Below are 56365 nucleotides of genomic sequence, written 5' to 3' on the forward strand. Positions count from 1 at the left end.
CACGCTGGGCAGCACGTCGAGGCCGTCGATGTTCGCCGCAGCGCGAGCGAAGTTCTCGTTGACCTCGGCACCGTCGATGACCAGAGCCCGCTTCCAGCCGAGGTTCTTGACCTGGCTTGCGAGGGTCTTGGTCTTGCCGTCGGCGTCGGCGTTCTCGATGATCACGAGGCTGCCGGCTTTCGCCTTGGCGGACAGTGCGAGCTTGAGGCCCAGCTGACGCACCTTCTTGGGAAGATCGTGGGCGTGGCTGCGCGGGGTCGGACCCTTGTAGATACCACCCTTGCGGAAGATCGGCGCCTTGCGGGAGCCGTGGCGTGCGCCACCGGTGCCCTTCTGGCGATAGATCTTCTTGGTCGAGTAGCTCACTTCCGAGCGGGTCTTGACCTTGTGGGTGCCAGCCTGCGCCTTGTTGCGCTGCCAGCGGACCACGCGGTGCAGGATGTCGGCGCGCGGCTCGAGATCGAAGATCTCGTCCGTCAGCTCGACTTCGCCCGCGGCACCGCCGTCGAGTTTGATCACGTCGAGTTTCATTCGTCGCCTTCCTTCTTCTCGGCCTCGATCTCCGCCTCGGCGGCTTTCAGGGCCTCTGCTTCGGCTGCGGCCTGCTCTGCGGCTGCTGCTTCGGCTGCTGCGGCTTCCTCGGCTGCGGCCTGTGCGGCGGCTTCCTCGGCGGCTTTCGCGGCTTCCTCAGCGGCGGACTTCAGGGCGGCGGGCAGAATGGCGTTCTCGGGGAACGGCTTCTTGACCGCGTCCTTGATCGTCACCCAGCCCCCCTTGGAGCCCGGAACCGCGCCCTTGATCATGATGAGGCCGCGCGATGCGTCGGTCTTCACAACCTGCAGGTTCTGCGTGGTGACACGGACGGCACCCATGTGGCCGGCCATCTTCTTGCCTTTGAAGACCTTGCCCGGATCCTGACACTGACCGGTCGAACCGTGCGAACGGTGCGAGATCGACACACCGTGCGTGGCGCGCAGGCCGCCGAAGTTGTGCCGCTTCATGGCACCGGCGAAGCCTTTACCGATGGTCGTGCCGGACACGTCCACGAACTGGCCTTCGAAGTAATGGTCAGCGGTGATTTCCTCACCGACGCCGATCAGGTTCTCGGCATCGACGCGGAATTCCGCGATCTTCCGCTTCGGCTCCACCTTGGCGATGGCGAAATGGCCACGCATCGGCTTGGAGACGTTCTTTGCCTTGACCGAGCCCGCGCCGAGCTGAACGGCGGTGTAGCCGTCCTTGTCGCTGGTCCGCTGGGCGACGACCTGACAACCGTCGAGTTGGAGAACGGTGACAGGAACCTGCTTGCCGTCTTCCAGGAAAAGCCGGGTCATGCCGACTTTCTTTGCGATCACTCCAGAGCGCATCATGAGTTGCTCTCCTTACACCTTGATCTCGACATCCACGCCGGCGGCGAGGTCGAGCTTCATGAGCGCGTCCACCGTCTGCGGGGTCGGATCGACGATGTCGAGCAGCCGCTTGTGGGTGCGGATCTCGAACTGGTCGCGGGATTTCTTGTTCACGTGGGGGCCACGCAGAACGGTGAATTTTTCGATCTTGTTCGGCAGCGGGATCGGCCCGCGCACCTGCGCGCCCGTCCGCTTGGCGGTGTTCACGATTTCCTGCGTCGAAGCATCGAGGACGCGGTAATCGAACGCCTTGAGCCGGATGCGAATGTTCTGGCTTTGCATGTTCGGTCTGCCTTTACATAGGCGTGAGAGTTGAGAGGAGGAGACAGGACCATCCCGCCCCCTCTTCGAACCCGTTCGGGCGCGGCCGAGGCCCCTGCCCTAAGACATGATGGGTGCCGAAGCACCCATCAGAATTCCAAGCTGGCGCGCCGGATAAGGCCGGACGCGCCTGCTGTCAAGATCACTCGATGATCTTGGAGACGACGCCGGAGCCGACGGTACGGCCGCCTTCGCGGATGGCGAAGCGGAGGCCGTCTTCCATGGCGATCGGGGCGATCAGCTCAACCGCGAACTTCAGGTTGTCGCCGGGCATGACCATCTCGGTGCCCTCGGGGAGGGTCACGGTGCCGGTCACGTCGGTGGTCCGGAAGTAGAACTGCGGACGGTAGTTCGCGAAGAACGGCGTGTGACGGCCACCTTCTTCCTTGGTCAGGATGTAGACCTCGGCTTCGAACTTGGTGTGCGGCTTGACCGAACCCGGCTTGCAGAGAACCTGGCCACGCTCGACGCCTTCACGGTCGATGCCGCGCAGCAGCGCGCCGATGTTGTCGCCGGCTTCACCGCGATCGAGCAGCTTGCGGAACATCTCGACACCGGTGCAGGTGGTCTTCTTGGTGTCGCGGATGCCGACGATTTCCAGTTCGTCGCCGACGTTCACGACGCCACGCTCGACACGGCCGGTCACAACGGTGCCGCGGCCCGAGATCGAGAACACGTCTTCGATCGGCATCAGGAACGGCTGGTCGACAGCGCGCTCGGGCTGCGGGATGTACTCGTCCACGGCAGCCATCAGTTCCTTGATCTTATTCTCGCCGATTTCCGGATCACGGCCTTCCATCGCCGCGAGAGCGGAGCCCGCGATGATCGGAATGTCGTCGCCCGGGAAGTCGTACTCGGAGAGCAGCTCGCGGACTTCCATCTCGACGAGCTCGAGGAGCTCCTCGTCGTCCACCTGGTCGACCTTGTTGAGGAACACGACCATGGGCGGGGATGCCCACCTGGCGGCCCAGCAGGATGTGCTCGCGGGTCTGCGGCATCGGGCCGTCAGCTGCGTTCACAACCAGGATCGCGCCGTCCATCTGGGCAGCACCGGTGATCATGTTCTTCACGTAGTCGGCGTGGCCGGGGCAGTCGACGTGCGCGTAGTGACGGTTCTCGGTCTCGTACTCCACGTGCGCGGTCGAGATCGTGATGCCGCGGGCTTTCTCTTCCGGCGCGCCGTCGATCTGATCGTAGGCGCGGAAGTCACCGAAGTACTTCGTGATCGCCGCCGTCAGCGTCGTCTTGCCGTGGTCAACGTGACCGATCGTGCCGATGTTACAGTGCGGTTTGCCGCGCTCAAACTTTTCCTTTGCCATGCGAAAGGCTCCTTTTTCTGTCAGGTGGTGGGCATTTAGCCCACCCTACGGTGGTGGGTAGGGCGGGGACCGGCCCCGCCACCCGGCTTATGCGTACTTGGACTGGATCTCGTCAGAGATGTTCTGCGGAACCGGATCGTAGTGGTCGAACTGCATCGTGAACTGCGCGCGGCCCGAGGACATGGAGCGCAGGGTGTTGATGTAGCCGAACATGTTGGCCAGCGGCACGAAGGCCTGGATCGCCACGGCGTTGCCGCGCGGCTCCTGACCCGACACCTGACCACGACGGGAGGTGAGGTCACCGATGATCGAACCGGTGTACTCTTCCGGGGTCACGACCTCGACCTTCATCATCGGCTCGAGCAGCTTCGCACCGGCCTTGCGCAGACCTTCGCGCATGGCCATCCGCGACGCGATTTCGAAGGCCAGGACCGAGGAGTCCACGTCGTGGAACTTACCGTCGATCAGTGCGACCTTGAAGTCGATCACCGGGAAGCCTGCCAGCGGACCGGAGTCCATGACCGACTTGATGCCCTTCTCGACGCCCGGGATGTATTCCTTCGGAACCGAACCACCGACGATCTTGCTCTCGAACGAGTAGCCTTCGCCCGGCTCTGTGGGGCTGATGACCAGCTTCACCTCAGCGAACTGACCCGAACCACCCGACTGCTTCTTGTGGGTGTAGGTGTGCTCGATCTCGTGACCGATGGTCTCGCGATAAGCCACCTGCGGGGCACCGATGTTCGCCTCGACCTTGAACTCCCGCTTGAGGCGGTCGACGAGGATGTCGAGGTGAAGTTCGCCCATGCCCTTCATGATGGTCTGACCGGACTCGAGGTCGGTCTCGACGCGGAAGGACGGGTCCTCGGCAGCCAGACGCTGCAGGCCTGCGGACATCTTCTCCTGGTCAGCCTTGGTCTTCGGCTCGACGGCGATCTCGATGACCGGGTCGGGGAAGGTCATGGTTTCCAGGACGACCTGCTTGTTGGCATCGCACAGGGTGTCACCGGTGGTGGTTTCCTTCAGGCCCGCGATGGCGATGATGTCGCCCGAACCTGCCCAGTCGATCTCTTCCCGGCTGTTGGAGTGCATCATCATCATACGACCGATGCGCTCTTTCTTGCCCTTGGTCGAGTTGATGATGCTGCTGCCCTTCTCGAGAAGGCCCGAGTAGATACGGGTGAAGGTCAGCGAGCCCACGAACGGGTCGTTCATGATCTTGAACGCGAGGCCGGCAAACGGCTCCTCGTCGCCGGGGCGACGTTCGATGTTGCGCGTCTCGGTCTCGTCGTCCGGCGAGAAGCCCATGTAGGGCGGCACGTCGAGCGGACCCGGCAGGAAGTCGACCACGCCGTTGAGCAGGGGCTGAACACCCTTGTTCTTGAACGCGGAGCCACCCAGAACCGGCACGAAGGACAGGTTGAGCGTGCCCTTGCGGATCAGGTCGCGCAGCTGCTCGATCGACGGCTCTTCGCCTTCGAGATACGCTTCCATCGCGTCGTCGTCCTGCTCGACGGCGTTCTCGATCATGTGCGAGCGCCACTCGTCGGCCAGGTCCTTGAGGTCGTCACGGATCGGCTGGCGCACCCAAGAGGCGCCCAGGTCTTCACCCTGCCAAACCCACTCTTCCATCGTGATCAGGTCGACGATGCCCTCGAGCTTGTCCTCTGCACCGATCGGGAAGTTGACCGGAACGGGGGTCGCGCCGGTGCGGTCCTTGATCATCTTCACGCAGTTGAAGAAGTCGGCACCGATCTTGTCCATCTTGTTGACGAACACGATACGCGGGACCTTGTAGCGGTCGGCCTGACGCCAGACGGTCTCGGTCTGCGGCTCGACGCCGGCGTTGCCGTCCAGAAGGCAGATGGCACCGTCGAGAACCGCCAGCGAACGCTCCACCTCGATGGTGAAGTCGACGTGACCGGGGGTGTCGATGATGTTGTAGCGGAACTTGGTGTCCGACGTGCCTTCGGCGGTCGGATCTTCCTGCCACTGCCAGAACGTGGTGGTGGCGGCGGAAGTGATGGTGATCCCGCGTTCCTGCTCCTGCTCCATCCAGTCCATCGTGGCTGCGCCGTCGTGGACTTCGCCGATCTTGTGGGAACGGCCGGTGTAGTAGAGAATGCGCTCCGTCGTCGTGGTCTTGCCCGCATCAATGTGGGCCATGATCCCGAAGTTACGGTAACGCTCCAGCGGATAATCGCGTGCCATGATGGACTGCCTTTCCTGGATTTACCAGCGGTAGTGGCTGAACGCCTTGTTCGCGTCGGCCATCTTGTGAGTGTCTTCGCGCTTCTTCACGGCGGAACCGCGAGATTGCACAGCGTCCAGAAGCTCACCGGCGAGGCGCTCTTCCATGGTGTTCTCGTTGCGCGAACGCGACGCGGTGATGAGCCAGCGGATGGCCAGCGCTTCGCGACGCTCGGGGCGCACTTCGACGGGCACCTGGTAGGTGGCACCACCGACGCGGCGCGAGCGGACCTCGACCGACGGTTTGATGTTGTCGAGCGCTTCGTGGAACACTTCCACGGGCGCGCGCTTCACCTTGCCTTCGACGCGGTCGAGCGCGTTGTAGACGATCTTTTCTGCGACCGACTTCTTACCATCGACCATCAGGTTGTTCATGAACTTGGTCAGCACGATATCGCCATACTTGGCGTCGGGCAGGACTTCGCGCTTCTCTGCAGCGTGACGACGAGACATTTCCGTATCCTCTTACTTGGGACGCTTCGCGCCGTACTTCGAGCGACGCTGCTTCCGGTCCTTGACACCCTGGGTATCCAGCACACCGCGCAGGATGTGGTAACGCACACCGGGAAGGTCTTTCACACGGCCGCCACGGATGAGCACAACCGAGTGCTCTTGCAGGTTGTGGCTTTCGCCCGGAATGTAGCTGATCACCTCGAAGCCGTTGGTCAGGCGCACCTTGGCCACTTTCCGCATAGCGGAGTTCGGCTTCTTGGGGGTGGTGGTGTAGACGCGGGTGCAGACGCCACGCTTCTGCGGGCATTCCTGCAGGTGCATCGACTTGGAACGTTTGACTTTGGGCTGCCGCGGCTTGCGGATCAGCTGCTGGATCGTGGGCATTTGGGTATCTTCCCCGTGTTTCTCACATATGTGCTGCACGGGGCGTCCCGTGCGGTTCATCATTCAAGGCGCCCTGCGCGTCCGCAGGTCACCGGCGACGCATCTCCCCTGACCCGACAGTCAGAGACGACGCAAAGCACCGCATGCGCTCCCGTAAGGGAACGACGCGGTGGGTGTCCAGAGGATCGGGGCCGAGGCCCGGATCGTGACCGCTTCAGTACTGTAGAACGCACCGGACGCACTGATGCCTCCGGCGAATTGAGGCGCGTATAGGGGGAGTCGCGAGCCTTGTCAACATAAGCCGAACCTTGTCAGGGCAAAGCGGCAATGCGATGCAGGTCAGGGGCTTGTTTCAGAGGAGCGTGGGCGATGCAAGTGATCGGGCTGTGCCGGTTTTCCTATCCGGCCGAGGGTGGTTTCCAGGTCGAACACGACGATACCGCCACCCGCGAGGCCTATCTCTTCGCCCCGGCCCGCCTCGAGGAGCGCTTCCGCCACTTCGAGGCGATCTGCCTGCCGGGGCTGAAAGCCCAGAGCGATCCCGACTTCACCTTTCTCGTGCTGGTGGGCACCTCGCTGCCCCCAGCAGCGCGCGAGAGGCTCGAGGCGCTGCTTGAGGGGCTCCCGCAGGCGCGCATCGTGGCCCGCCCTCCGGGCCCCCACCGGGCGGTCTGCCAGGAGGTCATAAACGCCGCCCGGGACATGGCCGTGCCCTGCCTGCAGTTCCGCCATGACGACGACGACGCGGTGGCGGTGGACTTCGTGGCCACCCTGCGCGAGGCGGCGCGTGACGTTGCGTCGTTGCGCGCCAAGCATCGGCTCGTGGGCTTCGACTGGAACCGCGGCTACGTCGCCCGACCCGATGCGGAGGGGATCTGCGCCGAAGAAACGGTCACCCCCTACTGGGGCGTGGCCGAGGCGATGGCGGTGGCCCCGGGCGTGAAACAGAGCACGATGAATTTCGGGCACAACAAGATCATGCGCTTCATGCCCACGGTAACCTTCACCGACCGGCCGATGTATGTGCGCGGCCACAATGAGCACAACGACTCGCGGCAGAAGAAGCACGTGAAGCCGGTCGCCCTGCCCCGGCTCGACGGCGACGGAGAGGCGCTGTTCCGAGAGCGCTTTGCCATCGATGCCGATCAGGTGCGCCGGATCTTTGCCTGAGCCATGGCGCGGCGCCGCAGCTGGCCCTCGCGCCAGAGGTTGAAGCTGCCGGTCGCGACGATGATCGCCGCGCCGATCAGGGTGAGCGGCACCGGCCAGTCTCCGAACACCAGCAGCCCGACCGCCAGCGCGATCAGCAGCCCGGTATATCGGAACGGTGCGACGAAGCTCATCTCGCCCACCCGCATCACGATCACCGACAGGCTGTAGCCGGCAATGATGAAGAGGGTGGTGCCGGCCAGCAGCAGTCCCAGCCGGGGCGTGATCGGTTCCCACGCCTGCCCCAGCGACATGGTCAGCGCGAAGAGGAACACCGCCACCGAGGAGACCAGCGTGACGGTCAGCGACGGCACCGCAGGTGACATCCGGCGGGTGACCAGATCCCGCAACGTCACGAAGGCCACCGCGACCAGTGCGAAAATCGAGTAGAGGTTGAAGCCCTCTGTGCCCGGTCGCACGATCAGCAGCATGCCTGCAAAGCCCGCCGCGATGGCGAGCCAGCGTCGCCAGCCCACCCTCTCGCCGAAGAACACCGCAGAGCCCAGCGTCAGGGTCAGCGGCAACATCTGGAGAAGCGCGGTCACGTTGGCCAGCGGCATCTGGCGCAGAGCGGTGAGGAAGAAATAGGTCGAGCACACCTCGGCCACCGCGCGGGTCAGCACCAGCGCCCAATCGCGGCGCGGCAGGTCGAAGCGCAGCGCGTTCAGGCGCCACGCCAGAAGCGCGATGAACAAGCTTGCAAAGAAGCCGCGGATCACCAGCAGCTGCGACAGCGAGATCGCCTCGCCGATCGCCTTCACGCAGGTGTCGCCCAGCGTGAAGGCCGCCATCGAGGCCATCATCAAGAGCGCGCCGCGGGTGTTGTCTGAAAGCTGTGCCATGCCATGATCGGTAGACCCGTCGCAGCGATCCGCCAAGAACATTCCGTTCGCCCACGTATGATTTTCCTGGGCCGCAGAATGGGGCCCGCAAATACGAAAAAGCCCCCGCGCGGGGCGGGGGCTTTTCATTGTCAGCGAGAGGCGAGGTTTACTCGCGGCTCTCCGGCGTATCCACGACCAGGTTGTCGAACTCGTCGCCACCGATCACGTCGTTGCCCGAGAACTCGGCATCCGGGGCCGCGAGGGCCGCGGCGGCTTCCGCCTCGGCCTTCTTGACCTCGATCACCTTGCCGTCGCGGTCGGTCGCGATCTTGCGCACCCGCTGGGTCGCGCCACCGGTGCCCGCCGGGATCAGGCGGCCCACGATGACGTTCTCCTTGAGGCCCACGAGCTTGTCCTTCTTGCCCTGCACCGAGGCTTCGGTGAGGACCCGGGTGGTCTCCTGGAAGGAGGCCGCCGAGATGAAGGAGCGGGTCTGCAGCGACGCCTTGGTGATGCCGAGAAGGATCGGTTCGCCCTGTGCCGGACGGCCGCCCTTCTTCTCGATCTTGGCGTTGGCCGCGTCGAACTCGGCCTTGTCCACGTGCTCGCCCTTGAGAAGGGTCGTATCGCCGCTGTCGGTGATCTCCCACTTCTGCAGCATCTGCCGGACGATGACCTCGACGTGCTTGTCGTTGATCTTCACGCCCTGCAGTCGATACACGTCCTGCACCTCGTCAATCATGTAGTTGGCCAGCGCCTCGATCCCCATGATGGCGAGGATGTCGTGCGGCGCCGGGTTGCCGTCCATGATGTAGTCGCCCTTCTGGACATAGTCGCCTTCGACCACAGGAATGTGCTTCCCTTTCGGGATCATGTATTCCTTGGTGTCGAGCGTGTCGTCGACGGGCTCGATCGCGATACGGCGCTTGTTCTTGTAGTCCTTGCCAAAGCGCACGTAGCCGTCGATCTCGGCGATGATCGCGTGGTCCTTCGGACGGCGTGCCTCGAAGAGTTCGGCCACACGTGGCAGACCACCGGTGATGTCCTTCGTCTTCGCACCTTCGCGCGGGATACGCGCCACGACGTCACCGGCCTTGATCTCCTGACCGTCTTCGCAGGACAGGATCGCGTCCACCGACATCGGGTAGGTGATCGGGTTGCCGGCCGCGTTGCGGACGGGCTCGCCGTCGCCATCCATCAGGATGATCTCGGGCTTGAGCTCGTTGCCCTTCGGTGCCGCACGCCAGTCGATCACGATCTTCTGGGTCATGCCGGTGGCATCGTCGGTCTCGTCGCGCACGGCAAGGCCGTTTACGAGGTCGACGTGACGGGCCACACCATCGGCTTCCGCGATGATCGGCAGGGTGTACGGGTCCCACTCAAAGAGCTTGGCGCCACGTTCAATGGTCTCGCCTTCCTTGACGAAGAGCTTGGTGCCGTAGCCCAGCTTGTGGCTGGCGCGCTCGGCCCCATCCTCGCCCTGGATGATGAGCTTCATGTTGCGGCCCATCACCAGCGTCTCGCCGGAGGTGTTCTCGAGCGTCGAGGCGTTCTCGAAGGCAATGATGCCTTCCTGGCTCGCCTCGAGGAAGGACTGCTGGCCACCCTGGGCAACGCCGCCGATGTGGAAGGTCCGCATCGTCAGCTGCGTGCCCGGTTCACCGATCGACTGTGCCGCGATGATGCCGACGGCCTCGCCGGTGTTCACCATCGTGCCGCGCGCAAGGTCACGGCCGTAGCACATGGCGCAGACGCCCTCTTCGGCCTCACAGGTCAGCGGCGAGCGGATCCGCGCGGTCTGCACCGCCGCATCCTCGATGGCATCCGCCATGCGCTCGTCGATGAGCTGACCGTCGCGAACCAGAACCTCTTCGGTGCCGGGGCGCATGATGTCCTCGGCCGCGACGCGACCCAGGATACGCTCACCGATGCTCGACACGACCTCACCGTCGTTGACCGCCGCTTCCGCGGTGATCGCACGGTCGGTGCCGCAATCGCGCATGCGCACGATGCAGTCCTGCGCCACGTCCACCAGACGACGGGTCAGGTAACCCGAGTTCGCCGTCTTCAGAGCGGTGTCCGACAGACCCTTACGGGCACCGTGGGTCGAGTTGAAGTACTCGAGAACGGTCAGGCCTTCCTTGAAGTTCGAGATGATCGGGGTCTCGATGATGTCGCCGTTCGGCTTCGCCATCAGGCCGCGCATCCCGCCCAGCTGCTTCATCTGCGTGACCGAGCCACGGGCACCGGAGTGGGCCATCATGTAGACCGAGTTGGGTTCCATCTCGGAGCCATCCTCGGCGCGCTTGGCGGCGGAGATGGTGTTCATCATGGCGTCGGTGACCTTGTCGTTACACTTCGACCAGGCGTCCACGACCTTGTTGTACTTCTCGCCCTGGGTGATCAGGCCGTCCATGTACTGCTGTTCGAAGTCCTTCACCTGATCGCGGGTTTCCTCGACCAGATCCCACTTCGTGTCGGGGATGACCATGTCGTCCTTGCCGAACGAGATGCCCGCCTTGAAGGCCTCCTTGAAGCCCATCGACATGATCTGGTCACAGAAGATGACCGACTCCTTCTGACCGCAATAGCGGTAGACGGTGTCGATGACGCGCTGGACGTCCTTCTTCCGCAGCAGGCTGTTGACGAGGTCGAACGGCGCCTTGGCGTTCATCGGCAGAAGGGAGCCGAGGCGCACACGGCCCGGGGTGGTCTCGTAGCGCTTGACGATCTCCTGGCCGGTCTCGTCGATCTGCTTGACGCGGCAGGTGATCTTGGCGTGCAGGTGCACTTCGCCGGCGGTGAGTGCGTGCTCGACCTCTTCGATGTTCGAGAACACCATGCCCTCGCCCTTCATGCCTTCGCGCATGATGGTGAGGTAGTAGATGCCAAGGATCATGTCCTGCGACGGCACGATGATCGGGCTGCCGTTTGCGGGCGACAGCACGTTGTTCGTGGACATCATCAGGACGCGCGCCTCGAGCTGCGCTTCCAGCGACAGCGGCACGTGAACGGCCATCTGGTCACCGTCGAAGTCGGCGTTGAAGGCCGAACACACGAGCGGGTGAAGCTGGATCGCCTTGCCCTCGATGAGCTGGGGTTCGAACGCCTGGATACCAAGACGGTGCAGCGTGGGCGCGCGGTTCAGCAGAACCGGGTGCTCGCGGATGACCTCGTCGAGGATGTCCCAGACCTCGGGACGCTCTTTCTCGACCAACTTCTTCGCCTGCTTCACGGTGCTCGACAGGCCCTTGGCCTCGAGCCGCGAGTAGATGAACGGCTTGAACAGCTCGAGCGCCATCTTCTTGGGCAGGCCGCACTGGTGCAGCTTGAGCTCCGGACCGGTCACGATGACCGAACGGCCGGAGAAGTCGACGCGCTTGCCCAGAAGGTTCTGACGGAAGCGGCCCTGCTTGCCCTTGAGCATGTCGGAGAGCGACTTCAGCGGGCGCTTGTTGGCGCCGGTGATGACGCGGCCACGGCGACCGTTGTCGAACAGGGCGTCGACGGCTTCCTGCAGCATCCGCTTTTCGTTGCGGACGATGATGTCCGGCGCGCGCAGTTCGATCAGCCGCTTGAGGCGGTTGTTCCGGTTGATCACGCGGCGGTACAGGTCGTTGAGGTCGGAGGTCGCGAAGCGGCCACCGTCCAGCGGCACCAGCGGACGCAGTTCCGGCGGGATGACCGGGATCACGGTGAGGATCATCCACTCGGGGCGGTTGCCCGACTCGAGGAAGCTCTCAACCACCTTGAGGCGCTTGATGATCTTCTTCGGCTTGAGCTCGCCGGTGGCCTCCTTGAGGTCCGCGCGCAGCTGCTCGGCCTCGGCTTCGAGGTCGATCTGGGCCAGCATCTCGCGGATCGCTTCGGCGCCGATATTGGCGGTGAAGGCGTCCATGCCATAGGCATCCTGCGCATCGAGGAACTCGTCCTCGGTGAGCATCTGGCCGTAGGTCAGGTCGGTGAGACCGGGCTCGATCACCACGTAGTTCTCGAAGTAAAGCACACGCTCGAGGTCACGCAGGGTCATGTCCAGCATGAGGCCGATGCGCGACGGCAGCGACTTCAGGAACCAGATATGGGCGCAGGGCGCGGCCAGCTCGATGTGGCCCATGCGCTCGCGGCGCACCTTCTGGAGGGTAACCTCGACGCCGCACTTTTCGCAGACGACGCCGCGATACTTCATGCGCTTGTACTTGCCGCACAGGCACTCGTAGTCCTTGATCGGGCCGAAGATGCGCGCGCAGAAGAGGCCGTCACGCTCGGGCTTGAACGTGCGGTAGTTGATCGTCTCGGGCTTTTTGATCTCGCCGTAGGACCACGAGAGGATCCGCTCGGGCGAAGCGAGCGACACCTTGATCTCGTCGAAGACCTTGGGCGGGGTCAGCGGGTTGAACGGGTTGTTCGTCAGTTCCTGGTTCATGTCAAAACCTTTGTGTCATGGCTGCGTCGGGAGAGGGCCCAAGATTTTTCGAACGAAAAATCTTGGGCGGAAGAATTTTCGGAGGAAAATTCTTCGTCACTCCTCCCCTTCCGCGTCCAGGAGTTCCATGTTCAGGCCGAGGCCGCGGACTTCCTTCACGAGCACATTGAAGCTCTCGGGAACGCCCGCCTCGTAATTGTCCTCGCCCTTGACGATGCTTTCGTAGACCTTGGTCCGGCCCGCCACGTCATCCGACTTCACGGTCAGCATTTCCTGCAGGGTGTAGGCGGCGCCATAGGCTTCCAGAGCCCAGACTTCCATCTCACCGAAGCGCTGGCCACCGAACTGCGCCTTACCACCCAGCGGCTGCTGCGTGACGAGCGAGTACGGCCCGGTCGAACGTGCGTGGATCTTGTCGTCGACAAGGTGGTGCAGCTTCAGCAGGTACTTCACACCCACCGTGACCTTCCGCGCAAACTCTTCGCCGGTGCGACCGTCGAACAGGCGCGACTGGCCCGAAGTGTCGAAGCCGGCGCGCGACAGCGCGTCGTTGACATCCGCTTCCTTGGCGCCGTCGAAGACCGGGGTCGCGATCGGCACGCCACGGGTGACGTTGCCTGCGGCTTCCACCAGCAGATCCTCTTCCATGTCGGCGATGCCCTCGTCGTAGACCTCGTCACCATAGGCGATGCGCATGGCTTCGCGGACCGGCGTGAGGTCACCCGAGCGGCGGTAGTCCTGCAGAGCGTCGTCGATCTTGATGCCCAGGCCGCGCGAGGCCCAGCCCATGTGGGTTTCAAGGATCTGACCGACGTTCATGCGCGACGGCACGCCTAGCGGGTTGAGGCAGAAGTCGACCGGGGTGCCATCCTCGAGGAACGGCATGTCCTCCATCGGAACAACGCGGGAAATCACACCCTTGTTGCCGTGACGGCCGGCCATCTTGTCGCCCGGCTGCAGCTTGCGCTTCACCGCCACGAACACCTTGACCATCTTCATCACGCCCGGCGGCAGGTCGTCGCCACGACGGACCTTCTCGACCTTGTCCTCGAAGCGGGCATCGAGGGCGCGCTTCTGCGCCTCGTACTGCTCGTGCAGGGCCTCGACGATCTGCGCGTCCTGCTCTTCGGCGAGCGCCAGCTGCCACCACTGGCCGCGGCTGAGCGTCTCGAGCAGCTCGGAGGTGATCTCCGAGTTCGGCTTCACGCCTTTCGGGCCCTTCACCGCGGTCTTGCCGAGGATCAGGTCGCCGAGACGCGCATAGATGTTGCGGTCGAGGATGGCGAGCTCGTCGTCCCGGTCACGGGCCAGCTGCTCGACTTCCTCGCGCTCGATCTGCAGCGCACGTTCGTCCTTTTCGACGCCGTGACGGTTGAAGACCCGCACTTCCACGACGGTGCCGTAGTCGCCCGGCTTCACCCGCAGCGAGGTGTCGCGCACGTCCGAGGCCTTTTCGCCGAAGATGGCGCGCAGAAGCTTTTCTTCCGGCGTCATCGGGCTCTCGCCCTTCGGAGTGATCTTGCCCACGAGAATGTCGCCCGGCTCCACGTCGGCGCCGATATAGACGATGCCGGCCTCGTCGAGGTTGCGCAGGGCTTCCTCGCCGACGTTCGGGATGTCGCGGGTGATCTCTTCCGGCCCGAGCTTGGTGTCACGGGCGGCGACTTCGAATTCCTCGATGTGGATCGAGGTGAAGACGTCGTCACGCGCGATGCGCTCGGAGATCAGGATGGAGTCCTCGTAGTTGTAGCCGTTCCACGGCATGAAGGCGACGATGACGTTCTTGCCGAGCGCCAGTTCCCCCATATCCGTCGACGGACCATCCGCGATGACCTCGCCCTTGCCGACCTTGTCACCCACCTTGATCAGCGGACGCTGGTTGATGCAGGTGTTCTGGTTCGAACGCTGGAACTTGCGCATCCGGTAGATATCGACCCCGGCATCGCCAAGCTCGAGATCCTCGGTTGCGCGGATCACGATCCGCTGAGCGTCCACCTGGTCGACGATGCCGGCGCGGTGTGCCTGGATGGCAGCGCCGGAGTCGATGGCGACCTTGCCCTCGATGCCGGTGCCCACGAGCGGCGCTTCCGAGCGCAGCGTCGGCACGGCCTGACGTTGCATGTTCGCCCCCATCAGGGCGCGGTTGGCGTCGTCGTTCTCGAGGAACGGGATCAGCGAGGCGCCGACCGAGACCAACTGCTTGGGCGACACGTCGATCAGGTCGACGCTTTCCGCCGGCGCGAGCGTGTAGTCACCGGACTGACGGGTGTTGACCATCTCGTTGATGAACTGGCCCCCCTCGTCGATGTTGGCGTTCGCCTGTGCAACCGTGTGGCGCATCTCCTCGGTGGCGGACATGTAGTGGACCTCGTCGGTCACCTGCTTGTCCTTCACCACCCGGTACGGGGTCTCGATGAAGCCATACTTGTTGACGCGGGCGAAGGTGGCCAGCGAGTTGATCAGACCGATGTTCGGGCCTTCCGGCGTCTCGATCGGGCACATCCGGCCGTAGTGGGTCGGGTGCACGTCGCGCACCTCGAAGCCGGCACGCTCACGGGTCAGACCGCCCGGCCCGAGCGCCGAAAGACGACGCTTGTGCGTCACTTCGGAGAGCGGGTTGGTCTGGTCCATGAACTGCGACAGCTGCGACGAGCCGAAGAACTCGCGAACGGCGGCCGCGGCGGGCTTCGCGTTGATCAGGTCCTGCGGCATGACGGTGTCGATCTCGACCGACGACATGCGCTCCTTGATGGCGCGCTCCATGCGCAGCAGGCCGACGCGGTACTGGTTCTCCATCAGCTCGCCGACGGAACGGACGCGACGGTTGCCGAGGTGGTCGATGTCGTCGACTTCGCCCTTGCCGTCACGCAGTTCGACCAGCGCCTTGATGCACTTGACGATGTCGTCACGATCCAGCGTGCGCTGGGTGTCGGGCTTCTCGAGCGCGAGACGCATGTTCATCTTCACCCGGCCCACGGCCGAGAGGTCGTAGCGCTCGCTGTCGAAGAACAGGGTGTCGAACAGCGCCGAGGCAGCCTCGACGGTGGGCGGCTCGCCCGGACGCATGACGCGGTAGATGTCCATGAGCGCGCTGTTGCGGTCCATGTTCTTGTCCTGCGCCATGGTGTTCCGCATGTACGGACCCACGGTGACGTTGTCGATGTCGAGGACCGGGATCTCGGTGATGCCCGCGTCGACCAGCTCCTTCAGGGTGCCGCCGGTCACGTCGCCATCCTTGTCGACGGTCCAGGTCAGCTCGTCGCCGGCCTCGACGTAGATCGCGCCGGTTTCCTCGTTGATGATGTCCTTGGACACGTACTTGCCGACGATCTGGTCGAACGGAAGCAGCAGGTTCTGCACGTTGCCTTCGTCGATCAGCTTCTTCACCGCGCGCGGGGTCACCTTCTTGGTGGCCTCGGCGATGATCTCGCCGCTGTCGGCATCCACGAGGTCATAGGTCGGGCGGGTGCCGCGCACACGCTCGGGGAAGAACTTGGTCACCCAGCCTTCGCCACGGCGCAGGTTGTAGGTGACGGTCTTGTAGTAAGCGTCCATGATCGCTTCCTGATCCAGCCCGAGGGCGTAGAGCAGGGTCGTGACCGGCAGCTTGCGGCGGCGATCGATGCGGGCGAACACGATGTCCTTGGCGTCGAATTCGAAGTCGAGCCACGAGCCGCGGTAGGGGATGATGCGGCAGGCGAAGAGCAGCTTGCCCGAGCTGTGCGTCTTGCCCTTGTCATGGTCGAAGAACACGCCCGGCGAACGGTGCATCTGAGACACGATCACGCGCTCGGTGCCGTTCACGATGAACGTGCCGTTCGGCGTCATGAGCGGCATGTCGCCCATGAACACGTCCTGTTCCTTGATGTCCTTCACCGACTTGGCGCCGGTGTCTTCGTCGATATCGAACACGATCAGGCGCAGGGTGACCTTCAGCGGGGCGCTGTAGGTCATGTCGCGCTGCATGCACTCCTCGACGTCGTATTTCGGCTTCTCGAGCTCGTAGCTGACGAACTCGAGCACCGCGGTCTCGTTGAAATCCTTGATCGGGAAAACCGACTGGAACACGCCTTTGATCCCCTCGCCGTCGGTCGGCTGGGGCTGGTCACCGGATTTCAGGAACAGTTCGTAGGAGCTCTTCTGAACCTCGATTAGGTTCGGCATCTCCAGAACTTCACGGATTTTACCGAAGTATTTGCGAAGACGTTTCTGGCCAAGGAAACTTTGCGCCATGAGGTTTGTCACCTTTTCAGCTTCTCACCGGTCGCGCGCGCTGTCGGGCACCAGCGGCACGTCCATCCGAGACGACGGTTCTGATCCATTCCTGGCCCCTGTCCCACCAAGGGCCTCCCGATCGGTGAACTCGTCTGAGAAAAGCCCCTCCCCCGCACGCCGGCAAGGGGCCTCTCTGAGACGGGTTCGGCTGGGCCCGGGGAACCCCGGACCCAGCCTGAAGTCATAATCACATGAAGTGCGAGCGCACCATGCGTGATTACTTGAGCTCGATTTCCGCGCCTGCTTCTTCGAGCTTCTTCTTGATTTCCTCGGCTTCGTCCTTGGAAACGCCTTCCTTGACAGCCTTGCCGCCGGCTTCCACCAGCTCTTTGGCTTCTTTCAGGCCGAGACCGGTGATGCCGCGGACTTCCTTGATCACGTTGATCTTCTTGTCGCCAGCCGACTTGAGGATCACGTCGAACTCGGTCTTTTCCTCTTCAGCAGCAGCTTCGCCGCCGCCGGCCGGGCCAGCCATCATGACAGCGCCGCCAGCTGCGGGCTCGATGCCGTACTCGTCCTTGAGGATGGTTTTCAGTTCTTGTGCTTCGAGCAGGGTCAGACCGACGATTTGCTCTGCAAGTGCTTTAAGATCAGCCATTTTGCCTTTTCCGTATCTTTAGATGTGTTCCAACGTGCGGGTCTGCAACCCCACGAGTGTCCTTTGACTGCGCGTTACGCCGCCTCGGCCTTTTCCTCGATGGAGGAAAGGATCGAAGCGATGTTCGAAGCAGGTGCGCCAATGGCGCCGGCGATGTTCGAAGCGGGTGCGCCGATGCAGCCGACGATGGAAGCAATAAGCTCATCGCGCGACGGCATTTTCGACACGGCCTCGACACCGGCCCGGTCCAGAGCCGTACCACCCATCGCACCGCCAAGAATCTCAAGCTTCTTGTTGTCCTTGGCGAAGTCCTCGATCACCTTGGCTGCCGCCACGGGATCTTCGGAATAGGTGAGAACGGTCATGCCTTCCAGGAAGGAGGAGATGCTCTCGCATTCCTTGCCCTGGAGGGCGATCTTGGCGAGCCTGTTCTTGGCGACGCGGACCTGCGTCTCAGCCGCGCTTGCGCGCGCCCGAAGATCCGTCATCTCGGCAACCGTGAGACCCTCGTAGCGGGATACCACCACGACGCCAGAGCTTTCGAAGATCTGGCCGAGTTCCTCGACCACTTTCTCTTTCTGGGCTCTATCCACAGTTTCACTCCAGTTGATGGAGGGGAGACCCCTCCGGCTCGTTCAAGCCAGGTTTCCCTGGCCAAGAAGGTCCGATTCGGGTCGTCGCATCGCGTCGCCGGAACACTTGTAAGATCCGGTTCGTATGTCTCTTCCCGTCTCAGGCAGGATTTATAGGATGCCTCCAACCCACCGTCTCGGACGAAATCGAGGGCGCCCACGAATCGCGCGGATGCCCTCAACACCGGCTGGATACCGGTTTTGCCCCGCCCTGCCAAGAGGCGCGGTGAAAAAGGTTCCGTCACGCTCGCGTGACACCGACACGGGCGTCCGGGCTTGACGCAGCCTCCTCCGGTCTTTAAGCGGCTAAGGCCGAAAAACGCCAGGCCGGTTCGGTTATCCCGGCCCTCGAATCCTCGCGAGAGTTAGTCGAGTTTCGAACCCGCGGCGCACACCCATTCCGGTGGGGTGCGCGAGCGCTGTTGCGAACGGTCTCCCGCCCCTGCCCTACATATGCAGAGAGCACGCATGACCGTTGTCAACGAAACACCCCCTACGAAAGCCACCGTCATTCTCGCGCAGGTGTTCATCTCCTGTCTCATGGCCTTCCTGATGACCGGGATCTTCACCGCGATTCCCACCGCGCTGGCACCCGGCTGGGTCGGCACCTGGCTGACTTGCTTCGTCACCGCATGGCCGATCGCCTTCGTCCTGTCTATGGCCGTCGGGCCGTTGTCCTTCTGGCTGGCGCACCGCACGCAGCACCTGCTCGCGATTGCGCGGGGCTAGCGCCACCGATCGGCGCATGGGGCGCGCAAGCGCTGCCCCGAAGAATAAACCCCGAAAAAGAAAAAGGGCGGACCCGAAGGCCCGCCCTTTCCGATCAGATCAATCCGAAGATCACTCGACGCTGGCGGCGTTGGCCACGTCGACGGTCACGCCCGGGCCCATGGTGGAGCTGAGCGAGATCTTCTTCATGTAGGTGCCCTTGGCGCCGGTCGGCTTGGCCTTGGCAACCGCACTCACGAAGGCGCGGATGTTCTCGACCAGCTGAGCCTCGTCGAAGGAGGCTTTGCCGACGCCGGCGTGGACCACACCGCCCTTTTCGGCGCGGAACTGGACCTGGCCACCCTTGGCGTCCTTGACGGCCTGAGCGACATCCATGGTCACGGTGCCGACCTTGGGGTTCGGCATCAGGTTGCGCGGGCCGAGGATCTTACCGAGACGGCCGACGATCGGCATCATGTCCGGGGTCGCGATGCAGCGATCGAACTCGATGGTGCCGCCCTGGATGGTCTCCATCAGGTCTTCGGCGCCCACGATGTCCGCACCGGCGGCCTGGGCTTCTTCAGCCTTCGGGCCACGGGCAAAGACGGCGACGCGCATGGTCTTGCCGGTGCCGTTCGGCAGGCCGATCACGCCACGGACCATCTGGTCTGCGTGACGGGTGTCGACGCCGAGGTTCATCGCGATTTCGACGGTCTCGTCGAACTTCGCGCTGGCAGCGGACTTGATCAGGGCGACGGCCTCTTCGACGGTCACGTCTTCCTTGCCTGCAAAGGCCTCACGGGCGGAGCGGGTGCGTTTTCCGAGCTTTGCCATCTTACTTCACCTCGATGCCCATGGACTTGGCGGAGCCAAGGATGATCTGCATTGCAGCTTCGACGTCGTTCGCGCTGAGGTCCTTCATCTTGGCCTCGGCGATCTCGCGCACCTGCTTGGTGGTGACGGTCGCAACGGTCTCGCGGCCCGGGTTCTCGGCACCACGCGGACGGTTCCGCTTGCCGACCGGCTTCAGGCCAGCCGCCTTCTTCAGGTAGTAAGACGCGGGCGGCGTCTTGATGTCCATCGTGAAGGACTTGTCCTGATAGTAGGTGATCACGGTCGGGCACGGCGCGCCGGGCTCCATTTCCTGCGTCTTGGCGTTGAACGCCTTGCAGAATTCCATGATGTTGATGCCACGCTGACCGAGGGCGGGGCCCACGGGCGGCGACGGGTTCGCTTTGCCTGCAGGGATCTGCAGCTTCATGACGCCGGCAAGCTTCTTGGCCATTGTCTTTCTCCTTTACAACACCCCTCGAACGCGTCCTCGGGGCTTTTGCGTTGCGTGGTCTGGTCCGGTCATCGCGATGACCTCGCCTGCCACGGTGAAACGGCATCTCTGCCGCGTGCGGCGGGCAACCCCGCCGCCAATCCTCAGCCCTGCTTGGAGACCTGAGTGAATTCCAGTTCGACCGGGGTCTCCCGGCCGAAGATCGACACCGCGACGCGCAGACGCTGGTTGTCGTCGTCGACACTCTCGATCATGCCATCGAAGCCCTCGAACGGACCGTCGTTGACCTTGACCTTCTCGCCCACCTCGAAGTGGATGAGCGTGCGCGGCGCCTCGTCGCTTTCCTGAACGCGGCCCAGGATCGACTCGACCTCGGCATCGCGCATCGGCATCGGCCGGCCCTGCGGACCAAGGAACCCGGTGACGCGGTTGATCGAGTTCACCAGGTGATAGCCCTGGTCCGACATCTCCATGTGCACCAGCACGTAGCCGGGCATGAAGCGCCGCTCGGTGGTCACCTTCTTGCCGCGACGCACCTCGATGACCTCCTCGGTCGGAACGAGGACCTCATCGATCTGGTCCTCGAGCCCCTGCTCTTCGACAGACTGACGGATCTGCTCCGCGATCTTCTTCTCGAAGTTCGACAGAACACTGACCGAATACCACCGCTTCGCCATAGGGCCCCTCTTCCAACCTTGCGCCGGTCATCTCTGCCGGCAGTCTTTCGCGTCTACGCGACCGTTTTTCTCGCGAGGCGTTTGCGCCTCGGAACGGCCTCGCCCCAAACAAAAACCGGCGTGCAACTCGAATCGCTGCACGCCCGCCTGAGGAAAGTGTTCCGTCCCCTACCGCCCTGCCCGGCTGATTTCAAGGCCCGGCGGGCGGTTTCGCCCCGGCCTCAGCCGAAGAACGACAGAAGGCCCTGCAACCCGCTGCGGATCAGGATGTCGACGATCGCGAAGAAGCTCGCGGTCAGCGCCGCCATGATGAAGACGGTGACGGTGGTAAGCAGCACCTCGCGGCGGGTCGGCCAGACGATCTTGGCGACCTCGGCCCGGGTCTGCTGAATGAACTGAATGGGGTTGGCCATCGACGGGTGCTTTCCGTTTGCATGCGGTTTTGGCGCATATACGAGGCTCCGCGCCCGCTGGCAAGGGCCCGACCGGGCGCCCGGGAGCTCACGAGAAGCTCCCGGACGATCACGGCGCGGGCGCTCACTCTCACGAAAATCTGAGAAAATCCGCCACATCCGCACGCAACCAATCGACGCCCGGAGCGTTCGCGCGCTCGTCGGAGAAAACTTCAGGATGCCAGATGTTTGGACGATATTTTTTCGCCGCGGCTCGGCAGGAACCATTCCGTCTCGGCGGCGGTTGTTCAGTCACAATCGCAGGGCGCCACGCTCCGCACATCGAAAGTTTAAAAGTTCCACGAGACGAAAGGATCGTATCATGAAACGTCTTCTTACCGCTACCGCACTCGCCGCAACCATGGCAACCTCGGCTTTCGCAGCGTCCGAGGCCGAAGAGGCAGCCATCACCATGTACTACCCGGATGCCAACTTCTCGGTCCTTTCCGATGATCAGGTCGCCGAAATGTTCGCCGTCGCAAACAGCGGCAGCTCGGACACCCAGAAGCGTCAGGATATCGAAGCCATCGCAGCGATGGACAACCCGAGCCCGGCCTCCGCTGACGTCTCCGAGATGGACCTGACCGCCTATGTGCCGGAATGGCGCCTCAACGAGATGACCGAAGCAGAGAAGCAGGAAGTCATCGCCCTGGTGAATCAGGACGACAACCCGGACAACGTTCGCGTCCAGCTCCTGAAGGACATGGAAAGCGCCGCACCGAACCTGACCACCGGTGAAATGCAGGCCGTGAAGTCGGTTGCCCCCGACGCCGACCTCACCGTGCTGACCACCGAGCAGGTGAACGAGATCCGCGCAGCGATCTACGGTGCCGATGAAGACGCCGAGATGCGCAACAAGATCGAAGATGCTCTGTCGTAATCCGACTTCAGCGACAACATCGGGGCCGCGCCTTTTTGCGCGGCCCTTTTTTGTGCGTGCGGCCGGTCGGTTGGTCGCGCCGGCTAGACGCCGAGACGAAAAAGGGCCGACTGCAAAAGCAGCCAGCCCGAAGTCACCCTGAGACGATTTCCGAACGCCTCAATGGCTTACGATATAACATCACACACTCACGCCGGCAAGCACCATGTCGCCTGCCCGCCCGCAAGAAGAGCGCTCGAACGTGCGTCGATCATTATCCGTCATGTGAGGGAATTGGCAGGGGCAGCAGGGTTCGAACCCGCGACCTACGGTTTTGGAGACCGTCGCTCTACCAGCTGAGCTATACCCCTAAGGCCGGTGCCCCGTTTACGAGAGGCTCCACGGCTTTGCAAGCGGGAAAAGCACCTCAGATCCACCGCATTCTGCGCAGCACCGCAAGCTGCAGCGCGGCCACGATCACAAGTGCCCCCACAAAGATCCAGAAGGCCAGCGGTTCGCCGGTTCCGGGCAGGCCCGCGACGTTGATTCCGAACAATCCGGTGAGGAATCCAAGCGGCAGGAACACCGCTGAGAGAATCGACAGAAGGTACATGTTGCGGTTCAGCCGCTCAGAGGCCTGGCCGTTCAGCTCGTCGCGCACCAACGCCATGCGCTCGCGCATCGCGTCGGCGTCTTCGACCACCCTCTCCAGCGCGTCGAGTTCCTCCGCGAGGTGGCGCTGGTCGTCACTCTCGAGCCATGCAGGCTGCCCGGTCTGCAGCGCGCGCAGCGCGTCTCGCTGCGGCTGCAGGTAGCGGCGCAGGATGATCGCCTGCCGACGCAGGTCCACCAGCGTCGCGCGCACCTCCGGCCCGGCTTCGTCGAGCACCGCCTCCTCGAGATCGTCGGCAAGATCGTCGATCCCGTTCCAGTGCCGCTCGATGCGCTGCGTGAGCCGCTCGACCAGCGTCACGAGGAACTCGGCGCAGTCACAGGGGCCACGCCCATGGTCCAGTTCGGTCGCGATCTCCTCGATGGCGCGGACCTTGCGGCGGGCAAGACTCACGATGCGGTAAGGGTCGATCCACAACCGCACCGAGACCATGTCCTCGGGATCCTGCCCCTCGATGGTGTTGATGCCCCGCAGAATGACGATCAGCCCATCGCCGACGCGGGTCACCCTCGGACGCGTCTCCTCCGCGACCAGCGCGTCGATGATGGTGGGATCGAGGTAAGAGAGGTTCTCGACGATCCAGGCGGGTGTGTCGGGATGCTGGGCGCGCAGATGGACCCAGCCGAGCTCGTCGCTGCGCAGGACCTCCGACACCTCGGCCGCCGAGAGGGTCTGACTGTGGCGATTGCCCGCCAGGACAAAGGCGGACTGGATGACATCATCGGTGCGGGGGACAAGCTCGTTCATGGCAACAAAATTAGCCTCGGCCGGGGCTCTGGCAAGACAACATTGCGCGCCTACCCGCCCGACCCATTATGTGCATTTATTCACAACAGCTATCGCATCGCCAAAGTAGCGCTCAATTCGGCTCACAGCTCACGCAGCACTCGTAAAACGCGTGACCCGCTGTCAGCCACGATCGCCAGGAACCATTGAGGTTTCAGCTTACTAGACATGCTCTTGGGACGCGTTCGCTCACGTTCAAGTGCACGAAGTCGCGAGGCGGCGTGAGCGTTGGCGTGATTTGAAACTGGCGGGTTTCCGACCGATATCCAACTCATCCGAAGCACGGATCATACGATCAACCGCACAACATGTGCAGCAGAGAACCAAAGGAACCTGACATGAAACGCTTCATCACCCTCACCGCCGCCGCCATCACCACCGTTGCCGCCCTGTCCGGCGCCGCATCCGCCCAGGCGTACAACACCGGCGACAACGCCCGCGCCGCGCTCCAGCGCATTGCGCCGACGGCCAATGTCGAAGCCCTGACCAACTCGCAGGCGATCGCCGTGTACCAGCTGGTGCAGGACGAAAACAGCGCGGCTGACAAGAAAGCCAGCGTCGAGGCCGCGGTCCACAACTACCAGTAAGTCGCATTCTCCGGGAGCGCCGCATCACGCGGCGCCCCCGGCAACGGCCACAGGCCCGACATGCAAAAGGGGCGCCCCTCGGGGCGCCCCTTTAAACGTTTCGGTAGGTCGCGCCGACGTGCGGCACGACCGGTCCGAAGATCACTCGATGATCTTGGAGACGACGCCGGAGCCGACGGTACGGCCGCCTTCGCGGATGGCGAAGCGGAGGCCGTCTTCCATGGCGATCGGGGCGATCAGCTCGACCGCGAACTTCAGGTTGTCGCCGGGCATGACCATCTCGGTGCCCTCGGGGAGGGTCACGGTGCCGGTCACGTCGGTGGTCCGGAAGTAGAACTGCGGACGGTAGTTCGCGAAGAACGGCGTGTGACGGCCACCTTCTTCCTTGGTCAGGATGTAGACCTCGGCTTCGAACTTGGTGTGCGGCTTGACCGAACCCGGCTTGCAGAGAACCTGGCCACGCTCGACGCCTTCACGGTCGATGCCGCGCAGCAGCGCGCCGATGTTGTCGCCGGCTTCACCGCGATCGAGCAGCTTGCGGAACATCTCGACACCGGTGCAGGTGGTCTTCTTGGTGTCGCGGATGCCGACGATTTCCAGTTCGTCGCCAACGTTCACGACGCCACGCTCGACACGGCCGGTCACAACGGTGCCGCGGCCCGAGATCGAGAACACATCTTCGATCGGCATCAGGAACGGCTGGTCGACAGCGCGCTCGGGCTGCGGGATGTACTCGTCCACGGCAGCCATCAGTTCCTTGATCTTGTTCTCGCCGATCTCCGGATCACGGCCTTCCATCGCCGCGAGAGCGGAGCCCGCGATGATCGGAATGTCGTCGCCCGGGAAGTCGTACTCGGAGAGCAACTCGCGGACTTCCATCTCGACGAGCTCGAGGAGCTCCTCGTCGTCCACCTGGTCGACCTTGTTCAGGAACACGACCATGGCGGGGATGCCCACCTGGCGGCCCAGCAGGATGTGCTCGCGGGTCTGCGGCATCGGGCCGTCAGCTGCGTTCACAACCAGGATCGCGCCGTCCATCTGGGCAGCACCGGTGATCATGTTCTTCACGTAGTCGGCGTGGCCGGGGCAGTCGACGTGCGCGTAGTGACGGTTCTCGGTCTCGTACTCCACGTGCGCGGTCGAGATCGTGATGCCGCGGGCTTTCTCTTCCGGCGCGCCGTCGATCTGATCGTAGGCGCGGAAGTCACCGAAGTACTTCGTGATCGCCGCCGTCAGCGTCGTCTTGCCGTGGTCAACGTGACCGATCGTGCCGATGTTGCAGTGCGGTTTGCCGCGCTCAAACTTTTCCTTTGCCATCTTTCTAAGACGCCTCGCCTTTTCCAGGGGCCCCAAATGACCCGGTTTCGCATCGCGGGCCGTTTATTGGCTTGCAGAGGGAAAATCAAGCCGTTCATGCACGGATGGGCACGGGCCCGCCCGGCCGCGCCCCGAGGGACACGGCCAGACGGGCCGGAAGCACAAGCCCTTGTGATCGCGGGTTTTCAGGAAAGCACGCCGCGCCGGGCATTGCCGCGCCGCGGCGATGCCTCAGGAGGCGGCCTCTTGCGACGTCTCCGCCGCAGGGTCCACGTCCGCCTCGGGCTCTGCCGCAGCCTCGGGCGAGGCGGCGGGCTCGGCAGCGGGCGGGTTGGCGTCGGGGCCGCCGAACCAGCCCTCGTCCTCCTGCATGCGCCGCATCCATTTCTCGATCTGCAGCGCCGCGTTGGCGGAGAGGTTGCGCATCTGCTGCGCCTTGGTCTGGGTGACGCCCGAACCCACCACGGTCTCGGCGGTGAAGCTCTCGAGCACGGTGAACTGCTCGGGCTCGGCGTTGAGCTTGCTCTGGGTGGCGTCGTCCCACACGGTCACCCGCAGGATGAGCGCCGATTTCGGGCTAAACACCAGCGGCACGCCCGGCTGGGCCAGCACGAACCCCTCGACGCTGATGCCCATGTGGTAGAACCTGTCGCCCTCGTAGCGCCGGAAGCGCTCTTCGATGGCGGCGTCGACCGAGGCGATCCATTCCTCCTCGGTGGCGTTGCGCGAGACCGGCCCCTCGACAAGGTTCGGCGCCACCACGGCGGCGTGGCCAAGCTTGAAATCCCCGATCGGCTCAAGCGGCTCATCGAGCTGGGATTGGCCGTTGGCGCAGGCCGCGAGGCCAAGAACGAGGCCGAGGGCGGGGATCAGGCGAAACATGTTCAGGCTCCGGTCGTCACGTCAGGTCGGACCGGCTTAGCCCAGCGGGGCCGCGCGCGCAATCGTGGCCCCCGATGCCCGCCCCGATGCAGCGCGATCACGGCGGCGTCATCGCGGGCATTGCGCGGCTTGCCATCCCGGGCGGCTTTGCGGACACTCCGCCCCGACCCAAGCAACGATCCGGCCCGACATTGCCCCTCCCCAGACAACTGACCACAATCCTTTTCCTGAGTGTCACGCTCTTCGTGGCCGCCTGCGCGACACAGCGCCCCGAGGATCTCCCGCGCCCGACCGAGGCCGATATCGCGGCGCTTGCCGACGAGATCCACGCCCTCGATCCCGGCATCGACGCCGGCGAGGCGGCGCGGGCGGCGGCCATCGCCTATGAGTACCCGCTGCGGCTTGCGGTGGAGTACCAGGTGGAGGATCCGCCGATCATTCACAACATCAAGGTCAATCAGGGCCTCAAGCCCCGCGGCCTGTGCTACCAGTGGGCCGACGATCTGCAGGCGCGGCTGGCACAGGAAGGGTTCGAGACGCTCGAACTGCAGCGCGCCATCGCCAACTCGCAAAGCGCCATCCGCATCGAGCACAGCACCGTCGTGGTCACCGCGCCGGGCGACAGCATGTACGAGGGCATCGTGCTCGATCCATGGCGCAATGGCGGCCAGCTCTTCTGGGGCGCCGTCACCGAGGACGACGCCTATCCGTGGCTGCCGCGGCAGGACGTCTTCGCCCGCAAGCGGGCGCTGCTGGCGGCGCGCTGACCGCGCCGCCGCAATGCCTCAGCGCAGCACGTGGACCGCGCACTTGGCGTGGCGCACCACCTGCGTCGCGGTCGATCCCATCAGCATGTCGCCCATGCCCGGCCGGTGCGAGGCGATGACGATCAGATCGGAACCGGTTTCCTCGGCATAGTCGAGGATGGTGCGGCCGGAGTGGCCCTCGACCACGATCCCAGAGGCATGGCCGAGCTTGGCGGCCATCGCGTCAAGCTCAGACTGCACCGCCGCGCGCGACTGCGCGAGGTAATCGGGCGGCATGTAGCTGATTGCGTAGCCCGGAATATGCTCCATGACGTGCAGCAGGGTGATGATGCTGTCCTCGCCGGCGAGTTGACGGGCGACGGCCACCGCCGCCTCGGCCTTGGCGTCACTGTCGAATGCGATCGGGACAAGGATATTGGTGTACATGCGCGGCCTCCTTCAAAGATTCTGCGTCGAGTTTGCGCTATCCGAAGGGGCTATGCCTTGATCCATATCACCCTCACCCGGCCCGGTTCCGATCACAATTCGGTCGCAATCTGACCGTAGCGTCTCGGTTGCAGGCCGCAGAACGCGCCACATCGACCGAACCTCAGCGCCAGATCCCCGAAACCGCCGGATCTTTCGCTGACCGCGCCGATGCCCCGCAGCGCAGCCGCCGTTTCCCGCCGCGCCGACCGATCCACTAAGTCGATCCCGAACGAGCCTGAGCGAGGAGAGTCCCACATGCGCTACCTGATTGGTGAAACGAACTGGAAGATGGTCACCCTGTCCAAGGCCGTGGCCGATAGCGGGTTGCTGCGGACAAGCTGCGAGGCCGGCGAAGAGCTTGCCGATTTCCACCGCATGGGTCAGCATGACCTGCTGGTGCTCGAGGCCTCCCAGCTTGGCCGCCACGTGAGCCTTGCCGACCTGCGCGCCCAGAGACCGGACGTGCCGATCTGCTTGATCGCCTCGGCCCCTGCCCCCGAACGCATCGCACATTGGCTGATGGCCGGGGCCGATGCGGTGATCGAGGACACCGCCGCCCTGCCCGAGGCACTGGCGCGCCTTTCCGCCGTTGCGCGCCGCGCCCATGGCGTCGCCCACCCGCTGGTCGAGCGCGGACCGCTGCTGCTCGATCTCGAGCGGCGGCGCGCGCATCTCGGCGAGGTCACGCTGTCACTCTCGCCCAAGCTCTACGAGATCCTCGAGTTCCTCGTGCTGCGCCCGGGCCGGCTGGCCGCCCGCGACGCGCTTCTGGGCCATGTCTACGGGTTCGAGAACGAGCCGGCGCCACGCGTTTTCGACGTCTACATGTGCAACCTTCGCGCGCATCTGCAAAGCGTCGGCCCGGCCCTGAAGATCGAGACGGTGCGCGGGGCGGGATACCGGCTCGAGGTGAACGAGCGCCGCAAGGACGCCCGTCCGCTGGCTGCCTGATCACGGGTTGCCTGATAACGGGCCGCCTGATCATGAGCCGCAGCGACTCGCGCCGCCCGCGTCAGCCGTAGGTCGCCGCCACGTCATACAGCACCGGCTCGAAGCTGCGGCACAGCGCGTTGAAACGGCGATTGTGCTCGCGCATCTCCTCGCTGCGCAGCATGGCCTGAAAGTCCTCGCGGCTCTGCCACTGCGAGTAGTTGGCGATGCGGGTCTGGGCGTCATTGACGTGCAGGCCCGCGGCGATGAAGCCGGGCTGTTTCGAGATGAAGCCCGCATAGGCCTCCTGCAACGCATCGAGCAGGTCCTGGCAGGTGCCGGGCGAGGTCTCGAAAGTGGTGATGACGGTCTGGCAGGGGCTCGGGCTGGTGATGTCTGGCCCAGTAATCTTTGGCCCTGTGATCTTTGGCATGTGTCTCCTCCGTTCCTGCCCTAGTCTGGCACGGAACCCGCCGGCGGCCAAAGCTTTCCACCACGGTCGGAAAATCGGCTCAGTCCTTTCGCATGACTGGCAGCGCCCGACCGATGCGCAACAGACACGCGAAACCGGGCGCCACCGTCGAAAAATGGCGCGCAATCCGCGCATCGCCCTGCTAGGTTGCCGGCAAACAACAAAGAGGCGGGCATGAGCAGACAGTCCCAGACCATCGACGAGTCGCTGCGCGAGGAGATCATCTCGCGCCCCGACATGATCCTCGACGATCGCGACCTGATGCAGGCGCTGATCGCCGCGAACGAGCGCGCGATGGGCGGCAACATCGTCGACCTGCGCGGCATCGCCATGGATCGGCTCGAGGCCCGGCTGGACCGGCTCGAGGACACCCATCGCAGCGTCATCGCAGCAGCCTACGAGAACCTCGCCGGAACCAACCAGATCCACCGCGCCATCCTGCGGATGCTCGACCCGCTCGAGTTCGAGCCGTTCCTGCGCGATCTCGGCGGCGAGGTGGCCGACATCCTGCGCGTCGATAGCGTCAAGCTGGTGCTCGAGTCGGTGCAGAACGACAGCGATCCGGCGATCCGCCGGCTGGGCGACGTGCTCTCGGTGGCCGAACCCGGCTTCATTGACGCCTTCCTCGCCGATGGCCGCAACCACGCGCCGAAGCGGCAGGTGACGTTGCGCCAGATGAGCGAGGGTGACCCGGCGATCTATGGCGAGAGCGCCTCGTGGATGCGCTCGGAAGCCTGCCTGCGGCTCGATTTCGGCCCCGGTCGCCTGCCCGGCTTGCTGGTCATGGGCTCGGAGGATCCGCATCTCTTCACCCCGCAGCAGGGCACCGACCTGCTGGCCTTTTTCGCCGGGGTGTTCGAACGCGCCATGCGGCGCTGGCTGGCGTGACGCTCGAGATCTCCCCGGCAGCGCGCGACGCGCTGGAGAGCTGGCTGACGGCGGCGCGCGCGCTCAAGGGCAATTCCGAGAACACCATCACCGCCTACCGCGCCGATGTGCTCGAGTTCATCGTCTTCCTGACCTCGCACCACGCCGAGCCGCAGGGGCTGGCGCCGCTGGCCCGCGTGACCACGCCCGACATGCGCGCCTTTCTCGCCCACCTGCGCGGTCAGGGCGTGGGCTCGCGCACCATGGCGCGCAAGCTCTCGGCGGTGAAGAGCTTCTACCGCTGGCTGGCCGAGCTTGAAGGCTTCGAGCCCACTGCGGTGATGATGGCCCGCGCGCCCAAGTTCCAGAAGAAGCTGCCGCGCCCGCTCGCCGAGGATGCCGCGAAGGCGATGATCGACACGGTCGAGATGCAGGCCGCCGACAGCTGGATCGGCGCCCGCGACGCGGCGGTGGTGACGCTGCTCTACGGCTGCGGGCTGCGGATATCCGAGGCGCTGGGGCTCAGGGGGCGCGACCTGCCTCTGGGCGAGAGCCTGCGCATCGTCGGCAAGGGTGGCAAGGAGCGCATCGTGCCGGTGCTGCCGATCGCACGGCGCGCGCTCGACACCTACCTGCGGCTCTGCCCCTATGATCCCGAGCCCGACGCGCCGGTGTTCCGCGGCAAGCGCGGCGGCGCGCTGAACCCGCGGCTGATCCAGAAGGTGACCGAGGCGGCGCGGTTGCAGCTTGGCCTGCCCGCCACCGCAACCCCGCACGCCATGCGCCACAGCTTCGCCACCCACCTGCTCGCCGCCGGCGGCGACCTTCGGGCGATCCAGGAGCTGCTGGGTCACGCGTCGCTGTCGACCACGCAGGCCTATACCTCGGTCGACGAGGTGCACCTGATGAAGGTCTACGCCGCGACCCACCCGAAGGCGGGCTGACCGGCGCCGGACGACACCGAAGCTCCGCACATCTTTCCGAAAAGATTTGCTCCTGTACGCGTCGCTGCCTAGGTTTCGCGACGAACCACCCCGGGGCGCCTCTCCGGGAACAGCAAGGAGCAGACCCATGAAACTGCTGAAGGCCGGCCCGTCGCCTTTTGTCCGCAAGGTGCTCGTCACCCTGCACGAGACCGACCAATACGACGCGGTCGAGCAGGTGCAGGTCACCGCCTCGCCGCTGACCCCCGATCCCAACCTGATCGCCGCCAACCCGGTGGGCAAGATCCCGGCGCTGATCCGTGACGACGGCCCGACCCTCTATGACAGCCGCGTCATCTGCCGCTTCCTCGACCATCGGGCCCAGACCGGGCTTTATCCGGAGATCCGCCAGTTCGACACGCTGACGCTCGAGGCCACCGCCGACGGCATCATGGATGCCGCCGTCCTGATCGTCTACGAAGAGCGCTTCCGCCCGGCAGACAAGGTCTCGATGGAGTGGATCGAGGGGCAATGGGCCAAAGTATCGCGCGCGCTCGACGCGGTAAGCACGCGCTGGATGAGCCACCTGCACGGGCGCATCGACATCGGCCATATCGGCATGGCCTGCGCGTTGAGCTATCTTGATTTCCGCCATGACGCGCGCAAGTGGCGCACCGGTCGCGACGCATTGGCGGAATGGCATGCGGGCTTTGCCGCAAGGCCCTCGATGATCGCAACGGAACCGGACACGTAATGCCGCGCGGGCTTGCAACGGCCCGCGATGCTCCGTAAGCCACGGCAGTTTCCAAGACACGCGGGAGGATCCCAGCCATGCGGATGCGCGACACCTTCATCAAGCCCATGCACCCCGAGGGGCGCAAGTTCGTCGCGATCTTCGCCGCGATCACCCTGATCCTGTTCCTGATCTGGGAGCCGTTCGGCTGGATCGGCGTCGGTCTCACGGTCTGGTGCTACTATTTCTTCCGCGACCCCGACCGCGTCACCCCCGTCCGCCCCGGCCTCGTCATCAGCCCCGCCGATGGCGTGGTCTCGCTGATCGAGCCCGCAGTGCCGCCGGCCGAGCTCGGCATGGGCCCCGAGCCGCTGACCCGGGTCTCGGTCTTCATGTCGGTGTTCAATTGCCACGTGAACCGCGCGCCGGTCGCGGGTGAGTTGGTCAAGCTCGCCTACCGCCCCGGCAAGTTCCTCAACGCCTCGCTCGACAAGGCCTCTGAGGACAACGAGCGCAACGCCCTGCGCCTGCGCATGCAGGACGGTCGCGAGATCGCGGTGGTGCAGATTGCCGGCCTCGTGGCGCGGCGCATCATGTGGTGGAAGAAAGAGGGCGACTGGCTCGACCGTGGCGAGCGCTTCGGCCTGATCCGCTTCGGTTCGCGGCTTGATGTCTACCTGCCCGAAGGCGTCGCCCCGCAGGTGCGCATCGGCCAGACCATGGTGGCTGGCGAGACGGTGATCGCCGACCTGACCAGCGGGGCCGGCGATGACCACTGATCCCGAGACCCCTTCCGAGCCCCGGCCCGAGGCGAAGGCCCCCCAAGGGCACCCGAGGGAGCCCGGCACCGAGAAGCTGACGATCATCCAGTTGCTGCCCAACATGCTGACGGTGGTGGCGATCTGCGCCGGCCTGACGGCGATCAAGCTCGGGCTGCAGGGCTCCTACACCTTCGCGGTGCAGTTGATCCTGCTGGCCGCGGTGCTCGACGGCATGGACGGGCGCCTCGCCCGCGCCCTCAAGTCCGAGAGCGGCATGGGCGCCGAGCTCGACAGCCTTGCGGATTTCCTCAATTTCGGCGTCGCGCCGGGGCTTCTGCTCTACACCTGGGCGCTCGAGGACAGCCGCGGCTTCGGCTGGCTCGCGGTGCTGGTCTTCGCGGTCTGCGCGGTGGTTCGCCTCGCGCGGTTCAACGTGCAGCGCAAGTCCGAGGACAAGAGCCACGACAACGCCTATTTCACCGGCGTCCCCTCCCCTGCCGGGGCGCTGCTGGTGATGCTGCCGATGTTCCTGAGCTTCGCCCTCGGGTCGGGCCCGTTCCTGCCGGACTTCGTGTTGGCGCTGTGGATGGTGGCGATGGGGCTGCTGATGATCAGCCGCATCCCGACCTGGTCGTTCAAGACCACCCGCATCCCGCGCAAGAACGCCAAGTTCTTTCTCGTGGCCGTCGCCTTCGCGCTGGCGGCTGCGGTGAGCTATGCGTGGATCACGCTGGTGCTGTTCTGCATCGGTTATATCGGCACCGTGATCGTGATGCTGCCGCGCAAGCCGCGCATCGGCACGGGCGACTAAGCACCCCTTGCGGGCGAATGACGGGAAGGACAGGCGATGGCCGATCAGGATGAAGAGTGGGTCTATGACGAGGCCAGCGGCGAATGGCGCCCGGCCTCCGAACTCGTAACGGCGAATGCGGTCGAGATCCGCGACGCCGCGGGCAACCTGCTGACGGATGGCGATTCCGTGGTGCTGGTGAAGGATCTGAAGGTGAAGGGCGCCGGGCAGACGCTGAAGCAGCGCACGGTGATCCGCAGCATTCGCCTGACGGACAACCCCGACGAGATCGACTGCCGCCACGACACCATCAAGGGCCTCGTCCTGCGCACCGAGTTCGTCCGCAGGCGCTGAGGTCCCCGGCCCGGCGGAGCGCGGGAACAGCCCCCAGTAACGAAAAAAGCGCCCCGAGGGGCGCTTTTGCGTCTCCAGCCGAGGCCGGTATCAGAAGTTCAGCGACAGGCCGACGTTGATCGCGTTGGTCTTGATGTCGGTCTCGAGCGAGCCGCCGCCGTCGAGATCGGCCTCGTTGCTCGAATAGGTGAACTGGTACTCGCCAAAAATCGAGACCCGCTCGCTGATCGGGTAGCTGACGCCCGCCAGCAGCCGCACGGCGGGACCGGTCAGCTGGTAGCCGAAGGTCTTGTCGCCGCCGGTGGTCTCGACATCCACATGCGGGAAGGCGATGCCGAGGCCCGCGCCGGCATAGGGGGTCGCGGTGCCCCACTGCTCGGGCCAGCGCCGCATTGCGTTCAGCGTGAGCAGGTTGTGGCCGTCGGTGAACTCCATGCTGTCGAAACCGATCGCCTCGCGCTCGTCGTCGGGAGCATAGACCTTGGCATGGGTGAATTCGAGCGCCACGCCGAAGGTTTCAGAGCGCCACCACGTGCCGCGCAGACCGTAATAGGGCGGCATCTCGAAGCTCTTGCCGTCCCAGCCGATCAGGGCGTCGTAATCGCCACCACCGGGATAGTCGCCCGAGACGCGGCTGTGCGGCGCGGTCTGCCAGCCCGAATAGATCGACAGTTCGTAATCCTGCGCTGCGGCCTGCGACGCCGCTGCTGCGGCGACGGAAAGTGTCGCTGTGAGAATCAGTGCTTTCATGGATGTGCTCCGCGCGCTTTGCATGGCTTCGGCGTCACATAGTCCTGCAGGCAAAGCGTTTCAATTGCGACAGATGCGCACTTTGGCACAATGTACGTTCATGATTGCTTTACGGACACATGACAGATCGCTAAACACGCGAGCGGAAAAGCCGTATCGGGACGCGGCTATCTAGCTATTATGGCCAGCAAAAGGCCGTGAGGAATGGAGATTACCCCGTGACACAAGCAGAAGATCACGAAGGCACTCGGAGGGACTTCCTCTACTATGCCACCGCCGGTGCGGGCGCCGTCACTGCCGGCGCAGCCGTCTGGCCGCTGGTCAACCAGATGAACCCGTCCGCCGACGTGCGCGCGCTGAGCACGATCCGCGTCGATGTCTCGGGCGTCGAGACCGGCACCCAGCTGACCGTTCAGTATCTCGGCAAGCCGGTGTTCATCCGCCGCCGCACCGAGGCCGAGATCGAGGCCGCGCAGGGCGTCGAGATGAGCGAACTGGTCGATCCGGTGGCGCGCAACCCAAACATCCCCGAAGGCGCTGACGCGACCGACGCCAACCGCGCGCTCGACGAGACCGGCGAATGGCTGGTGATGATGGGTGTCTGCACCCACCTCGGCTGCGTGCCGCTGGGCAATGCCGGCGAATACACCGCCGGTGGCGTCGGCGGCTGGTTCTGCCCCTGCCACGGCTCGCACTACGACACGGCCGGTCGCATCCGCAAAGGCCCCGCCCCGCAGAACCTCCCGGTTCCCACGGCGGAATTCGTCGAAGAAACCACCATTCTGCTGGGATAAGGGAGGCATCTAGATGTCGGGTATTCCGCACGACCATTACGAACCGAAGACCGGCCCCGAGCGCTGGCTGCACAAGCGCCTGCCGATCGTCGGACTTCTCTACGACACCATCATGATCCCCACGCCCAAGAACCTGAACTGGATGTGGATCTGGGGGATCGTCCTCACCTTCTGCCTGGCGCTGCAGATCATCACCGGCATCGTGCTGGTCATGCACTACACGCCGCACGTCGACATGGCCTTCGCCTCGATCGAGCACATCATGCGCGACGTGAACGGTGGCTACATGATCCGCTACCTGCACATGAACGGCGCCTCGCTGTTCTTCGTCGCGGTCTACCTGCACATCTTCCGTGGCCTCTACTACGGCTCCTACAAGAGCCCGCGCGAGGTCACCTGGATCATCGGCATGCTCATCTATCTGTGCATGATGGGCACCGCGTTCATGGGCTACGTTCTGCCCTGGGGCCAGATGTCGTTCTGGGGCGCCACGGTGATCACCGGCCTGTTCGGCGCGATCCCGTTCATCGGCGAGCCGATCCAGACCTGGCTGCTGGGCGGACCGGCGGTCGACAACGCCACGCTGAACCGCTTCTTCTCGCTGCACTACCTGCTGCCCTTCGTCATCGCGGCGCTGGTGGCGGTGCACATCTGGGCCTTCCACTCGACCGGCAACAACAACCCCACCGGTGTTGACGTCCGTCGCGGCTCCAAGGCCGAGGCCGAGAAGGACACGGTTCCGTTCTGGCCCTACTACGTCATCAAGGACCTGTTCGCGCTCGCGCTGATCCTCGCGGTGTTCTGGGCCATCGTCGGCTTCATGCCGAACTACCTCGGCCACCCCGACAACTACATCGAGGCCAACCCGCTCTCGACGCCCGCGCACATCGTTCCGGAATGGTACTTCCTACCGTTCTACGCCATCCTGCGTGCCTTCACCTCGGAAGTCTGGGTCGTGCAGATCGCCTCGTTCCTGACGGGCGGCATCATCGACGCCAAGTTCTTCGGCGTGCTGGCCATGTTCGGGGCCATCATCGCCATGGCGCTGGCGCCCTGGCTCGACACCTCCTCGGTGCGCTCGGGCAAGTACCGCCCGCAGTTCAAGTGGTGGTTCTGGCTGCTGGTCATCGACTTCATCGCGCTGATGTGGCTCGGTGCCATGCCCGCCGAAGAGCCCTATGCCAGCTTCTCGCTGATCGGCTCGGCCTACTGGTTCGGCTACTTCTTCGTGATCCTGCCGCTGCTCGGCGTGTTCGAGAAGCCGCTGCCGCAACCCGCGACCATCGAGGAAGATTTCGAGGCCCATTACGGCAAGACCTCGGAAACCGGCTCCTCCGCCACGACCCCGGCAGAGTGAGACAGAAAGGACAGATGACCATGTTCAAGAAACTTGCCCTTTCGACCGCGATGGCCCTCGGCCTGGCCACCGGCGGCGCCTTTGCCGCCGGCGACATGGGCCATGTCGAGGATTACAGCTTCTCCTTCGAAGGCCCGTTTGGCGCCTTCGACCAGGACCAGCTGCAGCGCGGCCTGCAGGTCTATACCGAGGTCTGCTCGGCCTGCCACGGTCTTCGCTACGTGCCGTTCCGCACCCTCGGCGACGAGGGCGGCCCGCACTTCTCGGAAGACGAGGTGCGCGCCTACGCGGAGCAGAACTTCGAGATCTACGACGAAGAGCTCGAGGATTTCCGCCCGGCGATCCCCACCGACCACTTCCCGGTCAATGACGGCGTCGGCGCCCCCGACCTGTCGCTGATGGCCAAGGCGCGTGCAGGCTTCCACGGCCCCTACGGCACCGGCCTGAGCCAGCTCTTCAACGGCATGGGCGGCGCCGAGTACATCGCCTCGATCCTCACCGGCTACACCGGCGAAGAGAAGGTCGAGGCCGGCACCACCTTCTACGAGAACCACGCCTTCCCGGGCGGCTGGATCTCCATGGCCCCGCCGCTGATGGGCGAGGACGTGGAGTATAACGGCGGCCACCCGAACTCGCTCGAGAACGAGGCGAAGGACGTGGCGGCCTTCCTGATGTGGACGGCAGAGCCCAAGATGATGGCGCGCAAGCAGGCCGGTTTCGCCGGCGTGATCTTCCTCGCCGTGCTCTCGGTGCTGCTCTACCTCACCAACAAGCGCATCTGGCGCCCGATCAAGCACAAGCACGACTGATCGCGCCTGCCGCACAAAGAGAAAGCCCCGCGCATCGCGCGGGGCTTTTTTGTTGGCCGACGGTATCCCCAAGGCGCCTGAGGCGCGCACCGCTCAGCGGCCGAGATAGCGCCGCAGCGCCTCCGGCGGCTCTTCGAACAGACGTGTCGTGGCCACCGGCGCCGCGGCCACGCCGTCGGCCACCAGCACCACCTCACCGGCGAAGCGCTTGGCATCCTCGGGATCGTGGCTGACCATCAACACCAGCGCCCCCAGCTCCTTGGCAACGCCGCGCACCAGATCCAGCATCTCACCCTTCAGCGCCGGCCCCAGCGCCGCGAAGGGCTCGTCGAGCGCGATGATCGGCCGGGCCTGCAGCAGCACCCGCGCCAGCGCCGCCCGGCTCTGCTGCCCGCCCGAGAGGGCGCCCGGCTTGCGATCGCCAAGGCCCTGCAGCCCCACCCGGTCAAGCGCGCGCTCGACCTCGCGGCGCTCATCCGCCCGGAGCCGCCCGCCATCGGGCCGCAACGCCAGCCCGAGATTGCGCGCGAGGTCGAGATGCGGGAACAGGTTGTTCTCCTGGAACAGCGTCGCCACCGGGCGCCGATCCGGCGGCGCGGCAGTGATGTCGCGCCCCTGCCAAAGCAGCCGGCCGGCATCGGGACGGCGAAACCCGGCAATGAGATCGAGCAGCGTCGACTTGCCCGCGCCTGACGGGCCGATGACCGCCACGCGGCCACCGGGGGACAGGCGCAGATCCGCCGCGAGCGAGAACGCCCCGTCGCCGTAGCGTATGCCCTCAAGCGTCAGCATTGACCCGCCCTCCCCGGTCGAAAATCCAGAACGCGCCGAAGCTCAGCAGCAGAAGCAGAAGCGCCGCACCCGCCGCCGCCTGCATCTGGTAGGAGCCCATCAGCCGGTAGACCTGCAGTGGCAGCGTCGCACGGTCGGGATCGGCGAACAGCGCGATGACGCCGAGATCGCCCATCGACAGGGCCGCCGTCAGCCCCGCGGCAAAGCCCAGCGGCCGCCGCAGCCGCGGCAGAAAGACCAAACGCAGCCAAGCCATCCGAGTCAGGCCCAAAGCCAGCGCCAGTCGGCCATAGTCTGCCCGCACCGCCTCGGCCTCCGGACGCAGGATGCGCAGCGCAAAGGGCAGCGCCACCAGCGCGTTCACCACCATGGTGACCGGCAGCGCCAGCGCGAACGGGTTCGCGTAAGGGCGCACGATCAGGAACAGCCCGGTCCCCAGCACCAGCGGCGAGAGCGCGATGCCCGCGAGCCCCACCAGCTCGCCGCCGCGCGTCGCCAGTGGCAACGCCCAAGCGATGCAGAGCGCCGTCGAGATCAGCGCCACGGTGACGGAATTGAGCGCTGCCTCCCATGTGCCCGGCCCCATCGCGGTGAGCCCGGGCAGCCCGCGCAGAGCCACCATGGCCAGCGGCGTGAGCAGGAACCCCGCCGCCAGTACGATCCACAGCCCGTCAGCGAGGCGCGCCAGCCGGCCCCGCCCGTCCCATCGCCGCGCCACCCGGTCGAGCCCGGCACCAAAGCCGCTGCCAGCGCCCAGCCGCAGCGCCACGAGCCCGGCCGTCAGAGCCAGCGCCAGCTGGATCACCGACAGCAGCGCCGCGCGCCCGAGGTCGAAATCGAACCGCACCGCCTGATAGATCGCCAACTCGACCGTGGTGGCCCGCGGCCCGCCCCCGAGCGTCAGCGCCACGGCAAAGCTCGACAGGCAAATAACGAAGATCACCGCAAACGCCCCCGGCGCGATGCGCAGCAGCATCGGTGCCTCGAGCACCCGGAACATTGCCCACGGCGACAGCCCGAGCGAAGCCGTCAGACGGAAGCGCTCGGCCGGGATTGCCAGCCAGCCCTGCAACAACAGCCGCACCGCCAGCGGCAGGTTGAAGAACACATGCGCGAGGATCACGCCGTGGATGCCATAGATCGTCATCTCCGGCAGCCCCAGTGCCCTGAGCGCAGCGTTTGCCAGCCCGTTCTGCCCGAACACCGCAATGAGCCCGAGCACGGCGACGATCACCGGCAGGATGAACGGCGCCCCCATCAGCGCCACCAGAGCGCCACGGCCGCGAAACCGCCGCCGCGCCAGTGCCCGCGCGACCGGCACCGCAAGGGCGACGCTCGCCCCCGCAGAGGCCAGAGCCTGCAGCAGCGTGAAGCGCAGCGCCTGCCAGTCGCCGGGGCCAAGATCGCCCCAGCCCCCGGCCCGCACCAGTACCGCCGCCACCGGCCCGAGCGTCAGCGCCGCCACCGCCAGACCGGCAAGCCAGGCGGCAGCAGAGCCCCGGCTCAGCGCGACAGCGCGCGACGCCATGCCTCGACCGCCTCATCGCGCAGCGCCGCCGCCTCGTCCTCGGAGTAGAACAGCACCTCCTCGGGCAGCGCGAGTTCCTTGAACCCCTCCGGCCATTGCTCCCGCGGCAGTGCTGCCGGGAAGGACCAGTTGCCCGTGGCAATCATCTCCTGAAACGGTTCACTCAAGGTAAACGCGAGGAATTGATCCGCCAGTTCCGGCTGATCGGTGCTTGCCACCTTGGCGGCCAGCTCGACCATGAAGTAATGCCCCTCGGGGAAGATCGCGGCTTTCTTGGTCCGATCCTCCTCGGCGATGATGTGATAGGCCGGGCTCGTGGTGTAGCTCATCACCATGTCGGCCTCGCCATCGGTGAACAGGCCATAGCTTTCGGACCAGCCCTTGGTCACCGTGAGGATCTTCGGCGCCAGCTTCTCCCAAGCGGCCTCGGCACCATCGCCATAGACCGACTGCACCCAGAGCACCGTCGCCAGCCCGGAGATCGAGCTGCGCGGGTCCTGGATCACGATCTTCAGATCATCGGGAGCCTCGAGCAGCGCGTCGAAGCTCTCCGGCGGCTCGGCCAGCCGCTCGGTGTTGTAGATGAAGGCGGTGTGACCGTAATTGTAGGGCAGAAAGACGTCGTCGCTCCAGTCGATCGGCAGCGTGAGAGGCGACAAATCAACATTGTGCGGTGCAAACAGCCCGCTCTCGCGCGCCTGTTTGGTGACATCCGTGTTGAGGCCGAAGACCACGTCGGCCTCGGTGCGCTCACCCTCCAGCAGAATGCGCGGCAGCAGTCGCGGGCTGACTGCAGTCGCAGCCGCACTCGCCTCGACATCTCCTCGATCTCGGGCGGGGCCCCATTCCGAGACGACGTAGTCGCCGGCATAGACGGTGAGCACGGGGTGTCTGCCAGCGCGGCGCTGGCGGTCAGAAGTCCCGCTGCAAAAGTGGTGGTGGCCTTCATGGCGTCCTCCAGACTTGCGGCGAGAGGGCAAGACTGGGCAGGATGCCGTCACCTTCCCTCCGCCGGTATCAACCGGTTCAGGTTCAACGGGTTCGCGTCATGCATCTCAGCCCGTGCGGGCACCCCGAGGTATCGCAAGACCTAGTCTTGCACGGGGGGCCTTGCAAGGTGAAATCCCTTGAGACGCCGCCGCCCCTGCCCTACAGGAAGCCGGGACAAAGGAGATCGCGCATGAGCATGAACACATTCGGCCACCTGTTCCGCGTCACCACATGGGGCGAAAGCCACGGGCCCGCGCTTGGTGCGACGGTCGATGGTTGCCCTCCGGGCGTTGCGGTGGACGAGGCGATGCTCCAGCACTGGCTCGACAAGCGCAAGCCGGGGCAGAACAAGTTCACCACCCAGCGGCGCGAGCCCGATGCGGTGCGCATCCTGTCGGGCGTGTTCGAGGGCCAGACCACCGGCACGCCGGTGCAGCTGATGATCGAGAACACCGACCAGCGGTCGAAGGATTATGGCGACATCGCCGAGAAGTTCCGCCCGGGTCACGCCGACATCACCTACTGGCAGAAATACGGCATCCGCGATTATCGCGGCGGCGGACGCTCCTCCGCGCGCGAGACTGCCGCTCGGGTCGCGGCAGGCGGGCTGGCGCGCGCCGCGCTCGAGACGCTGGCGCCAGGGATCGAGATCACCGGCTACATGGTGCAGGTCGGCCCGCACCAGATCGACCGCAGCAAGATCGATTTCGCCCAGATCCCGCAGAACCCGTTCTGGACCCCGGATGCCGAGGCGGCAGAGACCTGGGCCGCCTATCTCGACGATTTGCGCAAGTCGGGCGACAGCGTCGGCGCGGTGATCGAGGTCGTCGCGCGCGGTGTGCCCGCCGGGCTCGGCGCGCCGGTCTATGGCAAGCTCGACACCGATCTCGCGGCGGCGGCGATGTCGATCAACGCCGTGAAGGCGGTGGAGATCGGCGAGGGCATGGCCTCGGCGGTGCTGCGCGGCTCGGAGAATGCCGACGAGATCAGCATGGGGCCGGATGGCCCGATCTACAGCTCGAACCATGCCGGCGGCATCCTTGGCGGGATCTCCACCGGGCAGGACATCGTGCTGCGCTTCGCGGTGAAGCCGACCTCGTCGATCCTCACGCCGCGGCGTACGATCACCAAGTCCGGCGAAGAGGCGGAAATCATCACCAAGGGCCGTCACGACCCTTGCGTCGGCATCCGGGCGGTGCCGGTGGGCGAGGCGATGGTGGCCTGCGTGCTCCTCGATCACCTTCTGCTGCACCGCGGTCAGGTCGGCGAGAACCGCGGAAAGATCGGCTGACACGGCCGGGCGGCCTCTGCGATCGGGAACGTCCGAAAAGCGGCGGCGGGGCCATCCAGTTTTTCTGGACGGCCCCTTCTTCTTCGGCAAACGAGTACCTGTCATGACATCCACAGAAGCGCGTCGATTCTGAGAGGATGGCTTTGCAGGAACGCTGCCCTGCAGGGCCGGGCCGCTCGGCCTGCTGACGGGGCGGACCGCGAGCGCCTCACCGCGTGCCCCCCCGTGTGTCAGAATTCCTCCCACATCGTGGCATTGTCACCGACGGCGCGCTTCATGGGTGCCTCGCTTGTCGCCGGCGGTGGCACCTCGAGTTCGCCGATTGGCGCGGTCACCGGCGTGACCTCTTCGAGGGCGCCGGTTTCGGCCCCCATGAACCGGTTGAGCTGCGACGTCAGGCGATCGGCCTCGCTGCTGAGTTGCTGGCTGGCAGAGCTCGTCTCGCCCACCATGGCGGCGTTTTGCTGGGTGACCTTGTCAAGCTCCGCGACCCCGACATTGATCTCCTGCAGACCCGCCGCCTGCTCCTTGGCAGCGGACGCGATCTCGCCCACCATGTCCGAGACCTCGGTCACGTAGCGCACGATATCCGACAGCGTCTCACCGGTTTGCTCCACCAGCTGGCCGCCATCCTTGACCTGCTGCGAACTGTTCGAGACCAGAGCCTTGATCTCGCGGGCCGACTCGGAGGCCCGCTGCGCCAGAGAGCGCACCTCGGAGGCGACCACCGAGAAGCCCTTGCCGCTTTCTCCGGCGCGGGCGGCCTCGACCCCCGCGTTCAGCGCCAGGAGGTTCGTCTGGAAGGCGATGTCGTCGATCACCCCGATGATCTGCGTGATCTGATCCGAGGAAGCCGCGATCGAGCTCATCGCCGTCAGCGCCCGCTCCATCACCGCGCCGCCCTCTTCGGCGCGGCGGCGACCGGCCCCGGCGCGCTGGTCGGCCTCCTCGGCGCGCTCCGCTGCGGCGCGCACGCTGCTCGACATCTGCTCGAGCGCGGCGGCCGATTCCTCGAGCGTTGCGGCCTGCACCTCGGACCGGCGCGACATCTCGGTCGACATCGAGGACAGCTCCTGGGAATTGCGCTGCACCATGTCCGAAGAGTCGCGCAGGGACGAGATCAGATCTCCGATCTGCTCCGACAATTCGTTGAAGTCGCTACAGATCGCTTCGTAGCTCTCGCCAAGATCGGACCATTCCGAGGTGTCGAGCCGTGACTCGACCCGGCCTTGGGACAGCCCGCCCATCGCGGCGCCGAGCGCCCGAAACAAGGCGGTCCGACGCTCGTTGGTGACACGCTCGCGCGCGGCCTCGTCATCGCTTGCGCGGAGCTTGTCGCGCAGTTGCTCCAGGTTGCGGGCGATCATGCCCGCCTCGTCGCCATAGGCGGTGCCGCCGATCTCGGTATCGTAATCGCCCTCTGCGAGGCGGTCGACCGATGTGGCGGCGGTCTTGAAGGGTGTCGCCAACATGCGGCCGAAGATCACGACCAGAAGAAAGGAGATGGCTGTCACCCCTGCGAGCGACACAGCCAACAGCCACTGGCTCTGCTCCACCGCGTCGATGGTCTCGTCTTCGGTCACGAGGGTCTGTGTGCGGACAACCTCCTGCATGCTGTCCACTTCCGCGATCACCGTCACCAGCCGCTCGTAGAACGGCGCGATGTCGAGATCGGCAAAGGCCCGCTCCGCCCGGGTGCCGACGGCGGTCTGCAGGTCCGCGGACAGGGCGGCGACATCGGCGCTGACGCCGGCGAAACGCTCGTGGAAGTCGAGACGTCGGGCACGTTGCGACTCCGGCGCGTTGAACACGCCATCCGAGGCGGCGATGTCGCGGGTGACCTCTGCGAGGTTGCCGATCAAGCTATCGAAAGCGCCCTCTTGTCCGGCATCGCTGCGCAGGAGATCGGCGCGGGCCTGCTCGAGATCCTCGCGCACCCAGGCGATCAGCTCGTTCTGCTTGATCACGTCGAAGGTGAAATGCACGTCCCGGGCAACGGTATTCTGCATGTTCCACGACAGAACGCCGCTGACCGCCAGAAGCAGCACGAACACCATGCCCAGGGCCAGGATCTGGATCCTGATGGAAAAACGTCTCATCACTGCCGCTATGCTCCTGTTCCAAACGCGCGCCGGGTGCGCCGGGACGTGAGCTAGCAGACAGGTGTAAACAAACCCTTCTAACGCGGCGGCCGCGCGGGCATTCGCGACAGCTGAACCGCGAGGATGCCGGCGGTGATGATCGCAACGCCGACCACATCCATCCGGCCCATCGGCTCACCCAGCAGAAGCGCCGCGATGGCGACACCGAAGAACGGGTTCAGAAAGTGGAAGGTGGCGGCGCGCGTGGCGCCGATGCGCTCGACCAGAAGCACCCAGACAAAGGTCGCCGCGACACCGGGAACCAGAACAGTGTAGGCGAAGGCCGCGATCAACGCCCACGACCACGTCACCTCGGGCTGCTCGAACGCCAGCGCCAGAGGCCAGAGCAGCGCGCTGCCGACCAGCATCTGCAGCCCCACGATCATCATCACGTTGCCGCCACCGATGGCGCCGCGCACCGACAGGGTCGCCACCGCCAGCGACAGCATACCCAGAACGCAGAGCATCACCCCGAACGGGTCGGCGCCGCCCTGCAGCCGCGCGCCCATGATCAGCGTCACGCCAAGCACCCCGGCCAGCAGGCCGCCATAGCCCACAGGGCGCAGCCGCTCGCCCAGCCAGATCCAGCTCACCAGCGCCACGATCAGCGGCATGGTGGAGGCAACGATCGAGGCCAGAGACGCCTCGATGGTCTGCATGGCAACGAAATTCAGGCCCAGATACAGGGCGTTCTGGCACATGCCGAAGATGATCGTCGCGCGCCATTGGACCCGCGTCAGGCGCCAGCTCTGACCCATCAGCCGGGCCAGCGCCACCGCCAGCAATCCCGAGATCAGGAAGCGCAGCGCAAGCGTGCCCATCGGCGGGGCGGCACTGACGATGATACGGGCCGAGCTGAAGGCCGAGGACCACATGACCGCAAAGGCCAGCCCCATGAAGATCGCGCGCAGATCCATGAACATACTCCGTTTGCGCACCAATGACCTCAGCGCGCGACAGGGTCAATCCGATGGTCCGGACGTTCCGACGTGGCACCCTGCGGAATGACTGCCGGCAGCATCAGAGCCGTGCCGTTCCTCATTCCGGTTTTACCCAACGATTTCAGCCATGATGCGGGACCATGCCGCGAGCGTGTGTGGCATCCATGTCGACGCAGGCACCACGTTGCCGCCGCGACCCAGACCAAAAGAGGCCCCGCTGCATGCGCAGTCGGGGCCAGTCAGTGCCTGCGAAGACAGGCACCGGCGGTGTTCTTGCGATTGTTCGGACTGCCTCAGTTCGGGCGGGCGGCCATCTCGGCACGGATCTGCTGGCGCAGCACGTCGATCGGGACGACCTTGCCGTCCTTGCGGAAATGCCAGTAGGTCCAGCCGTTGCACGAGGGCGCGCCTTCGAGATGCGCGCCGACCTGATGGATCGAGCCTTTCACGTCGTCGCCCACAAGCGTGCCGTCGGCCCGCACCTTGGCGACCTTGCCATTGGCCGAGACCAGCATCTCGCCGGGGCGCAGCAGGCCGCGTTCGACCAGCTGGCCGAAGGGCACGCGCGGCTCGGCGCGCTTGGCCCGGGTCACCTCGAGCGAGGAGCGGTCATAGGCGCGCACGTCGGCGATGCGGCGCTCGGCCACTTCGCGATAGGCCGCCTCGCGCTCGATGCCGATCCAGTCGCGGCCGAGCATCTTGGCCACCGCGCCGGTGGTGCCGGTGCCGAAGAACGGGTCGAGCACCACGTCGCCGGGATTGGTCGAGCCCACGAGCACACGGTGCAGCAGACTTGCCGGCTTCTGCGTCGGGTGCGCCTTGTCGCCATTGGCGTCCTTCAGCCGTTCGCCGCCGTTGCAGATCGGCAGAACCCAGTCCGAGCGCATCTGGATGCCCTCGTTCAGGGCCTTGAGCGCCTCGTAGTTGAAGGTGTACTTGGCGCCCTCGCCCTTCGACGCCCAGATCATCGTCTCGTGGGCGTTGGTGAAGCGCTTGCCGCGGAAGTTCGGCATCGGGTTGGACTTGCGCCAGATGACGTCGTTCAGGATCCAGTAGCCGGCATCCTGCAGCGCCGCGCCGACGCGGAAGATGTTGTGGTAGGAACCGATGACCCAGATCGCACCATTGGGCTTCAGCAGCCGCTTGGCGGCGGCGAGCCACTCACGGGTGAACCTATCGTAGACCTCGAACGACGCGAACTGATCCCAGTGATCGTCGACCGCGTCGACACGGCTATTGTCGGGCCGGTGCAGATCACCCCGCAATTGCAGGTTGTAGGGTGGATCGGCAAAGATCAGATCCACCGACTCCGCAGGCAGACTGTTCATCATTTCGATGCAGTCCCCGGCCAGAATCGTGTTGATAGGGAGCGCATCTGCGCTCTTCGGTTTGGTCATCGCGTTCATCTTTGCCTCAAGCCCTATGGTGCTTTTGCACTCGTTGGTTGGCCCTAATTTTGAGTCAAAGGTGATTCGCGGTCAATTTCTTTTTTGAATCAGTCACTTGTGAAATTAGCTTGCCACAAGATATTGTGTATCGGCTTGAAGGATCGCCTATGGTGAGGGGTCACTCCCAGATTTTGGAGCGCCTCCTTGTGCTTTTTCGACCCATAGCCGGCGTTGGTCTCCCAGCCGTAGCCGGGATGCTGTTGCGCCAAGTCCCGCATGAGGCGATCACGATAGCATTTTGCGACAACCGAGGCGGCAGCGATGCTGACCGAGCGCCCGTCCCCCTTGATGATCGGCGTGGCGTGGCAGGGCAGCTGCGGCGGGATGAAACGCCCGTCTACCAGCGCGTGTTGCGCAGGACGTTTCAGCCCGGTCACCGCCCGGTGCATGGCGAGAAGCGAGGCCTGCAGGATGTTGAGCTCGTCGATCTCCTCGACCGTCGCGACACCGATGCTGACCTCGGCACATTCATGCAGCCAGCCTGCCAGCCGCGCCCGGCGTTTCGCGCTGAGCTTCTTGGAGTCGTTTAGCCCGGGCGGGATGCAAAGCGGATCGAGCACTACCGCCGCGGCAACCACCGGGCCGGCAAGCGGGCCGCGGCCGACCTCGTCGACCCCGGCCACGCGCAGGTTTTCTCCCCAGAGGGGCGTCTCGAACGAGTCGTCAGGTCCATCCATGCCGCCCATGAAGACCATGGGCGGCACGGGATCAAGGGCTCAGGCCTGCGGCGGCTGACCATTCGAGGCGGAAAGCCCGCCATCCACCGGAAGGTTCACACCGTTGACGAAGCGCGCGTCGTCCGAGGCGAGGAAGGCAATCACGTCGGCGATGTCCTCGGGCTCGGCCGGCCGGCCCAGCGGGATCCGCTCCATGAATTTCGCCACAAGCTCGTCATTCTCGAGCATGTCGCTGGTGAGCTCGGTCTTGGTGAAGCTCGGGTTGACCGCGTTGACCCGCACGCCGCTATTGCGTGCGTCGAGCGCCAGCGCCCGGGTCAGGTTGGTCACCGCGCCCTTGGCGGCGTTGTAGGCGTGCATATTCCAGTCGCCGCCGATGCCCGAGACCGACGAGGTCATCACCACGTTGCCTTTCGTGGCCTTGAGATCGCCCCAGAGCGCCTTGGTCAGGCGCCAGACGCCGGTGACGTCGGTTTCCATGACCTCGGCAAAGCCGTCCTCGTCCACGTCTTCGATGCTGCCGGTGACGGCGGTGCCGGCGTTATTGACCAGCACGTCGACCTGGCCAAAGGCCTCGCGTGCGGCCTTGGCGGCGGTCGCAACGCCCTCCCTGGTGGACAGGTCGGCGGGCACCACCTTGGCCGAGGGGATGTCCTCCGCCACCTTGTCGAGCTTCGACTGGGTGCGCGAGACCAGCACCACGTTGGCGCCCTCGCGGCCGAACCGGCGAGCGGTGGCGGCGCCGATGCCAGAGCTCGCGCCGGTGACGATGACGGTCTTGTTTTCGAAACGGGTCATCACGTTGGCTTTCCTTTCAATCCTTTGGAAAGACAACGGAAGCTATCGACGCTTCGTTCCGATGGAGTAGGCGCCATGCAATCCCTGCATGGCGCCCGGGCCATCCCTCAGCCGGCGGTCTGGAACCGGTGCGGGAAGGCCGTCCGTGTGACCGCGCCAAGCCCGGCCAACGACAGCGCCATGATCGCGATCCAGCCGATCAGCGGGATCAGCGCGACCAGCGCCGCGATCACCGCCCCCGCCAGCGCTGCCAGCGCGCGGTGCTTCGCCTCGTGCGGAAAGCCCTGCCCGGCGAGCTTCAGCGCGGCCACGCCAAGCGCATAGGCGCCGACGATGTAGCCCGCGAGCCCGGCCAGAATGGCGAAGAACAGCGCCGCCGGGGTGAGCAGCAGGCCGATCAGGGTCATCGCCAGCAGGATGCCCGCGCCGATCACCGTCGATTGCGCGATGAAGCCGGTGAGCAGCGTCCGGAACGGGTGTCCCAGCAGCTGCGCCCGCATGGCGGCGAATGTCTGCGGCATCAGCGCCGCGGCCGCCGCCGCAACCAGCGCCACGAGCAGCACGCCGATGGCGAAGCTGATGACAGCCTTCACCCCGGGCCAGAAACCGCCCTCGCGGATCGGCTCCCACTCGCTGATCTCTTCCCGCTGGACCCTGTCCGCCGGAATCACGCTCTCGGGCACGATGATCTCGCCCGGGTCGTCCTCGTAGAGCGTCAGCGTGCCAGAGATCGCCGCATCGGGCCCGAAGCGCAGCTCCCGGGCGCTCAGGGCAATGTCGCCGGTCACCGGCCCGTCGATCTCGACAAACTCACCGCCTGCCAGCAGCGTGCCCTCGATCGCCGCCGAGAGGGTGATCTCCGAGCCGAAGACCCGCAGGTTGCCGCCGATCGGCGCGGTCACATCGACCCGCTGGCCCGCCAGCGTGGCATTGCCCGTCACCGCGGCCCCGACCCGCACCTCCTGCCCCGCGGCATAGAGCCCCTGCCCCACCGGCCCGGACACAGTGACCCAGCGTCCGGCCATGTGCGCGCTGCCGGTAATCTCGGCCTCGAGCGTCACCCGCTCGCCGGCAAGGAACACGTCGGCGCCCCCGGGCTCGGACATCGCAGCGATACGCCCGGCGATGAAACGGTCGCCGCCAAGGTCGAAACTCTCGGTTTTGTCCTGCGCCAGAGACGGCAATGCCGGCAGCAGAAACAGCAATAAAGTCAAAAGGAATACAGGTCTCGGCATCTCTCGCCCTCCGCAATCATCAAGGCGAGCGTAGCAGCGGCGGATGTCCGGCACTTTACGCAGGATCAAATTTCACCTTCCGCAACCAACCCGTGCGCCAGACATGACAAAGGGCCCCGAGAGGGGCCCTTTGCGTGCAACGAGGCACTTGGCAACCGTGATGGTCGCGGTGGCCTCCCAAGAGGGAGGCCGACCGGATTACATCATGCCGCCCATGCCGCCCATGCCGCCCATGTCGGGCATTGCTGCGGGGGCGTCTTTCTGCGGCTTGTCTGCAACCATCGCCTCGGTGGTGATGAGCAGGCCCGCGATCGAAGCGGCGTCTTCCAGAGCGGTGCGGACGACCTTTGCCGGGTCGATCACGCCGAACTTGAACATGTCGCCATATTCGTCGGTCTGGGCGTTGTAGCCGAACTTCAGATCTTCGCTTTCGCGGATCTTGCCAGCCACGACCGAACCGTCGACGCCCGCGTTCTGGGCGATCTGACGCAGCGGTGCTTCCAGAGCCTTGCGCACGATGGTGACACCGGCGTTCTGGTCGCTGTTGGCGCCTTCCAGGCCGTCGAGGGCCTTGGCACCCTGCACCAGGGCAACGCCGCCACCGACCACGATGCCTTCCTGAACGGCCGCGCGGGTCGCGTTCAGGGCGTCATCGACGCGGTCCTTGCGCTCTTTCACTTCCACTTCGGTCATGCCGCCGACGCGGATCACGGCAACACCGCCTGCCAGCTTGGCAACGCGCTCTTGCAGCTTCTCACGGTCGTAGTCCGAGGAGGTCTCTTCGATCTGGGTGCGGATCTGCGAAACGCGCGCCTCGATCTCTGCCTTCTCGCCGTGGCCGTCGACGATGGTGGTCTCGTCCTTGGTGATGGTCACGGTCTTCGCGGTGCCGAGCATGTCCATGGTCACGGACTCGAGCTTCATGCCGAGATCTTCCGAGATCACCTGGCCGCCGGTCAGGATCGCGATGTCCTGCAGCATGGCCTTGCGGCGGTCGCCGAAGCCCGGTGCCTTGACGGCTGCGATCTTGAGGCCGCCGCGCAGCTTGTTGACCACGAGGGTCGCCAGCGCTTCGCCTTCGACGTCTTCCGCGATGATCAGCAGCGGCTTCTGCGACTGGATCACCTGCTCGAGCAGCGGCACGAGCGGCTGCAGCGACGAGAGTTTCTTCTCGTGCAGCAGGATCATGCAGTCGTCGAGCTCTGCAATCATCTTGTCGGCGTTGGTCACGAAGTAGGGCGACAGGTAGCCGCGGTCGAACTGCATGCCTTCGACGACGTCGGTCTCGGTCTCGAGGCCCTTGTTCTCCTCGACGGTGATGACACCCTCGTTGCCGACCTTCTGCATCGCGTCGGCGATCTGACGGCCGATCTCGGCCTCGCCGTTTGCGGAGATGGTGCCGACCTGAGCGACTTCACCCGAGTCGTTGACCGGGCGGGCAGCTGCCTTGATCGCTTCGACGACCTTGGCAGTCGCCAGGTCGATGCCGCGCTTGAGGTCCATCGGGTTCATGCCCGCTGCGACCGACTTCATGCCTTCCTTGACGATGGCCTGAGCCAGCACGGTGGCGGTGGTGGTGCCGTCGCCTGCTTCGTCGTTGGTGCGGGAAGCGACTTCCTTCACCATCTGGGCGCCCATGTTCTCGAACTTGTCTTCCAGCTCGATTTCCTTCGCCACGGACACGCCGTCCTTGGTGATGCGCGGTGCGCCGAAGGATTTGTCGAGCACGACATTGCGGCCTTTCGGGCCGAGGGTCACCTTCACCGCGTCGGCGAGGATGTTCACACCCTTGAGCATGCGCGTGCGGGCGTCGGTATCGAACTTCACGTCCTTTGCAGACATCTGTCAGTTCTCCTGAATTCTGTTGGGAATAGGCGGGCGCACCCGCCGGTCAGTGCGTGGAAGCGGATCTCAGGCAGCAGCAGTGATGCCGAGAATGTCCGATTCCTTCATGATCAGCAGCTCTTCGCCATCGATCGAGACCTCGGTGCCCGACCACTTGCCGAACAGGACGCGGTCGCCTTCGGACACGGCCATCGAGATCAGTTCGCCGTTGTCCTTGCGTGCGCCTTCGCCACATGCGACCACGACGCCCTCGGCGGGCTTTTCCTTGGCGCTGTCGGGGATGATCAGACCACCTTTGGTCTTCTCGTCGCTCTCAACGCGGCGGACCAGCACGCGGTCATGAAGCGGTTTGAATGCCATCTTCGAGTACTCCTGGCTCAAAGTTTGTCCCAGTAACAGCCCCTTGCGGGGCCGTTAGCACTCACCTCTTCTGAGTGCTAATGGCGCATAGCTAGGGACCGTCGCGAGTCGTGTCAACGGGGCCGTCCGGAAAAATCGCCTCTCTCCGAACGTCTCCCGAGCCTCACCTATGAATGAATTCGCCGCACAAAAGCGGCTGCGCCGAAATTTGCCGATAGCGGGTCAAGGGCGGTGTCACGAAGGACGGCAAGCGGCGCAATCGGCATGGCATCCCGCCCCGTTTCATGGAATGGTATACCAATCGACGCGCATTCGCGTCCCCCAGCCCAAGAGCCAGCCATGCCGATTCATCCCGCTGCATCCGTTCAGGTGCCGCACGCCGCCGCCCGTCCCGCCCCCGACAACATGAAGGGCATCCTGCTGATCACGCTGGGGTTCCTCTTCTTCGGCGCAACCGACGCCATGGCCAAGCTGCTGACCACCGAGCTGCCGCCGCTGCAGGTCGTCTGGATGCGTCAGCTCGGGCTGTTCTCGGGTGTCGTCGTGATGCTGGCGATGCGCGGGTTTCAGGTGATGCGAACCCGGCATCCGGCGGCCCAGATCTCGCGGGGGGTGCTGGCGACCTGTTCGGCCACCTTTTTCATCCTCGCAGTGCAGCACGTGCCGCTGGCCGACGCCACCGCCGTGACCTTCATCGCGCCGTTCATCGTCACGGTCATCGGCGGGCTGTTCCTGAAGGAGCCGGTCGGCTGGCGCCGCTGGGCCGCCGTGGCGGTGGGCTTTCTCGGCATGATGATCGTGATCCGTCCCGGCATGGGCGTGTTCCACCCGGCGATCTTCCTCATCGTCGCCGCCGCCACCGCCTTTGCCACCCGCCAGATCCTGTCGCGGGTGCTCAGCGGCGACGACACCATCGCCACCACGGTCGCCTATACCTCGATCACATCGACAGCGCTGCTGACCCTGCCCATCCCCTTCGTCTGGGAGATGCCCACCGAGGGCTGGATCTGGCTCGTCGCCGCGGCGATGGCGCTCTGCGCCGCCACCGGCGAGATCTTCATCATTCGCGCGCTCGACGTGGCGCAGGCGGTGGTGGTCGCGCCGATGCAGTACTCGATGATCCTGTGGAGCACCCTCTACGGCTTCCTGCTGTTCGCCGACCTTCCCGACCTCTGGACGCTGGTCGGCTGTGCCATCATCGTGGCCTCGGGCCTCTACACGCTGAACCGCGAGCGCGTTGTCGCGCGGCGCCAGCGCAAGGCAGAACAGGCGCTGGCCGCCGAGGCCGCCGCCCGCACCGAAGAGATCTGAGCTACCAGCTATAGGCCCAGTGGGTGAGCCCGGCGCGGCCCGCCGCGCTGATCGCGTAGACACCGGTCTCGACCTTGTCGAACCAACCGTAATGGTTGTCGCGCATGATCCGCGTGGCCTCCTTCACGCCGGTCGCCGAGACCACGTCGCGCCCCCGGCTGGCGCCGTGCTCGGCCAGATGCGCGGCGCAGCGCAGCGCGTCCTGCCGGTAGCCGGTAACGATGCCGTGCCGGGTCGCGCCGCCGGCGTTCGGGTCGCCCTCGATGCGCTGGAACTCCCGCAGGAGCCGCGCCTGCTTGCGCTTGTTCTTGCGCGGCGCGTAGGGCCCCGGATCGCACAGCACTTCGGCCCTGCCCTCCTTGACCACGATGAAGCCGAGCCCCAGCCGCCGGCACAGTGCGAGATTGTCCTTCAGCGCCCGCCGCGCGGTCCGCCCCGAAGGCTTGGGCACCGCGATATAGACCGCGTCGCTCACCGTCAGCCGCGCCACCGCCTGGTGAAACAGCGCCAGCGAGATCTTCAGCTTCAGCTCGACGATCACCGGCGGCTCCGGCCCACGCATCGCCACGAGATCGGCGGCGCCGACCTCGCCCTTCACCTCGTAGCCCTGCCCCGTCAGAAGCGCCTTCACCGGCGCGTAGAGTTCACTTTCCCGCTGCATGGCGCCGACAGTGGCCCCGCCGCTTGCCGCTGTCCATCCCCTGCCCTAGCCTGCGCCGAGCCTGTTGCCACGCCAGCCCGGAGACCCCATGCGCCTGATCCTTGCCGCCCTGCTCGGCCTCTCCCTCGCGCCCGCCGCCCATGCCGCCTGCGAGGGCACCGATCTGCGCGAAACCCTGAGCGCCGCCGAGCGGGCCCGGCTCGACGCAGAGCTCGACGCCATGCCCTACGCCACCGGCAATCACTGGCGGGCCGAGAAGGACGGCGAGGTCATTCACCTGATCGGCACCATGCACCTGAGCGATCCGCGCCTTGACGGCCCCGTCGACCGGCTGCGCCCCGTGATCGCCGAGGCCGGCGCGCTGCTGCTCGAGATGCCGCAGGCCGAACAGGCGCGGCTCATGCAGGCGATGACCGAGCGGCCCGAGCTCCTGCTACTGACCGAGACCACCCTGCCCGAGATCATGCCCGAGGATGACTGGCAGGCGCTTTCCGAGGCGGTCAGCGCCCGTGGCATCCCCGCGGTCATGGCATCCAAGTTCCGGCCTTGGTACCTGTCGATGATGCTGGCCATTCCGGCCTGTGCCCAAGCCGCGATGAAGGAGCAGAACGGGCTCGACGTGCGGCTCGAGGCACTGGCCGAGGCCGCCGGCGTGCCAACCCTGCCGCTGGAGCCTTTCGACACCGCCTTCGGTATCTTCAACGAGGCCCCGCTCGAGGAGCAGGTCGAGATGATGTCGCTGTCGCTCGCCACCGAGGATCAGGGCGCCGACGGCATGGCCACCACCGTCGCCGCCTATTTCGACGAGCGCCCCGGCGAGATGTGGGCGCTCTCGGGCATCCTGATGCAGCGCAGCGACCTGATCGCGCCGGATGAGGCGCAAACCATGCTCGACGAGACCAACGAGGCCCTGCTGGCGCAGCGCAACCGCGACTGGCTGCCGGTAATCCTCGAGGCCGCCGCGACCACCGAAGGGCCGGTGATCGCCGCCTTCGGCGCCGCCCATCTGCCGGGGCACGCGGGCGTGGCACGGCTTCTGGAAGAAGACGGGTTCACGCTGACGCGCGAACCCTTCTGACATCAGGCAGCAAGCCCGCGCCCCTTGAGCAGCGCCTCGACTCCGGGCATCCGGCCGCGGAAGGCGGTGTAGAGGTCCTCCGCCTCCTGCGAGCCCCCCTTCGAGAGGATGAAGCGCTCGAGCTTCTCCGCTGTCGCCGGATCGAAGGCATCGCCGGCCTCCTCGAACGCGGCAAAGGCATCCGCGTCCATCACCTCGGACCACATGTAGCTGTAGTAGCCGCTGGAATAGCCGTCGCCGGCGAAGACATGGGCGAAATGCGGTGTCGCGTGGCGCATGGTGATGGCCTGCGGCATGCCGATGCCGCGCAGGATCTCCGCCTGCCGCGCCATCGGATCACCCGGCGCCGTGCCGGAGTGGAACTCGAGGTCAACCAGAGCCGAGGCCACGTATTCCACCGTCTGGAACCCCATGTCGAAGGTGGCCGCCGCCAGCACCTTGTCGAGCAGCGCCTTGGGCATCGGCGCGCCGGTCTCGGCGTGGGTGGCAAACTCCTCGAGCACCCGCGGCACCTCGAGCCAGTGCTCGTAGAGCTGGCTCGGCAGCTCTACGAAATCGCGCGCCACCGACGTGCCCGAGACCGAGCCGAAGTCAACATCCGACAGGATCTGGTGCAGCGCGTGGCCGAACTCGTGGAACAGCGTGCGCGCGTCGTCATAGGACAGCAGCGCCGGCTTGCCCTTGGACGGCTTGGCGAAATTGCACACGTTGACCACGATCGGCGTCTCGATCTTGGGCCGCTTGGCCTGGCTGCGCATCGCCGAGCACCACGCCCCCGAGCGCTTTGACGCGCGTGCGAAATAATCGCCGATGAACACCGCAAGATGCTCGCCGTTGCGCGTCACCTCCCAGGCCCGGCAATCGGGGTGATAGAGCGCCACGTCGAGCGGCTTGAACTCCAGCCCGAAAAGCCGGTTGGCGCAGGTGAAGGCCGCCTCGATCATGCGCTCGAGCTGCAGGTAGGGCTTGAGCTCGGCCTCGTCGAGATCGTGCAGCGCGCGACGACGCTTCTCGGCATAGTAGCGCCAGTCCCAGGGCTGAAGCGCGTCGTTGATGCCATCCTCGCGCAGCATCTCCTCCATCTCGGCCGCATCTCGCAGCGCCTGCGCCCGGGCGGGCTCCCAGACCTGCATCAGCAGCTCGCGCACCCGGTCGGGCGTCCCGGCCATCTCGGTCTCGAGCTTGTAGGAGGCGAAATCGGCGTAGCCCAGCAGCTTGGCACGCTCCTCGCGCAGCGCCAGCACCTCCGCGGCGATGCTGCGGTTGTCGGTCTCGCCACCATTGGCGCCGCGCGCCGCCCAGGCCTCGAACGCGGTCTGCCGCAGATCCCGGCGCGGGCAGAATTGCAAAAACGGCGTGATCAGCGAGCGCGACAGCGTCACCACCGGCCCTTCCTGCCCAAGCGCCTCGCCGGCGGAGCGCGCCGCATCGACCACGAAGCCCGGCAGCCCGTCGAGGTCGGCCTCGGACAGCGGCATGAACCACGAGGCCTCGTCCTTGAGCAGGTTCTGGGTGAACTCGGTGCCGAGCACTGCGAGCCGCGACTTCACCGCCTTCATGCGCTCCGCCTCTTCGCCTTCAAGCGCCGCGCCGGCACGGACGAAGCCGCGATGTGTGAGGTAGAGCACCCGCGCCTCCTCGTCCGACAGGCCCAGCTCCTCGCGCCGGGCCCAGAGATCGGCCACGCGCCCGAAGAGGCGCGCGTTGGCGTAGATCGCAGAGCTGTGCGCCGAGAGCTTCGGCGAGACGTCCCGCTGCAGCGCCTGCCGCGCGTCGTTGCTGTCGGCGCCGGCCACCGAGAAGAACACCGACAGCACCTTGTCGAGCGACTCGCCGGCGCCTTCCATCGCAAGGATCGTGTTGGCAAAGCTCGCCGGCTCCGGGTTGTCCGCGATGGACTCGATTTCGGCCAGATGCGCCGCCAGCGCCTGCTCGAAGGCGGGGGCGAAATCCTCGTCGGAGATACGGTCGAAGGGCGCGATCCGGAACGGCGTGTCCCAGTCGGCAAGCAGCGGGTTGGTCATGTACGGAACTCCTTTTGCCCCAAAGCTAAGGCCGCCCCGCCGCCACGACAATGCCCGCAGACAACAATCCCGTCACCGCGGGACGCCCCTATCTTCTCTTCGTCAAAAACACTCCCACCGGAGGCAGCCCCCCTGCCACCCCGCGCG

Annotated in this window: 52 protein-coding genes, 1 tRNA gene, 1 pseudogene and 1 riboswitch; of the genes and pseudogenes, 18 read left to right on the top strand and 36 right to left on the bottom strand. The window is 65.3% G+C overall.

Annotated elements, in window-relative coordinates:
* The 7 genes and pseudogenes from rplD to rpsL all read right to left on the bottom strand — a co-directional run.
* A partial coding sequence (rplD, locus tag R2601_RS02045) for a 50S ribosomal protein L4 (RefSeq protein WP_007792785.1) occupies window positions 1-531 on the bottom strand: 531 nt, incomplete at its 3' end.
* The gene (gene rplC / locus R2601_RS02050) at window positions 528-1370 is read right to left on the bottom strand and encodes a 50S ribosomal protein L3 (protein WP_007792788.1); all 843 of its coding nucleotides are present in this window, start codon (window positions 1368-1370) and stop codon (window positions 528-530) included. The genes rplC and rplD, both read right to left, overlap by 4 nt.
* A 12-nt stretch (window positions 1371-1382) precedes the next feature.
* The gene (gene rpsJ / locus R2601_RS02055) at window positions 1383-1691 is read right to left on the bottom strand and encodes a 30S ribosomal protein S10 (RefSeq protein ID WP_007792792.1); all 309 of its coding nucleotides are present in this window, start codon (window positions 1689-1691) and stop codon (window positions 1383-1385) included.
* 181 nt (window positions 1692-1872) lie between these two features.
* Window positions 1873-3049: pseudogene (gene tuf / locus R2601_RS02060) on the bottom strand (elongation factor Tu).
* Between the two features lie 87 nt (window positions 3050-3136).
* On the bottom strand, window positions 3137-5260 hold the full coding sequence (gene fusA, locus R2601_RS02065) for an elongation factor G (RefSeq protein WP_007792797.1): 2124 nt from the start codon (window positions 5258-5260) through the stop codon (window positions 3137-3139).
* A 21-nt stretch (window positions 5261-5281) separates the two neighbouring features.
* A complete protein-coding gene (gene rpsG / locus R2601_RS02070; protein ID WP_007792799.1) occupies window positions 5282-5752 on the bottom strand; it encodes a 30S ribosomal protein S7 in 471 nt (156 codons plus the stop codon).
* A gap of 12 nt (window positions 5753-5764) precedes the next feature.
* Window positions 5765-6136, bottom strand: coding sequence for a 30S ribosomal protein S12 (rpsL, locus tag R2601_RS02075; protein ID WP_007118826.1), 372 nt, complete (start codon window positions 6134-6136; stop codon window positions 5765-5767).
* 369 nt (window positions 6137-6505) lie between these two features.
* Here rpsL and R2601_RS02080 point away from each other — a divergent pair, with 369 nt between their 5' ends.
* Window positions 6506-7306, top strand: coding sequence for a glycosyltransferase (locus R2601_RS02080; protein ID WP_007792821.1), 801 nt, complete (start codon window positions 6506-6508; stop codon window positions 7304-7306).
* On the opposite strand, the gene R2601_RS02085 is transcribed toward R2601_RS02080, so the two are convergent.
* The 5 genes from R2601_RS02085 to rplJ all read right to left on the bottom strand — a co-directional run bounded on the left by R2601_RS02085 (window position 7282) and on the right by rplJ (window position 18058).
* Window positions 7282-8187, bottom strand: a complete 906-nt coding sequence (locus tag R2601_RS02085) for a DMT family transporter (protein ID WP_040545013.1) — start codon at window positions 8185-8187, stop codon at window positions 7282-7284. The two genes, R2601_RS02080 and R2601_RS02085, sit on opposite strands and share 25 nt — an antisense overlap.
* A 148-nt stretch (window positions 8188-8335) precedes the next feature.
* Complete coding sequence (gene rpoC / locus R2601_RS02090) at window positions 8336-12592, bottom strand: DNA-directed RNA polymerase subunit beta' (protein WP_007792827.1); 4257 nt, start codon at window positions 12590-12592, stop codon at window positions 8336-8338.
* A 96-nt stretch (window positions 12593-12688) separates the two neighbouring features.
* Entirely contained in the window at window positions 12689-16825 is a 4137-nt protein-coding gene (gene rpoB, locus R2601_RS02095) for a DNA-directed RNA polymerase subunit beta (RefSeq protein WP_007792829.1), read from the bottom strand.
* A 259-nt stretch (window positions 16826-17084) separates the two neighbouring features.
* Window positions 17085-17465, bottom strand: a complete 381-nt coding sequence (gene rplL, locus R2601_RS02100; RefSeq protein WP_007792832.1) for a 50S ribosomal protein L7/L12 — start codon at window positions 17463-17465, stop codon at window positions 17085-17087.
* A gap of 74 nt (window positions 17466-17539) precedes the next feature.
* Window positions 17540-18058 carry a 50S ribosomal protein L10 gene (gene rplJ / locus R2601_RS02105; protein ID WP_040544290.1) on the bottom strand — a complete coding sequence of 173 codons (519 nt, stop codon included), beginning with the start codon at window positions 18056-18058 and terminating at the stop codon, window positions 17540-17542.
* Window positions 18059-18565: 507 nt separating this feature from the next.
* Here rplJ and R2601_RS02110 point away from each other — a divergent pair.
* Window positions 18566-18826 carry a DUF2798 domain-containing protein gene (locus tag R2601_RS02110; RefSeq protein WP_007792838.1) on the top strand — a complete coding sequence of 87 codons (261 nt, stop codon included), beginning with the start codon at window positions 18566-18568 and terminating at the stop codon, window positions 18824-18826.
* A 111-nt stretch (window positions 18827-18937) separates the two neighbouring features.
* Here R2601_RS02110 and rplA read toward each other — a convergent pair whose 3' ends face one another.
* The 4 genes from rplA to secE all read right to left on the bottom strand — a co-directional run bounded on the left by rplA (window position 18938) and on the right by secE (window position 21180).
* Window positions 18938-19639, bottom strand: coding sequence for a 50S ribosomal protein L1 (gene rplA, locus R2601_RS02115; protein WP_007792841.1), 702 nt, complete (start codon window positions 19637-19639; stop codon window positions 18938-18940).
* A 1-nt stretch (window position 19640) separates the two neighbouring features.
* Window positions 19641-20090, bottom strand: a complete 450-nt coding sequence (gene rplK, locus R2601_RS02120; RefSeq protein WP_007792844.1) for a 50S ribosomal protein L11 — start codon at window positions 20088-20090, stop codon at window positions 19641-19643.
* 143 nt (window positions 20091-20233) lie between these two features.
* Window positions 20234-20767, bottom strand: a complete 534-nt coding sequence (gene nusG / locus R2601_RS02125; RefSeq protein WP_007792846.1) for a transcription termination/antitermination protein NusG — start codon at window positions 20765-20767, stop codon at window positions 20234-20236.
* A gap of 221 nt (window positions 20768-20988) precedes the next feature.
* The gene (secE, locus tag R2601_RS02130; protein ID WP_007792848.1) at window positions 20989-21180 is read right to left on the bottom strand and encodes a preprotein translocase subunit SecE; all 192 of its coding nucleotides are present in this window, start codon (window positions 21178-21180) and stop codon (window positions 20989-20991) included.
* 361 nt (window positions 21181-21541) lie between these two features.
* Between secE and R2601_RS02135 the strand changes: the two genes are divergently transcribed.
* Window positions 21542-22099: a hypothetical protein gene (locus R2601_RS02135; RefSeq protein WP_007792850.1), complete on the top strand. Its 558-nt coding sequence runs from the start codon at window positions 21542-21544 to the stop codon at window positions 22097-22099.
* Between the two features lie 274 nt (window positions 22100-22373).
* Here R2601_RS02135 and R2601_RS02140 read toward each other — a convergent pair.
* Window positions 22374-22449, bottom strand: a tRNA-Trp gene (locus R2601_RS02140).
* Between the two features lie 56 nt (window positions 22450-22505).
* A complete protein-coding gene (locus tag R2601_RS02145; RefSeq protein WP_007792854.1) occupies window positions 22506-23498 on the bottom strand; it encodes a zinc transporter ZntB in 993 nt (330 codons plus the stop codon).
* A 377-nt stretch (window positions 23499-23875) separates the two neighbouring features.
* On the opposite strand from R2601_RS02145, the gene R2601_RS02150 reads away from it, so the two are divergent.
* The gene (locus R2601_RS02150; protein ID WP_007792855.1) at window positions 23876-24124 is read left to right on the top strand and encodes a hypothetical protein; all 249 of its coding nucleotides are present in this window, start codon (window positions 23876-23878) and stop codon (window positions 24122-24124) included.
* A gap of 141 nt (window positions 24125-24265) precedes the next feature.
* Here R2601_RS02150 and tuf (R2601_RS02155) read toward each other — a convergent pair whose 3' ends face one another.
* Together tuf (R2601_RS02155) and R2601_RS02160 are read right to left on the bottom strand one after the other, a co-directional pair.
* Entirely contained in the window at window positions 24266-25441 is a 1176-nt protein-coding gene (tuf, locus tag R2601_RS02155; RefSeq protein WP_007792858.1) for an elongation factor Tu, read from the bottom strand.
* Window positions 25442-25672: 231 nt separating this feature from the next.
* Window positions 25673-26323, bottom strand: coding sequence for a hypothetical protein (locus tag R2601_RS02160; protein WP_007792860.1), 651 nt, complete (start codon window positions 26321-26323; stop codon window positions 25673-25675).
* 86 nt (window positions 26324-26409) lie between these two features.
* Here R2601_RS02160 and R2601_RS02165 point away from each other — a divergent pair, with 86 nt between their 5' ends.
* Window positions 26410-27090, top strand: coding sequence for a hypothetical protein (locus R2601_RS02165; RefSeq protein WP_007792864.1), 681 nt, complete (start codon window positions 26410-26412; stop codon window positions 27088-27090).
* 18 nt (window positions 27091-27108) lie between these two features.
* On the opposite strand, the gene R2601_RS02170 is transcribed toward R2601_RS02165, so the two are convergent.
* Complete coding sequence (locus R2601_RS02170) at window positions 27109-27516, bottom strand: universal stress protein (protein WP_007792867.1); 408 nt, start codon at window positions 27514-27516, stop codon at window positions 27109-27111.
* 297 nt (window positions 27517-27813) lie between these two features.
* Here R2601_RS02170 and R2601_RS02175 point away from each other — a divergent pair, with 297 nt between their 5' ends.
* Complete coding sequence (locus R2601_RS02175; RefSeq protein ID WP_007792869.1) at window positions 27814-28509, top strand: winged helix-turn-helix domain-containing protein; 696 nt, start codon at window positions 27814-27816, stop codon at window positions 28507-28509.
* Window positions 28510-28570: 61 nt separating this feature from the next.
* On the opposite strand, the gene R2601_RS02180 is transcribed toward R2601_RS02175, so the two are convergent.
* A complete protein-coding gene (locus tag R2601_RS02180) occupies window positions 28571-28921 on the bottom strand; it encodes an antibiotic biosynthesis monooxygenase family protein (RefSeq protein ID WP_007792871.1) in 351 nt (116 codons plus the stop codon).
* A 213-nt stretch (window positions 28922-29134) separates the two neighbouring features.
* Between R2601_RS02180 and R2601_RS02185 the strand changes: the two genes are divergently transcribed.
* The 6 genes from R2601_RS02185 to R2601_RS02210 all read left to right on the top strand — a co-directional run bounded on the left by R2601_RS02185 (window position 29135) and on the right by R2601_RS02210 (window position 33388).
* Window positions 29135-29848: a DUF484 family protein gene (locus R2601_RS02185; protein WP_007792873.1), complete on the top strand. Its 714-nt coding sequence runs from the start codon at window positions 29135-29137 to the stop codon at window positions 29846-29848.
* Window positions 29845-30771, top strand: coding sequence for a tyrosine recombinase XerC (locus tag R2601_RS02190; RefSeq protein ID WP_007792875.1), 927 nt, complete (start codon window positions 29845-29847; stop codon window positions 30769-30771). Before R2601_RS02185 ends, R2601_RS02190 begins: the two co-directional genes overlap by 4 nt.
* 127 nt (window positions 30772-30898) lie before the next feature.
* The gene (locus R2601_RS02195; protein WP_007792877.1) at window positions 30899-31504 is read left to right on the top strand and encodes a glutathione S-transferase; all 606 of its coding nucleotides are present in this window, start codon (window positions 30899-30901) and stop codon (window positions 31502-31504) included.
* Window positions 31505-31581: 77 nt separating this feature from the next.
* Window positions 31582-32262: a phosphatidylserine decarboxylase gene (locus R2601_RS02200; protein ID WP_007792878.1), complete on the top strand. Its 681-nt coding sequence runs from the start codon at window positions 31582-31584 to the stop codon at window positions 32260-32262.
* The gene (gene pssA, locus R2601_RS02205; protein WP_007792881.1) at window positions 32252-33055 is read left to right on the top strand and encodes a CDP-diacylglycerol--serine O-phosphatidyltransferase; all 804 of its coding nucleotides are present in this window, start codon (window positions 32252-32254) and stop codon (window positions 33053-33055) included. The genes R2601_RS02200 and pssA overlap by 11 nt, the downstream gene beginning before the upstream one ends.
* Window positions 33056-33091: 36 nt before the next feature.
* Window positions 33092-33388 carry an alkylphosphonate utilization protein gene (locus R2601_RS02210; RefSeq protein WP_007792883.1) on the top strand — a complete coding sequence of 99 codons (297 nt, stop codon included), beginning with the start codon at window positions 33092-33094 and terminating at the stop codon, window positions 33386-33388.
* Between the two features lie 90 nt (window positions 33389-33478).
* On the opposite strand, the gene R2601_RS02215 is transcribed toward R2601_RS02210, so the two are convergent.
* On the bottom strand, window positions 33479-34138 hold the full coding sequence (locus tag R2601_RS02215) for an outer membrane protein (RefSeq protein WP_007792887.1): 660 nt from the start codon (window positions 34136-34138) through the stop codon (window positions 33479-33481).
* 218 nt (window positions 34139-34356) lie between these two features.
* Here R2601_RS02215 and petA point away from each other — a divergent pair, with 218 nt between their 5' ends.
* Genes petA through R2601_RS02230 form a run of 3 tightly spaced genes read left to right on the top strand, consistent with a single transcriptional unit; the run spans window position 34357 to window position 37098 of the window.
* A complete protein-coding gene (petA, locus tag R2601_RS02220; protein WP_007792890.1) occupies window positions 34357-34932 on the top strand; it encodes a ubiquinol-cytochrome c reductase iron-sulfur subunit in 576 nt (191 codons plus the stop codon).
* Between the two features lie 13 nt (window positions 34933-34945).
* Window positions 34946-36289 (top strand): cytochrome b, encoded by a 1344-nt coding sequence (gene petB, locus R2601_RS02225; RefSeq protein WP_007792892.1) that lies wholly within the window; start codon window positions 34946-34948, stop codon window positions 36287-36289.
* A gap of 20 nt (window positions 36290-36309) precedes the next feature.
* A complete protein-coding gene (locus R2601_RS02230; protein ID WP_040545024.1) occupies window positions 36310-37098 on the top strand; it encodes a cytochrome c1 in 789 nt (262 codons plus the stop codon).
* A 93-nt stretch (window positions 37099-37191) separates the two neighbouring features.
* On the opposite strand, the gene R2601_RS02235 is transcribed toward R2601_RS02230, so the two are convergent.
* The 3 genes from R2601_RS02235 to R2601_RS02245 are packed head-to-tail and all read right to left on the bottom strand — an operon-like array spanning window position 37192 to window position 40302.
* Window positions 37192-37890, bottom strand: coding sequence for a thiamine ABC transporter ATP-binding protein (locus tag R2601_RS02235; RefSeq protein WP_007792899.1), 699 nt, complete (start codon window positions 37888-37890; stop codon window positions 37192-37194).
* Entirely contained in the window at window positions 37877-39418 is a 1542-nt protein-coding gene (locus R2601_RS02240; protein ID WP_007792902.1) for a thiamine/thiamine pyrophosphate ABC transporter permease ThiP, read from the bottom strand. The genes R2601_RS02235 and R2601_RS02240 overlap by 14 nt, the downstream gene beginning before the upstream one ends.
* Window positions 39394-40302 (bottom strand): thiamine ABC transporter substrate-binding protein, encoded by a 909-nt coding sequence (locus R2601_RS02245; RefSeq protein ID WP_007792904.1) that lies wholly within the window; start codon window positions 40300-40302, stop codon window positions 39394-39396. The genes R2601_RS02240 and R2601_RS02245 overlap by 25 nt, the downstream gene beginning before the upstream one ends.
* Window positions 40303-40404: 102 nt before the next feature.
* Window positions 40405-40504, bottom strand: a riboswitch (TPP riboswitch).
* Between the two features lie 94 nt (window positions 40505-40598).
* Between R2601_RS02245 and aroC the strand changes: the two genes are divergently transcribed.
* Complete coding sequence (gene aroC / locus R2601_RS02250) at window positions 40599-41699, top strand: chorismate synthase (RefSeq protein WP_007792907.1); 1101 nt, start codon at window positions 40599-40601, stop codon at window positions 41697-41699.
* Window positions 41700-41929: 230 nt separating this feature from the next.
* Here aroC and R2601_RS02255 read toward each other — a convergent pair whose 3' ends face one another.
* From R2601_RS02255 to R2601_RS02290, 8 genes are all read right to left on the bottom strand, one after another.
* Window positions 41930-43798: a methyl-accepting chemotaxis protein gene (locus R2601_RS02255; RefSeq protein ID WP_007792910.1), complete on the bottom strand. Its 1869-nt coding sequence runs from the start codon at window positions 43796-43798 to the stop codon at window positions 41930-41932.
* A gap of 80 nt (window positions 43799-43878) precedes the next feature.
* Entirely contained in the window at window positions 43879-44757 is an 879-nt protein-coding gene (locus tag R2601_RS02260) for a DMT family transporter (RefSeq protein WP_007792913.1), read from the bottom strand.
* A 317-nt stretch (window positions 44758-45074) separates the two neighbouring features.
* On the bottom strand, window positions 45075-46187 hold the full coding sequence (locus R2601_RS02265) for a site-specific DNA-methyltransferase (protein ID WP_040544294.1): 1113 nt from the start codon (window positions 46185-46187) through the stop codon (window positions 45075-45077).
* 89 nt (window positions 46188-46276) lie between these two features.
* Complete coding sequence (rnhB, locus tag R2601_RS02270) at window positions 46277-46924, bottom strand: ribonuclease HII (RefSeq protein ID WP_007792920.1); 648 nt, start codon at window positions 46922-46924, stop codon at window positions 46277-46279.
* A 21-nt stretch (window positions 46925-46945) separates the two neighbouring features.
* The gene (gene budC, locus R2601_RS02275; RefSeq protein ID WP_007792923.1) at window positions 46946-47704 is read right to left on the bottom strand and encodes a meso-2,3-butanediol dehydrogenase; all 759 of its coding nucleotides are present in this window, start codon (window positions 47702-47704) and stop codon (window positions 46946-46948) included.
* A 107-nt stretch (window positions 47705-47811) separates the two neighbouring features.
* A complete protein-coding gene (locus tag R2601_RS26745) occupies window positions 47812-48939 on the bottom strand; it encodes a DUF8173 domain-containing protein (RefSeq protein WP_154657513.1) in 1128 nt (375 codons plus the stop codon).
* Between the two features lie 198 nt (window positions 48940-49137).
* Window positions 49138-50781, bottom strand: coding sequence for a chaperonin GroEL (gene groL / locus R2601_RS02285; RefSeq protein WP_007792929.1), 1644 nt, complete (start codon window positions 50779-50781; stop codon window positions 49138-49140).
* A gap of 69 nt (window positions 50782-50850) precedes the next feature.
* Window positions 50851-51144: a co-chaperone GroES gene (locus R2601_RS02290; RefSeq protein ID WP_007792931.1), complete on the bottom strand. Its 294-nt coding sequence runs from the start codon at window positions 51142-51144 to the stop codon at window positions 50851-50853.
* Between the two features lie 339 nt (window positions 51145-51483).
* Here R2601_RS02290 and R2601_RS02295 point away from each other — a divergent pair, with 339 nt between their 5' ends.
* Window positions 51484-52455: a DMT family transporter gene (locus tag R2601_RS02295; RefSeq protein ID WP_007792934.1), complete on the top strand. Its 972-nt coding sequence runs from the start codon at window positions 51484-51486 to the stop codon at window positions 52453-52455.
* A gap of 1 nt (window position 52456) precedes the next feature.
* Here R2601_RS02295 and R2601_RS02300 read toward each other — a convergent pair whose 3' ends face one another.
* Window positions 52457-53116: a DUF2161 domain-containing phosphodiesterase gene (locus tag R2601_RS02300; protein WP_007792936.1), complete on the bottom strand. Its 660-nt coding sequence runs from the start codon at window positions 53114-53116 to the stop codon at window positions 52457-52459.
* 88 nt (window positions 53117-53204) lie between these two features.
* On the opposite strand from R2601_RS02300, the gene R2601_RS02305 reads away from it, so the two are divergent.
* A complete protein-coding gene (locus R2601_RS02305) occupies window positions 53205-54194 on the top strand; it encodes a TraB/GumN family protein (protein WP_007792939.1) in 990 nt (329 codons plus the stop codon).
* Between the two features lie 2 nt (window positions 54195-54196).
* Here the strand turns inward: R2601_RS02305 and R2601_RS02310 are convergent, their stop codons facing one another.
* Window positions 54197-56218: a M3 family metallopeptidase gene (locus R2601_RS02310; RefSeq protein ID WP_007792941.1), complete on the bottom strand. Its 2022-nt coding sequence runs from the start codon at window positions 56216-56218 to the stop codon at window positions 54197-54199.
* Window positions 56219-56365 lie beyond the last annotated feature (147 nt).

The organism is Salipiger bermudensis HTCC2601 (assembly GCF_000153725.1).
In the GTDB taxonomy this organism is placed as follows: Bacteria; Pseudomonadota; Alphaproteobacteria; order Rhodobacterales; family Rhodobacteraceae; genus Salipiger; species Salipiger bermudensis.

Bases quoted from the DNA above. Each gene is read 5' to 3' on its own strand.
- R2601_RS02165 (WP_007792864.1), top strand. From the start codon at position 26,410: ATGCAGCGCGATCACGGCGGCGTCATCGCGGGCATTGCGCGGCTTGCC.
- R2601_RS02145 (WP_007792854.1), bottom strand. From the start codon at position 23,498: ATGAACGAGCTTGTCCCCCGCACCGATGATGTCATCCAGTCCGCCTTT.
- groL (WP_007792929.1), bottom strand. From the start codon at position 50,781: ATGTCTGCAAAGGACGTGAAGTTCGATACCGACGCCCGCACGCGCATG.
- budC (WP_007792923.1), bottom strand. From the start codon at position 47,704: ATGACCCGTTTCGAAAACAAGACCGTCATCGTCACCGGCGCGAGCTCT.
- R2601_RS02135 (WP_007792850.1), top strand. From the start codon at position 21,542: ATGAAACGTCTTCTTACCGCTACCGCACTCGCCGCAACCATGGCAACC.
- R2601_RS02295 (WP_007792934.1), top strand. From the start codon at position 51,484: ATGCCGATTCATCCCGCTGCATCCGTTCAGGTGCCGCACGCCGCCGCC.
- pssA (WP_007792881.1), top strand. From the start codon at position 32,252: ATGACCACTGATCCCGAGACCCCTTCCGAGCCCCGGCCCGAGGCGAAG.
- R2601_RS02200 (WP_007792878.1), top strand. From the start codon at position 31,582: ATGCGGATGCGCGACACCTTCATCAAGCCCATGCACCCCGAGGGGCGC.
- rplC (WP_007792788.1), bottom strand. From the start codon at position 1,370: ATGATGCGCTCTGGAGTGATCGCAAAGAAAGTCGGCATGACCCGGCTT.
- R2601_RS02085 (WP_040545013.1), bottom strand. From the start codon at position 8,187: ATGGCACAGCTTTCAGACAACACCCGCGGCGCGCTCTTGATGATGGCC.
- R2601_RS02300 (WP_007792936.1), bottom strand. From the start codon at position 53,116: ATGCAGCGGGAAAGTGAACTCTACGCGCCGGTGAAGGCGCTTCTGACG.
- R2601_RS02240 (WP_007792902.1), bottom strand. From the start codon at position 39,418: ATGGCGTCGCGCGCTGTCGCGCTGAGCCGGGGCTCTGCTGCCGCCTGG.
- petB (WP_007792892.1), top strand. From the start codon at position 34,946: ATGTCGGGTATTCCGCACGACCATTACGAACCGAAGACCGGCCCCGAG.
- rplK (WP_007792844.1), bottom strand. From the start codon at position 20,090: ATGGCCAAGAAGCTTGCCGGCGTCATGAAGCTGCAGATCCCTGCAGGC.
- R2601_RS02215 (WP_007792887.1), bottom strand. From the start codon at position 34,138: ATGAAAGCACTGATTCTCACAGCGACACTTTCCGTCGCCGCAGCAGCG.
- rpsG (WP_007792799.1), bottom strand. From the start codon at position 5,752: ATGTCTCGTCGTCACGCTGCAGAGAAGCGCGAAGTCCTGCCCGACGCC.
- R2601_RS02210 (WP_007792883.1), top strand. From the start codon at position 33,092: ATGGCCGATCAGGATGAAGAGTGGGTCTATGACGAGGCCAGCGGCGAA.
- R2601_RS02185 (WP_007792873.1), top strand. From the start codon at position 29,135: ATGAGCAGACAGTCCCAGACCATCGACGAGTCGCTGCGCGAGGAGATC.
- R2601_RS02310 (WP_007792941.1), bottom strand. From the start codon at position 56,218: ATGACCAACCCGCTGCTTGCCGACTGGGACACGCCGTTCCGGATCGCG.
- rpoC (WP_007792827.1), bottom strand. From the start codon at position 12,592: ATGAACCAGGAACTGACGAACAACCCGTTCAACCCGCTGACCCCGCCC.
- fusA (WP_007792797.1), bottom strand. From the start codon at position 5,260: ATGGCACGCGATTATCCGCTGGAGCGTTACCGTAACTTCGGGATCATG.
- R2601_RS02260 (WP_007792913.1), bottom strand. From the start codon at position 44,757: ATGGATCTGCGCGCGATCTTCATGGGGCTGGCCTTTGCGGTCATGTGG.
- rpsJ (WP_007792792.1), bottom strand. From the start codon at position 1,691: ATGCAAAGCCAGAACATTCGCATCCGGCTCAAGGCGTTCGATTACCGC.
- R2601_RS26745 (WP_154657513.1), bottom strand. From the start codon at position 48,939: ATGCCGAGACCTGTATTCCTTTTGACTTTATTGCTGTTTCTGCTGCCG.
- rpoB (WP_007792829.1), bottom strand. From the start codon at position 16,825: ATGGCGCAAAGTTTCCTTGGCCAGAAACGTCTTCGCAAATACTTCGGT.
- R2601_RS02305 (WP_007792939.1), top strand. From the start codon at position 53,205: ATGCGCCTGATCCTTGCCGCCCTGCTCGGCCTCTCCCTCGCGCCCGCC.
- rplL (WP_007792832.1), bottom strand. From the start codon at position 17,465: ATGGCTGATCTTAAAGCACTTGCAGAGCAAATCGTCGGTCTGACCCTG.
- R2601_RS02195 (WP_007792877.1), top strand. From the start codon at position 30,899: ATGAAACTGCTGAAGGCCGGCCCGTCGCCTTTTGTCCGCAAGGTGCTC.
- R2601_RS02110 (WP_007792838.1), top strand. From the start codon at position 18,566: ATGACCGTTGTCAACGAAACACCCCCTACGAAAGCCACCGTCATTCTC.
- R2601_RS02160 (WP_007792860.1), bottom strand. From the start codon at position 26,323: ATGTTTCGCCTGATCCCCGCCCTCGGCCTCGTTCTTGGCCTCGCGGCC.
- R2601_RS02170 (WP_007792867.1), bottom strand. From the start codon at position 27,516: ATGTACACCAATATCCTTGTCCCGATCGCATTCGACAGTGACGCCAAG.
- R2601_RS02255 (WP_007792910.1), bottom strand. From the start codon at position 43,798: ATGAGACGTTTTTCCATCAGGATCCAGATCCTGGCCCTGGGCATGGTG.
- R2601_RS02235 (WP_007792899.1), bottom strand. From the start codon at position 37,890: ATGCTGACGCTTGAGGGCATACGCTACGGCGACGGGGCGTTCTCGCTC.
- rplA (WP_007792841.1), bottom strand. From the start codon at position 19,639: ATGGCAAAGCTCGGAAAACGCACCCGCTCCGCCCGTGAGGCCTTTGCA.
- R2601_RS02180 (WP_007792871.1), bottom strand. From the start codon at position 28,921: ATGCCAAAGATCACAGGGCCAAAGATTACTGGGCCAGACATCACCAGC.
- R2601_RS02175 (WP_007792869.1), top strand. From the start codon at position 27,814: ATGCGCTACCTGATTGGTGAAACGAACTGGAAGATGGTCACCCTGTCC.
- R2601_RS02150 (WP_007792855.1), top strand. From the start codon at position 23,876: ATGAAACGCTTCATCACCCTCACCGCCGCCGCCATCACCACCGTTGCC.
- nusG (WP_007792846.1), bottom strand. From the start codon at position 20,767: ATGGCGAAGCGGTGGTATTCGGTCAGTGTTCTGTCGAACTTCGAGAAG.
- R2601_RS02265 (WP_040544294.1), bottom strand. From the start codon at position 46,187: ATGAACGCGATGACCAAACCGAAGAGCGCAGATGCGCTCCCTATCAAC.
- R2601_RS02080 (WP_007792821.1), top strand. From the start codon at position 6,506: ATGCAAGTGATCGGGCTGTGCCGGTTTTCCTATCCGGCCGAGGGTGGT.
- rpsL (WP_007118826.1), bottom strand. From the start codon at position 6,136: ATGCCCACGATCCAGCAGCTGATCCGCAAGCCGCGGCAGCCCAAAGTC.
- rnhB (WP_007792920.1), bottom strand. From the start codon at position 46,924: ATGGTCTTCATGGGCGGCATGGATGGACCTGACGACTCGTTCGAGACG.
- tuf (WP_007792858.1), bottom strand. From the start codon at position 25,441: ATGGCAAAGGAAAAGTTTGAGCGCGGCAAACCGCACTGCAACATCGGC.
- aroC (WP_007792907.1), top strand. From the start codon at position 40,599: ATGAGCATGAACACATTCGGCCACCTGTTCCGCGTCACCACATGGGGC.
- R2601_RS02290 (WP_007792931.1), bottom strand. From the start codon at position 51,144: ATGGCATTCAAACCGCTTCATGACCGCGTGCTGGTCCGCCGCGTTGAG.
- R2601_RS02230 (WP_040545024.1), top strand. From the start codon at position 36,310: ATGTTCAAGAAACTTGCCCTTTCGACCGCGATGGCCCTCGGCCTGGCC.
- secE (WP_007792848.1), bottom strand. From the start codon at position 21,180: ATGGCCAACCCCATTCAGTTCATTCAGCAGACCCGGGCCGAGGTCGCC.